Source organism: Rothia sp. BD8 (assembly GCF_044878465.1).
Lineage (GTDB): Bacteria > Actinomycetota > Actinomycetes > Actinomycetales > Micrococcaceae > Rothia > Rothia kristinae.
Window position 1 is genome coordinate 1 of the sequence record NZ_JANJES010000012.1, and the last position, 53,602, is coordinate 53,602.

A 53,602-nucleotide genomic window follows, 5' to 3' on the forward strand; every position below is an offset into this window, starting at 1 on the left:
GCCGGCGGCCCCCCCCCCGGCGCGCAGCCAGCGCCCCCCCGGGACGCCCCCCAGGCACTACCCCAACCCCCGGGCCAGCGCGACCCCCCCGGCCAGGGCCCCGCCGAGCACCCCCGCGCCGACGCCGAACACGCACCGGCGCACGGCCCGGGCGGCGTCGGGGGCCGTGCGGGCGGCCATGAACACCGCGGCGATCAGCAGGGGCCCCGGATCGAAGCCGCCCAGGGCCAGGCCCGCGCAGGCGGCGAGGTACGCCGGGATGCTCATGCCGAGCTGACGGACTCGGCGCCGGCGGTGGGGGCGGGGGGGGGGGGGCCCCGGGGGGGGGGGGCGCCCCGGGGGGGCCGCCCCCCCCCGCCCGGGGGGGGGGGGGGGGGGGAGGGGCGCGGGCGGCGGCCCCCCCCCCCCCCCCCCGCCCCCCCCCCCCCCCCCCGCCCCGCCCCCCCGGGCCGGGCCGCGCCCCCGCGCCCCCCCCCCCCCCCCCCCCCCCCCCCCCACCCCGCCCCGAACCGACGGCGCGAGGAGGAGGGGGTGGGCGCCGGTCAGCGGCCGATCATCAGCGGGCGGGTGGCCTGCTCCTCCTCGTGTCCGGGGCCCAGGGGGATGCCCTGCCGGTCCCGCATCATCAGGGTGGCCAGCGCCCCGATCGCCGTCATCGCCCCGAGGTAGATCACGATCGCCGTCGTCGTGCCGGTGGCCTGCAGGAGGTACTTGGCGATGGTGGGGGCGAAGGCTCCGCCGAGGATCGCGCCGATCGCGTAGGAGATGGACACCCCGGAGAAGCGCACCGAGGCCGGGAACATCTCTGTGTACGCGGCCGGCTGCTGACCGTAGGTGAACCCCAGGCCCACCGTGAGGATCGCCAGGCCGAGGAACAGCTTCACGGGGTCCCCGGTGTTGACCAGGGGGAACAGCGTGAGCACGCCGATCAGCTGCAGCGCCCACCCCAGCAGGTAGGAGCTGCGCCGCCCCATCCGGTCCGCTGCCCATCCGGCCATCAGGGTGAACGTCAGCCACGTCACGGCCGAGCCGGTCACGGCCAGCAGCACGGGTCCGCGGGCCATCCCCAGCGGGCCGTCGGGGTCCGTGGTGTAGTTCTGGATGAAGCCGCCGGTGGTCATGTAGCCGACGGCGTTGTTGCCGGCGAACATGAGTGCTGCGACCACCACCAGCGCCCCGTGGCGGCGGAACAGCACGCCGATCGGCGCGGAGCGCTTCTGGCGGCGGTCCGCGATCTGCTGGAACACCGGGGACTCGGCGACGCCGTGGCGGATCCAGTATCCGACGCCGATCAGCACCACGGACAGCAGGAACGGCACCCGCCAGCCCCACTGCAGGAAGGCCTCGCCCGGGGCGATCGCGTTCATCAGCGCGAGCATCCCGGAGGCCATGAGCAGACCCAGCGGCACCCCGACCTGGGGGCTGGCGCCGTAGAGCCCGCGCCGGTCCACGGGGGCGTGCTCCACGGACATCAGGGCGGCCCCGCCCCACTCGCCGCCCGCGGAGATGCCCTGCAGGATGCGCAGCGCGAACAGCAGGATCGGAGCGGTCACCCCGGCGGTGTGGTAGCTGGGCAGGACGCCGATCAGCGTGGTCGCGGCTCCCATGCCGATCAGGGTGATCATCAGGACCCGCTTGCGCCCGATCCGGTCCCCGAAGTGCCCGGCGAGGAAGGCGCCCAGCGGGCGGAACAGGAAGCTCAGCCCCACGGTGAGGAAGGAGACGAGCACCGCCGCCTGGGGGCCCAGCGGCTGGAAGAACAGCTGCCCGAAGACGAGGCCGGCGGCGGAGGCGTAGAGGAAGAAGTCGTACCACTCGATGCTGGTGCCGATGATGGTCCCGGCGATGACGCGGCGCTGCTCCCGGCGCTGGTCGATGGTGCGCAGGGCGGCGGTCGTGGTGGTGGGGTCGTGGTGGGCAGCCTCGGGTAGGCGGGCCTCGGAGGAGACGTCCTCGGGCACGGGTGGGGTGTCGGGGGTGTGGCGACCATGTCGGTGACTCCTTTGTCAGACGAGCGGCGGAAGCTGCGGATGAGCTGCATCACAGATCGGCAGCTTGCGCCAGATCATATACGGTGTGCGGCTCAAAGGGGACCCTTGTCACACTTCGGCAGGATGATATACGATCCTGACAGATCCATCGGAGCATCCACAGGCAGGACCGCGCATGAGCATCGACCCCCGCAGCGACCGCGACGACGGCGCCCGCGATTCCGCCTCGACCGCCGTCCCCGTCCCCGAAGGCGCCCAGGTCATCGCGGTGCACGTGGCCTACGAGTCCCGGGCCGCCCAGCGCGGACGGCGCCCCGAGGAGCCCTCCTACTTCCTCAAGCCCGCCGGCTCCCTGGCCGGTTCCGGCGGCGTCGTCGAGCGGCCCGAGGGCACCGAGCTGCTGGCCTTCGAGGGCGAGATCGCCCTGATCATCGGCGCCACCGCGCACCGCGTCGGCCTTGCGGAGGCCTGGGCGCACGTGGGGGCGGTGACCGCCGCGAACGACCTCGGCCTGTACGACTACCGCGCCGCGGACAAGGGCTCCAACCTGCGCTCCAAGGGCCGAGCCGGGTACACCCCGCTGGGCCCGGAGCTGATCGACGCCCGCGCCGTGGACCCCGCCGCGCTGCGCGTGCGCACCTGGGTCAACGGCGAGCTGCGCCAGGAGGACACCACCGCCGACGAGCACATGATCTTCCCCCTGGCCCGCTTCGTCGCGGACCTCTCCCAGCACCTCGTCCTGCGCCCCGGGGACGTGATCCTCACCGGCACCCCGGCCGGGTCCTCCGTGATCGCCCCGGGCGACGTCGTGGAGGTGGAGGTGGACGCCCCCGACGCCGCGGGGCACCCCACCAGCGGCCGGCTGAGCACCCGCGTGGTCGCCGGGCCAGGCGGCTTCGACGCCGCCCTCGGCTCCCTGCCGACGACGGATGAGAAGCAGCGCGAGGAAGCCTGGGGCTCCCGGGAAGCCGCGGGGCTGGTCCCCGACGACGCCGTCCCCGCCGAGTCCGCGACAGCCGAGTCAGCTCCGGCCGCGACCGCCCCCGCCGCCCCGGCTTCGGCCCGGCAGCCCGGCACCCCCGCCCCCGTGGACCCCGAGCTGCGCGCCCTGCTGGAGTCCACCCCCACCGCGGGACTCTCCGCCCAGCTGCGCGCCCGCGGCATCCACGGCATCGTCATCGAGGGGGTGCACCCGCTGACCCCGGGCACCCGGATGGTCGGGGTGGCCCGCACCCTGCGCTTCCTGCCCCTGCGGGAGGACCTGTTCGCCGAGCACGGCAGCGGGTACAACGCCCAGAAGCGGGCCTTCGACGCCGTGGGCGAGGGCGAGGTGCTGGTGATCGAGGCCCGCGGGGAGACCGGCTCCGGGACCCTCGGGGACGTGCTGGCCCTGCGCGCCCGCCACCTCGGGGCCGCAGGGGTGGTCACCGACGGCGGCGTCCGGGACTCCGCGGCCGTGGCCGGGATCGGCCTGCCCGTCTTCGCCGGCACCCGCCACCCGGCCGTGCTGGGGGAGCGGCACGTTCCGTGGGAGGCGGACACCGCCGTGGCCTGCGGGAACGCCGCCGTGCTCCCGGGGGACGTGCTCGTGGGGGACGACGACGGCGTCATCGTGATTCCGCGGGCCCTGGCCCGCGAGGTGGCCGAGGCCGCCCGCGAGAAGGAGATCCAGGACGAGTGGGTGGCCGAGCGGGTGGCCCAGGGGCATCCCGTGGACGGGCTGTTCCCGCCCGTCGGGACGTGGAAGGAGGCGTACCGGACATGGCGCAGCGAGCAGGGGTGACCGCCGTCGAGACCCCCGCCCCCACCGAGGCGGAGGCCGGGTTGAGCAAGGCCGAACGGGCCTACCGGTGGATCAAGGACCGCATCCACGGCACCTGCACCGAGCAGGTCTTCCCGCCGGGCCAGCGCCTGGTGCTGAGCACCCTGGCGGATCGGCTGGGCATGTCCGTGGTCCCGGTGCGCGAGGCCATCCGCCAGCTGGAGGCCGAGGGGCTGGTGACCTTCGAGCGCAACGTCGGGGCGCGGGTGGCCATGCGCGACGCCGCCGCGTACAGCGCCTCGATGCAGACCCTGGGCCTGCTGGAGGGCGCGGCCACCGCCGTCGCCGCCGAGCACCTCACGCCCGAGGACCTGGACCGGGCCCGCGGCATCAACGACCGGATGGCCCGGCTGCTGGAGGACTTCGAGCCCGCCGAGTTCACTCGGCTGAACCACGAGTTCCACCGGGTGCTGTTCGACCGCTGCCCCAACCCCCGGCTGATCGAGCTGGTGGAGGCCGAGTGGGAGCGGCTGGGGCACCTGCGCGAATCCACCTTCTCCTTCGTCCCGGAGCGGGCCCGGGACTCCGTGGCCGAGCACGAGCAGCTGCTGGGCCTGCTGGAGTCCGATGCCGCTCCCGAGCGGATCGAGGCCGCGGCCCGGGCCCACCGAGCCGCGACCCTGGGCAGCTACCTGGCCCGCCAGCACCAACCGTCCAGCACCACCACCTGAGAGCAGGAGCCATGACCGAGAGCATCGAGCAGATCCAGCAGCAGGCCCGACCGGCGGACCTGCCGGAGGTCCTGCGCCACTACATCGGCGGGGAGTTCGTCGACTCCCTCGACGGGGAGACCTTCGACGTCCTCGACCCCGTGACCAACCGGCCCTACATCCGCGCGGCCTCCGGGATGAAGGCCGACGTCGACGCCGCCGTCGCCGCCGCGAAGGAGGCCTTCGAGCACGGCCCCTGGCCCGGGATGCTGCCGCGGGAGCGCTCCCGGGTGCTGCACCGGATCGCGGACATCGTGGAGTCCCGCGGGGAGGCGCTGGCCGCGATGGAGTCCTACGACTCCGGCCTGCCGATCACCCAGGCCCTGGGCCAGGCGCGCCGGGCCGCGGAGAACTTCCGGTTCTTCGCGGACCTGATCGTCGCCCAGCACGACGACGCCTTCAAGGTCCCCGGCCGCCAGGTCAACTACGTCAACCGCAAGCCCAAGGGCGTGGCCGGGCTGATCACCCCCTGGAATACCCCGTTCATGCTGGAGTCCTGGAAGCTGGCCCCCGCCATCGCCACCGGCAACACCGTGGTGCTCAAGCCCGCCGAGTTCACCCCGCTGTCCGCGTCCCTGTGGCCGGGGATCTTCGAGGAGGCCGGGCTGCCCGTCGGCGTGTTCAACCTGGTCAACGGGTTCGGTGAGGAGGGCTACGCCGGGGACTCGCTGGTCAGGCACCCGGACGTCCCGCTGATCTCCTTCACCGGGGAGTCCCGGACCGGGCAGATCATCTTCGCCAACGCCGCCCCGCATCTGAAGGGCCTGTCCATGGAGCTGGGCGGGAAGTCCCCCGCCGTCGTGTTCGAGGACGCGGACCTGGACACCGCGATCGACGCGACGATCTTCGGGGTGTTCTCCCTCAACGGCGAGCGCTGCACAGCCGGCTCCCGGATCCTCGTGCAGCGCGGGATCTACGACGAGTTCGTCTCCCGCTACGCCGCCCAGGCCGAGCGGGTGAAGGTGGGCCTGCCCTCGGAGAAGACCACGGAGGTCGGGGCGCTGGTGCATCCGGAGCACTTCGAGAAGGTCATGTCCTACGTTCAGATCGGCAGGACCGAGGCCCGGCTGGTGGCCGGCGGCGGACGCCCGGAGCAGTTCCCGGAGGGCAACTTCATCCGGCCCACGGTCTTCGCCGACGTCGTCCCCGAGGCCCGGATCTTCCAGGAGGAGATCTTCGGGCCGGTCGTGGCCATCACCCCCTTCGACACCGAGGAGGAGGCGCTGGCCCTGGCCAATGACACGAAGTACGGGCTGGCCGCCTACATCTGGACCAACGATCTGAAGCGCGCCCACACCTTCGCCCAGGCCACCCAGGCCGGGATGGTGTGGCTGAACTCCAACAACGTCCGGGACCTGCGCACCCCGTTCGGCGGGGTCAAGGCCTCCGGGCTGGGGCACGAGGGCGGCTACCGCTCCATCGACTTCTACACGGACCAGCAGGCCGTGCACATCAACCTCGGCGAGGTCCACAACCCCGTCTTCGGCAAACAGGCCTGAAGCCGCCCGGCACCCCCGCCGTCCGACGCCGCCCCGCCCGGGCGGCGTCGGGCCCGTACTCCTTCCCGATCCACCGACCATCACGAGCAAAGGCGCCGCAGATGAGCACCCAGGACACCGCACCCATCCCCACTCCCTCCGTGCAGCCGCCGGACATCCTGCGCTGCGCGTACATGGAGCTGATCGTCACCGACCTGGCCAGGTCCCGGGAGTTCTACGTGGACCTGCTCGGCCTGGTGGTCACCGAGGAGGACGACGAGGCGATCTACCTGCGCTCCATGGAGGAGTTCATCCACCACAACCTGGTGCTGCGCCGGGGCCCGGTGGCCGCGGTGCGCGCCTTCTCCTACCGGGTGCGCACCCCGGAGGATGTCGACGCCGCCGAGGCCTACTACCGGGAGCTGGGCTGCCGGGTCGAGCGCCGTCGGGAGGGATTCGTCAAGGGCATCGGGGATTCGGTGCGGGTGGAGGACCCGCTGGGCTTCCCCTACGAGTTCTTCCACGAGGTCGCCCACGTGGAGCGCCTGGCCTGGCGCTACGACCTGTACGGCGCGGGCGCGCTGGTGCGCCTGGACCACTTCAACCAGGTGACCCCGGACGTGCCGCGGGCCTGCCGCTACATGGAGGGACTGGGGTTCCGGATCACCGAGGACATCTCCGATGAGCAGGGCACCGAGTACGCCGCGTGGATGCGCCGCAAGCCCACCGTGCACGACACCGCCATGACCGGCGGCAACGGTCCGCGGATGCACCACGTGGCCTTCGCGACCCACGAGAAGCACAACATCCTCTACATCTGCGACAAGATGGGGGCGCTGCGGATCTCGGACCGGATCGAGCGCGGCCCGGGCCGCCACGGCGTCTCCAACGCGTTCTACCTGTACATCCTGGACCCGGACGGGCACCGCATCGAGATCTACACCCAGGACTACTACACCGGGGACCCGGACAACCCGGTGGTGCACTGGGACGTGCACGACAACCAGCGGCGGGACTGGTGGGGCAACCCCGTGGTCCCCTCCTGGTACACCGAGGCCTCCCCGGTGCTGGACCTGGACGGGAACCCGCAGCCGGTGGTGGACCGTGAGGCCGCCTCGGAGCTGGAGGTGACCATCGGCGCGGACGGGTTCTCCTACACCCGGGCCGATGACGAGGCCGGCACCTACCGGGGCGAGGCCGCCAAGGGCTTCAAGATCGGGAACCAGCTCTAGGGGGGGGCGTCGTGCTGGATGAGAGGACCCGCGAGCAGATCGCGCAGCAGCTGCACCGGGCCGGTGAGGATCGGCGGCCGGTGCCGCTGCTGACCGCCCGCTACCCGGAGATGACCGTCGAGGACTCCTACGCCGTGCAGCGGATCTGGGCCCGGCGGCAGGAGGAGGCCGGGCGGCGCAAAGCCGGGCACAAGATCGGCCTGACCTCCAAGGCCATGCAGGAGGCCACCGGCATCGACGAACCCGACTACGGGGTGATCTTCGATGACCAGGTCCGCGACTCCGGGCACGTGTTCACCTGGGAGCGGTACACGCATCCGCGGATCGAGATGGAGCTGGCCTTCGTCCTGAAGGACGACCTCGTCGGTCCCGGGGTGAGCATCTTCGACGTCCTGTGCGCCACCGAGTACGTCGTCCCCGCCCTCGAGGTCTTGGACTCCCGCATCGCGATGGAAGGCCGCACCATCGTGGACACCATCGCGGACAACGCCGCCCTCGGGGCGATGGTCCTCGGCGGGAGCCCCGTCGCCCCCGACGCCGTCGACCTGCGATGGGTCGCCGGGACCCTCTCCCGCAACCAGGAGATCATCGAGACCGGGGTGGCCGCCGGCGTCCTGAACCACCCCGCCAATGGGGTGCGCTGGCTGGCCGATCGCCTCGCGGGGCACGGGGACCGGCTCGAGGCCGGGCAGATCATCCTCGCCGGCTCCTTCGCCCGACCCCTGTGGGTCCATCAGGGCGACACCGTGTACGCCGACTACCGAGAGCTGGGGACCATCACATGCCGTTTCGAGTAGAGCTCCCGCCGACCCTCGCCGAGCGGCTTGCGGCCCGACCCGGACAGAGTGCGGCGGACGGCGTCGAGCCCGGCCCGGGCGGCGTCGCACCGGAGGCTCCCGCGCCCCTGGCCGGGATGTGGGTGTGCTCCGGGTCCCCGACGGTCGCGGAGATCGCCGGGGCCGCCGGGATGGACTGGGTGCTGATCGACGGCGAGCACTCGCCCATCGGCCTGGAGACCATCACCGGGCTGCTGCGCGCGCTTGCGGCCTATCCCGCGACCCCGGTGGTGCGGGTCCCGGCCCTGGATGCGGTGGTGATCAAGCAGGTGCTGGACGCCGGGGCGCAGAACCTCCTGGTGCCGATGGTGGACACCGCCGAGCAGGCCGCCGACGCCGTGCGGGCGGTGCGCTACCCGCCGGCCGGGGTGCGCGGGGTGGGCTCCGCCCTGGCGCGGGCCTCCCGGTGGAACGCGGTGCCGGAGTACCTGGCCCGCGCCGCGGGGCTGGTGTCCCTGACGGTGCAGATCGAATCCGCCGCGGCGGTGGAGCAGGCGGCGGCGATCGCGGCCGTCGAGGGCGTGGACGCACTGTTCGTGGGTCCGGCGGACCTGGCCGCGTCGATGGGGCTGCTGGGTCAGCAGGGCCACCCGGAGGTGGTGGCCGCGGTGCACCGGGTCTTCGACGCCGCCCATGCCGCGGGCAAGCCCGTGGGGGTGAACTGCTTCGACCCGGAGCGGGCGCGGGAGTACGCGCGGGCCGGAGCGGACTTCCTCTCCGTCACCGCCGACGTCACCCTGATGATGCGCGGCGCCCAGGAGGCCGCGGCCTCTTTGCGCTGATCGCCGGACCCGCTGACCTGCTGACCCGGCGCATCCGTTCCCACTCTTCCCGCGAGAGCTCGGTGACCCGGCGCATTCGTTCCCACCCTCCCGCGACCCGGCGCATTCGTTCCCGAAAATGACGATTTAGGGAACGGATGCGCCGTCTCGCGTGGGCGGAGGGGGTGGGAGGGAACGAGAGCGCCGGGTCGGTGGGCTCAGGGGAGCGGCTGGGAACCGGAGCGCCGGCTCGGGTGCGGGGGAGTGGGCTCCGGCAGCTCCCGCGCGTCCACCAGCTCCGCTCCGGCCAGGGCATAGGAGAGGCCCCGGTGGTTCCGGGTGGGGATGACGGCGATCAGGGCGGCCAGGATCCACAGGCCCAGCGCCAGCGTGAGCACCGCGGTGCCGATGCCTTCCGCGGCCGCCGCTGCCTCGGCGCGCACCGCCACGTACACCCCGGCCACGCTCAGCGCCCGCACCAGGGACCGCCACAGCGGCAGTCGGCGCGACCCCGAACCCTCCACCGCCGCGTGCGGGGTCCGGCGCACCGGGGCCAGCCACACGGCCTTCTGCCCCGCCGAGGCTCGCGTGCCGGTCACGGCGGGGACCAGGACCCACAGCAGACCGGGCAGCAGCACCGTCGTCGTCCCCTGGATCCCGGCGGAGGGTCGCTGCCATCCGGTGACGTGGAAGAGCATCGCCGCGGCCGTGGAGGCGGCCAGCGTCACGACGCCGATGCCCAGCCAGTCCAGCAGCATCGCGAACCACCGGCGCCACACGGTCACCGGGCGGGGCACGCGGCGGGTCGCGGCCAGCTCCGCGGAGGACGGCATCCACGCCAGGAACAGCGGGGCCACCACCGCGCCGATGAGGGCGCCGGTGGTGTTGGCGATGAGGTCATCGACGTCGGCCAGCCGGTAGGCGCACGGGTAGAGGAACCACAGGCCCGTGTACTGCGAGGACTCGATGAGCAGGGAGCCGAGGAACCCGGTGACGGTGGCGGTGAGCCAGCTGCGCTTGAAGAAGCCGCGCACCAGCATCCCCCACGGCAGGAACAGCACCACGTTGAACACCACCTGCAGGGTCACCCGCGAGGTCAGCATCCCGGTCGTGGACAGCCCCGCCGTCTGGGTGCGGATGTCCTGCAGGAAGTGGAAGGGGACCAACTGGATCGCCGAGCCGCCCGAGCAGTCCAGGCTGCCCGGCTCCGGCAGCGGCAGCATGGTGTACGCGAACAGCCCGGCCGCGTAGAGGCTGACCGCGAGGCTGCCGATGATCCGGCGCAGCGGCGGGTGCCCGTAGCGGCGGTACTGCCACACGAGCAGGGGGATGAGGACCGCGAGGAACAGCAGGGTCCCCGCACCCAGGCCGATCCACAGCGGCCAGATCCATTCCTCCACGCGCGCATCTCCTCGGGGTCTCGACGTCGGCCGGTGCGGACCCCCACGCTACACGCGGGTTCGGCCCCTCCCGACGCCGACCTGCCCCCTTCCCAGCACCTGCCGATGCCGAGACGGCGCTGTCGTCCCCGAATCCCGCCGGAAGGGGAACGGAAGCGCCGGCTCGCGGGGAGGGGCCACGGGTGATCGGGTTCACGGATCGACGCCGCCGGGGGTAGGGTGGCACCCAACAAAACGAAAGGCGTTCGTTATCTGGTGGCCGCTGCCGGATTCCGCACCCTGATCGTCCGCGACCCTGACAAGGAGCGCCCGTGAGTTCACGACCCCGTCGCGAGGTCCCCATCCACACCTCCACCTCCCCGGCGGTCTCCCGGCGCCTCCGCTCGAGGAGGGAGGCCCCCGTCAGCATCCCGGGTGAAGGGACGGGCCGCGCCGGCGATGCCGAATCGCAGGTCTCGGGCAAGGGTCTCAGCGTCGGGAAGGTCGGACTGCTCGGGGCCGCCGTCGTCGGCATCTCCGTGATCGCTCCCGCCTACACCCTGGCCGGGGCGCTGGGGCCCACGGTCTCCGTCGTCGGGGTGCACCTTCCGGCGATCTTCCTGCTCGGCTTCGTGCCCATGCTGCTCGTGGCCGCGGGCTACCGGGAGCTGAACAGCGCGATGCCGGACTCCGGAACCACCTTCACCTGGGTGACCAAGACCTTCGGGCCCCGGATCGGATGGATCGGCGGGTGGGGGCTGCTGGCCGCGACCGTGCTGGTGCTGTCCAATCTCGCGGGGATCGCCGTGGACTTCTTCTATCTGCTGCTCGGGCAGATCTTCCGCAGCGACGCCATCACCGGCCTCTCCGGCAACGTGGCCGTCAATGTCCTGACCTGCCTGGTGTTCATGGCCGTCACCTGCGCGATCTCCTACCGCGGCGTGGAGGAGACCCAGCGCTTCCAGTACGTGCTGGTCGGCTTCCAGCTGCTGATCCTCGTCGTCTTCGCCACTGCCGCCCTGGTGCACGTGGCCCACGGCACTGCCTTCGACGGGCACACCCCCTCCATCGAATGGTTCAACCCCTTCGGCGTCGGCTCCTTCTCCGCCTTCTCCGCGGGCATCTCCCTGTCGGTGTTCATCTACTGGGGCTGGGACACCGCGCTGACCCTGAACGAGGAGGCCAAGGATCCGCAGAAGACGCCGGGTCGGGCCGCGCTGCTGGGGATCAGCGTCGTCGTCATCCTCTACCTCCTGGTGGCCTGCGCGACCCTGGCCTACTCCGGCACCGGCGACGGCGCCCTCGGCCTGTCCAACCCGGAGATCCAGGAGAACGTGTTCGCGGCGCTGGCGACGCCGGTGCTCGGGCCGCTGGGGGTGCTGATGTCCCTCGGTGTCCTGATGTCCTCGATCGCCTCGCTGCAGTCCACCATGGTCTCCCCGGCACGCACCATGCTCGCGATGGGCTTCTACGGCGCCCTGCCGCGTCGGTTCTCCCGCATCCACCCCCGCTTCCAGACCCCCAGCTACGCGACCGTCACCTCCACGGCCATCGCCGCCGGGTTCTACACCGTGATGCGCGTGGTCTCCGAGAACGTCCTGTGGGACACCATCTCCGCGCTGAGCCTCATGGTCTGCTTCTACTACGGCCTCACCGCTCTGGCCTGCGTCTGGTACTTCCGCCGCCAGGCCTTCCGCTCCGTCGGGGCGTTCCTGCGGATGCTCCTGGGGCCGCTGCTGGGCGGGGTGCTGCTGCTGATCTTCTTCGTGCGCACCACCGCGGACTCCTTCGACCCGGCCAACGGCTCCGGATCCGAGCTGTTCGGGGTGGGCCTGGTGTTCATCCTCGGCGCGGGGATCCTGCTGATCGGGGTGGTGACCATGCTGGTGCTGTCTCGGACGATGCCGGCCTTCTTTCGCGGGGAGATCGAGGTCGCCCCGGGCGCGGTGGACCGCCCCGAGTGACCCGCGCCGCCTCAGCCGAGGATGCGAGTCAGGCGCCGTTCCAGGCCGGTGAGGATGCCGTCCAACCCGATCTCGAAGGCCTCGGTCGCCGCCGCGGGGCCTCCCGTGGTCTCGTACAGGCCGTGCACCCGCGCCATCACGGGAAAGCGAGAGCTCAGGGCGCCGGGGGCGAAGATGTCCTGCGGTGCGGCGGCATCCAGTGCGCTGCCCAGCAGGAACGCCTCCAGGGTCTCCACCACGCGCAGCACCAGCGGCTCCGGCCACCCGGCGGCGAGGAAGCCGCGGATCACGGTCTCGTACATCTGCAGAGTCTGCGGGGCCTGGGCCACGGGGGTCAGGGCCAGGGCCGCCACCATGGAGGGCTGGGCGGAGAACGCCCGGAAGTAGGAGCGGGCCCAGGCTTCCGCGGCATCGCGCCAGGCTGCGGCCCGCGCGGCGGGATCTGCGAGCGGGGAGGCGGCGGTCTCCACCTCCGGTGCCTCGGGGCCCGCCCCCGCGGCCAGGCCCGCCAGGCCGGAGGCGTCGATGCCGCGCGCGACGTCGTCGGAGATGCGCGCGAGCACCTCGTCCTTGGAGCCCACGTGGTTGTACAGGGAGGAGGGGGCCACCCCGAGCCTGCGCGCCAGCATCGTCATGGTGAAGCCCTCGCCCACGGATTCCAACAGGTCCCGGGCGGCGGCGACGATGCGCTGCGGGTCCAGGACGGTGCGGGTGGGGCGGCCACGGCGGCGCGGGGGCTTCTGGGTCACGGCCTCGACCTTACCGCCGTCACTGTGCTGGGCCGGGGTGACGCGGGGCGCGTCCGCAGGTACACTGCAAAACGAACACCATTCGTTTTTCTGTCTCCCGCGAAAGGCCCCCGCCATGACGTCCAGCACCCCCGCCGCCCACCCGGACTGGCCCAGCCGCGAGGTCGACGTCGTCGTCATCGGCGCCGGCCCCTCCGGGCTGAACGCCGCCCGGGACCTGAAGAACGCCGGGAAGAGCGTGGCTGTGCTCGAAGCGCGGCAGCGCGTGGGCGGTCGCACCTGGTCCAAGGAGGTGGACGGGCACTTCCTGGAGATCGGCGGCCAGTGGATCTCCCCGGATCAGACCGCCCTCCTGGAGCTCGTGCGGGAGCTGGGTCTGCGGACCTACTCCCGCTACCGCGACGGCGAGTCCGTCTACCGAGCCCCGGACGGTACCGTCACCCGCTACACCGGCGAGATGTTCCCCGCGTCGGAGCGCACCCAGGCGGAGATGGCCCGGCTCATCGGGATCCTGGATGACCTCGCCGCGCAGATCGGCCCGCACGAGCCCTGGGCCCATCCCCTGGCCCGCGAGCTGGACACCATCAGCTTCCACCACTGGCTGCGCGAGCAGTCCGCGGATGAGGAGGCCTGCCAGAACATCGGCCTGTTCATCGCCGGGGGGATGCTCACCAAACCCGCGCACGCCTTCTCCGCGCTGCAGGCCGTGCTCATGGCCGCCTCCGCCGGCTCCTTCTCGAACCTCGTGGATGAGGACTTCATCCTCGATGAGCGCGTGCTGGGCGGCATGCAGTCCGTGTCCACCACCATCGCCGAGCAGCTCGGGGAGGATGTGATCCTGGAGCACCCCGTGCGCGTGCTGCGCTGGCAGGAGGAGGGCACCCACCCCGTCCTGGTGGAGGCGGAGCACTTCACCGAGGACGGCGAGGCCGACGGCACCGGGGTGGTGGTGAGGGCTCGGCGCGCCGTCGTCGCCGTGCCGCCGAACCTCTACGAGCGCATCTCCTTCGTCCCGGCGCTGCCGCGGCGCCAGCAGCAGATGCACCAGCACCAGTCCCTCGGCCTGGTGATCAAGGTCCACGCCGTGTACGAGACCCCGTTCTGGCGGGACAAGGGCCTGTCCGGCACCGCCTTCGCCGCGGACCACCTGGTGCAGGAGGTCTACGACAACACCCACTGGGATCCCGCCACCGGGCAGGAGCACGCCCGGGGCACCCTGGTCGGCTTCGTCTCCGACGAGAAGGCGGACGCCATGTTCGAGCTCACCGCGGAGCAGCGCAAGGCCGCGATCCTCGATGCCATCGCCGAGCTGCTCGGCGAGGAGGCCAAGCACCCGGTGGTCTACTACGAGTCCGACTGGGGCGCGGAGGAATGGACCCGCGGGGCCTACGCCGCCAGCTACGACCTCGGCGGACTGCACCGCTACGGGGCGGACCAGAACGCCCCCGTGGGCCCGATCCACTGGTCCTGCTCGGACATCGCCGCGGAGGGCTACCAGCACGTGGACGGCGCGGTGCGCATGGGCCGGAAGACCGCCCGAGAGATCCTCGAGCAGCTGTGAGGTACGTCGTCGGGTACACCCCGAATGCGCGGGGACGCGATGCCCTGAACCTCGCCGTGGCGATGGCCCGCTCCCTGGACGTGGGCCTGGACATCGCCTACGTGGTGAAGGTCGAGGAGACCTTCTCCCGCGCGCTGAAGGGCGGCGGGAACTACACCCAGATGGTCGAGGCGCAGGCCAAGCGCTGGCTGACCGAGGCCGCCCAGCTCATCCCGGACGACGTCGACGCCTCCTTCCACCTGCACCGTGCGGCCAGCTCCGCCACCGGTCTGCTGGAGCTGGCCGAGATCCGCGGCGCCGGGGCCGTCCTGGTCGGCGGAGCCAAGACCAGCACCTGGCGCCGCCACGGCATCGGTTCCGTCTCCAACGCCCTGCTGCACCGGGCCACCCTCCCGGTGATCCTGGCCCCGCGTGAGGCGGATCCGCAGGAGCGCCTGACCCGGATCGACTGCGCGGTCAGCCCGGAGGAGGACGGCATGGGGCTGGTCGCCGAAGCCGTGGCGACCATGAACCGCACGGGTCTGCCGCTGCGGCTGGTCACCCTGGTGGACGAGACCAAGGAGACCAGCCGCGGGGCGCGGGCCACCGTGGAGGACATGCTGCGCCGCAGCCCGGTGCAGCCAGAGGATGCGGATCTGCTGAGCGTGGAGGTGGGGGTGGGCCGGTCCATCCCGGAGGCCGTGGACTCGGTGCACTGGGGGACCGGCTCCCTGCTGCTGGCCGGATCCTCCAAGCTCGCGGAGGCGGGGCGGCTGTTCCTCTCCTCCACCACCTCGAAGATCCTCACGGCCCTGCCCATCCCCCTCGTGGTGGTCCCCCGGGATTATCAGCCCGGCCGCAACGGCTCCACCGCCCTGCCCTGGACGGGCGCCCTGCCCGCCATCCGGCGCGACTAGAATCACACCCGGGGGCGGCGCTGCCGCCACCCGCCCACCGACCCCTCGGACCTCCGAGAGAAAGAAGTGCGTTCCTTGTCTGAGATCACCTACCGCCTGCCGCAGGAGATCCGCCTGACCGGGGAGTTCCCCGGGCCCAAGTCCCGGGAGCTCACCGAGCGCCGCGCCCGGGTGGTGCCCGCCGGTGTGGCCTCCTCCACCCCGGTGTACGCGGCCGACGCCGACGGCGGCGTCGTCGTGGACGTGGACGGCAACTCCCTGGTGGACCTGGGCTCCGGCATCGCCGTGACCTCGGTGGGCGCCTCCGCCCCGGTCGTGGTGGACGGGGTGCGCGAGGCCGCATCGCACTTCACCCACACCTGCTTCATGGTCACCCCCTACGAGGGGTACGTGGCCGTCGCGGAGCAGCTGAACGAGCTGACCCCCGGGGACCACCCCAAGCGCACCGTGCTGTTCAACTCCGGTGCCGAGGCCGTGGAGAACGCGGTGAAGATCGCGCGGGCCGCGACCTCCCGCAACGCCGTCGTCGTCTTCGACCACGCCTACCACGGGCGCACCAACCTGACGATGGCCCTGACCGCGAAGGCCGCCCCGTACAAGGCCGGCTTCGGGCCCTTCGCCCCGGAGATCTACCGGGTGCCGATGAGCTACCCGTACCGGGAGGCCGCCCCGATCGGCGGGAAGGAGGCCGCGGAGCGGGCCATCCAGCAGATCGAGAAGCAGATCGGCGCGGAGAACGTGGCCGCGGTGCTGATCGAGCCGATCCAGGGCGAGGGCGGGTTCATCGTCCCCGCGGATGGCTTCCTGCCGCGCCTGTCCGAGTGGACCCGGGACAACGGCGTCGTGTTCATCGCCGACGAGGTGCAGGCGGGGTTCTGCCGCACGGGGAAGTGGTTCGCCGTGGATCACGAGGGCGTGGTCCCGGACCTGGTGACCACGGCCAAGGGCATCGCCGGCGGGATGCCGCTGTCCGCGGTGACCGGGCGGGCCGAGCTGTTCGACGCCGTGAAGCCCGGCGGGCTCGGCGGCACCTACGGCGGCAACCCCGTCTCCTGCGCCGCGGCCCTGGGCGCGATCCAGACCATGCGGGACTGGGACCTCAGCGCCCGCGCCCAGGCCATCGAGGCGCAGGTGCGCTCCGTCCTTGAGCCGCTGGTGGAGGAGCTGGACATCGTCGGCGAGTTCCGCGGGCGCGGGGCCATGCTCGCGCTGGAGCTGGTCTCCGACTCCGCCTCCAAGACCCCGCACCCCACGGCCGCCAAGGAGATCGCGTCCTACTGCATGGACCGCGGGGTGATCGTGCTGACCGCCGGCACCTACGGCAACGTGATTCGGCTGCTGCCGCCGCTGGTGATCGGGGAGGAGCTGCTGGGCCGGGCCCTGGAGATCCTGGCCGACGCCATCCGCGCGGCGGCCTGATCGGCGTTCCCGTTCCGTAACAGGACAGGAGGAAACTGGGAGGATCACCTCCCGCCGACCTGAGGAGCACCGCTATGGCCGATTCGCCGCGCACCAATCCCTACGACGATCCGGTCTCCCCGCAGACCTCGATGGGCTCCACGGTCCACCGCCCGCGCGGCTCCCGGCGCGCCCCCGGCGGGCAGGCCCCCGGCGACGGCGCCCCCGAGAGCGGCGCGCCTTCGGCCCCGCGCAAGCTGCGCTCGCGCCACGTCACCATGATCACCCTGGGCGGGATCATCGGGGCGAGCCTGTTCGTGGGCTCCGGCAACGTCATCCGCTCCGTGGGTCCCGCCGCCGTGCTGTCCTACCTGCTCGGCGGGCTGCTGGTGTTCCTGGCGATGCGGATGCTGGGGGAGATGGCCGCGGCCCGCCCGGCCATCGGCTCCTTCATGGAGTACGCCCGGGTGGGGCTGGGCGACTGGGCCGCGTACCTGGTGGGCTGGCTGTACTGGTATTTCTGGGTCGGGGTGCTGGCCTACGAGTCCGTGCTCGGCGGGGAGACGCTGCACGGCTGGTTCCCCGTGCTGCCCGCCTGGGCGGGGTCCTTCCTGCTGCTGGCGCTGTTCGTCGGCACCAACATGATCTCGGTGCGCACCTTCGGGGAGGTGGAGTTCTGGCTGGCCAGCATCAAGGTCATCGCGATCGTCGTGTTTCTGGTGGCCGGGCTGCTCTTCGCCCTCGGGCTGTGGCCGGACACCTCGATGAGCGTGTCCAACCTGTGGGCCCACGGCGGCTTCGCCCCGCACGGGTACAGCGTGGCCCTGACCGGGGTGGCGCTGGTGATCTTCTCCTACTTCGGCACGGAGATCGCCGTGATGGCCGCCGCGGAGTCCGAGGACCCGGCCAAGGGGGTCCGGCAGGCCACCTCCACGGTGATCTGGCGGATCCTGCTGTTCTTCGTCGGCGCCGTCCTGGTGATCACCATGGTCATCCCGTGGGACGAGCTGCCCGCGCCCACCGACGTCGCCCACGCGCCGTTCACCCTGGTCTTCGCCCGGCTGGGCCTGCCCGGGGCCGACGTCGTGATGCAGCTGATCATCTTCACCGCGGTGCTCTCGGTGCTCAACTCGGGGCTGTACTCCGCCTCCCGGATGTTCGCGGCCCTGGCCCAGCAGGGCTTCGCCCCGCGGATCGTCGCCCGCCGCTCCCGCACCGGGGTGCCCGTGTTCGCGCTGCTGGCCTCGACCATCGGCGGGGTCATCGCCACGATCGTGAACTTCGCGGCCCCGGACTCCGGTGTCTTCGACTTCATCATGAACTCCGCGGGTCTGGTGGCGCTGTTCGTGTACGTGTTCATCGCGCTGACCCAGATGAACCTGCGCCGCCGGATGACGCCGCAGGAGCGGGACGGGCTTCAGCTGAAGGTGTGGTTCCATCCGTGGCTGAACATCCTGCTGATCGGCGGCGTCGCCTTCGTCCTGATCGTGATGCTGTTCAGTCCGGACGGACGCACCCAGGTGTGGACCAGCCTGATCGCCACGGGTGTGCTGGTGGCCTGCTGGCCGCTGGTGCGCCGTTCGCTCACCCGCCGTCGGGCCTGATGAGGCGGGCGAGGCGGGTGCTCAGGCGGCGATGCCCTCCTCGTCCTCATCCACCGGGATCTCCTCGTCCACCACGCGGGTGCGGTGGATGGAGAACCAGTGGGTCAGGCCCATCAGCCCGCCGACCACCACGAGCCACAGCCCCAGGCGCAGGATGTCCCACCAGAAGGGCTGGCCGGGGAAGTACACGAGGGTCTGCACCGCGCGCAGCCAGGCCGCGCCGTTCCAGAAGGTGCTCAGCCCCTGGAAGAAGGCCGGGGCGGTGTGGGCGCTGAAGATCCCCGTGGAGCTGGTGAAGTTCAGCATCACGAAGCACATCACCAGGAACGGCGTGGTCCAGCGGTGCAGGATCGGGTGCAGGGCCACCCCGAGCAGGGAGATGGTGCTCACGTACAGCCAGGACAGCATCAGCACACCCCAGCGGTGCCCGGGGATGGCCTGCATGATGTCCGCGACGACGATGGTCACCAGCGCCGCGATCACGAAGGACACGGCCACGCTGATCAGCAGGCGCCCGAGGTAGCTGACCTTGGCGGTGGCCGCCGCGATCGCGACGGCGGAGGAGTACCCGCCCACGCTCAGGGCCACGAGCATGAAGAAGATGCTCTGCCCGCTGGTGTCCTGCCCGCTGGTGGGCACCACGTCCACGGTCTGCAGGGGCAGGTGCTGCCGGAAGGCGATCGGCCCGAGGACCTGCTGGGCCACCTCCTTGTCCGAGGCGGAGGCGGCGGTGGCCACGTAGAGGGCGGCCTGGTCCTCCCCGGGGGCGTAGGCGGCGACGACGTCGCGATCCCGGACCAGCTGCTGGGCCTGATCGGCGGTGCCCACGGTGCGTACCTGCAGGTCCCCGTCCGCGGCGTCGTTCAGGGACTGGGCGAAGGCCGCGGTCTGCTCGCCCTGCCCGACCACCGCGACGGGCAGGTGGTGGGGGCTGGGGGCGTGGAAGGCGCCGAGGTAGGCCAGGGCCATGCCGGTGCCCAGGAACAGCGGGGTGATCAGGTGCGTCAGGAGGGTCCTCCAGAACTCCCCGGAGCGGAAGGGCCCGCGGATCCGCCGGCGGGAGCGGCCATGGGCGGCCGCGGAGCCGGTGCGTCGGGCGGAGGCTGGGGAGGAGCCGGGGGTCTGGGGGGAGCGCTCCGGCAGGGGCCGGGGTGCCGGGCTCTGGGGTGCGGCGGGGGCGTGCAGGTCGGTGGCTGCGGACATGCGGGTGCTTTCGACGGTGCGAGCGGGACGAAAATACATCGTGCCACTATATAAATGGTCGAGCAACCCCCTCGCCCCCTCCTCCGCACAACTGGAGATGCCTCTCATCACGGGACGCGTGGCGTCCCGAGATGAGAGGCATCTCCAGTTGTGCGGTGAGGAGGGAGGGTAGGGGGGGGTCAGTGGGACCCGCAGCCGCAGGAGCCGCCGCAGCAGCCTCCGCCCTGCTGGGCGTCCGCCTCCGCATCCGCCTCCGGGAGACCATCCCCGACGTCCCCGCCCATGAGGTTGCGTCGGTTCCCGATGTCGGGTCCGCCCCGCGGGGTCTCCCGCACCCCGGCCAGGGTCGCGGCGAATCCCGCGGGTCCCTGGGTGCCGGCGGCACCCGCACCACCCGCGGCGATCCCGGCGCCGGCGATCCGCGCCCCGGCCGCGGGGCCGCCCGCCCCGGGCATCCCGACGGCGCCCCCGCCGGGTCCGCAGGCGGCGCCCGTGGAGGAGAAGCGGGGGTCCTTGCGCTTCGGGACCCGGGCGCGGGCGAAGCGGCGCATCTGCTCGGCGGTCGGATACGTCCAGGAGGCCACGATCTGCGGGCCCAGCAGCGTGATCGGCAGGACCTGCTCGCCGGAGGCCGCGACCATGTCCGCTACGTGCTCGCATTCCTCGAAGGCCCAGTCGTGCGTGCCGCGGCTGTACACCGTGATCGGCAGCCCCTCCTCCAGCAGCTCCTCCGCGGCGTCCAGGAACGCCTCCCGCTCGGCGTCCTCGGGCCCGCCGTCCGGGATGAACACCTCCACCTCGGTCAGATCCATGCTCGTCTCCACATCTCAGTCCCGCGCGGCGGCCTCGTCGAGGAGCACATCCGCGGCCAGCTTGCCCAGGGCGTGGGAGGCCAGCGGCGAGTCCCCGGTCAGCAGGTTGCGGTCCCGGTGCACGGCGCCGGTCATGTCCTCGTTGAGCACCTTCAGCCCCTGCTTGCCCAGCTCCTCGGCCACCAGCCAGCGCAGGTGTCCCGGCAGGTAGCCGATCTCCACGTTGGGGCCCTCATCCAGGGCATCCGGGAACACGGTGATCTCGTACCCGGCGAAGTGGGACTCCTCCCGCCCCAGCCCCGAGGCCAGCAGCGCGGCGGGCCCGTGGCACAGGGTGATCAGGGTGCGCTGGCGGTCCTGCACGAAGTCCAGGACCTGCTGTACCAGCTCGGACTCGGGCAGGTCGTTGACCGCGCCGTGCCCGCCGGGGATGAACACACCCAGGTAGTCCGAGTCCTCGCCGAGCTCGCTCTCCACGAGGTCGGAGAGCTTGCGCGGGTTCTTCAGCTGCTGCTTGAACCGCTCGAAGGTGTCCTTCACGGCCTCGTCCTCGGCGGGCATGGCCCACAGCTCCAGCTTCACCGGGGCGCCGGTGATGGTCGCGATCTCCACCTCGAAGCCGGCGTCGGCGAGGTGCTTGAGCGGCAGCAGCATCTCCACGGGGTGGTTGCCGGTGGAGAAGAACCTCCCCTCCTCGGTCATCAGGTACCGCTCCTCGGTGCCGATCATCAGCACCTTCCAGCGGCCCCCGGTGTACTCGCCCTCGTGCTCGACGCCGTCGAAGTCGGTCCTCGGCGGGACGTACTGGGACAGGGAGTAGGGGGAGGGGAAGAAGGCGTCGTCCTCGGCCGGGTCGGCCTGCGGGGCGCGATCCTGGTTCTGCTCGCTCATGGGAGCCTCCTGACGCTCGTCGTGTGATTTGCACCCAGGTCAACCCCCGCTCCGTCGCCGGTATTCCCCCAGGAGACGACGCCCGCCCCCGGAGACGACGCCGCCCGGCGCCCCACGAGTCGGGGGGGGGCCGGGCGGCGTCGATGAAGGGGAGAGGGCCTCACCCGCGGCGGGCGCGGGCCCGCTTCGCGGCGTCCTGGTCGATCCAGAACTGGCGGGTGGTCACCTCGTCCTCCCCGTCCCAGACCTCCAGGTTCTTCAGCCACGGCTCATCCGATGCCCGGAAGATCGGCTCCTGGCCGCTGCGCCGCTGCCGCTCGTAGTTGCGCAGCACCCGCGCGGCCACCCCGGACAGCGCGCAGATCGCGATGAGGTTCAGCAGCGCCATGACGGCCATGAACACATCCGCCAGGGACCACACCAGGTCCAGGGCCACCACGGTCCCGGTGAACACGCACACCAGCACCAGGAGGCGGAAGACCTGCAGGACCCACCGCTTCTCGGTGAGGAACTCGATGTTGGACTCGCCGTAGTAGTAGTTGCCGATCACCGAGGAGTACGCGAACAGGAAGATCGCCACGGTCAGGAAGTGCACGGCCCATCCGCCCAGCTGCGCGGCCAGGGCGTTCTGGGTCAGGGAGGCGCCCTCCGCGGAGTCCCCGAAGGCGGGTTCGGACAGCAGAACGATGAACGCGGTGATGGAGCAGACCACCAGGGTGTCGAAGTACACGCCGAGGGACTGCACCAAGCCCTGCTTGGCCGGGTGGGACACGGCCGCCGTCGCCCCGGCGTTCGGCGCCGAGCCCATGCCGGCCTCGTTGGAGAACAGCCCGCGGCGCACCCCCTGCATGATCACGCCGATCACGCCGCCGGTCACGAACTCCCGGATCCCGAAGGCCCCCGCGAAGATCTGCGCGATCACGTGCGGGACCTCCCCGAGGTTCATGACCACCACGATCAGCCCCAGCAGGATGTACAGGATCGCCATGACGGGCACGAGGATCTGGGTGACCGCGGAGATGGAGCGGACCCCGCCGAAGATGATCAGCGCGGTGATCGCGGCCAGGGCCACGCCGAGGATCACCTTCAACTCGGTGGAGGAGGCGAACTCCGGGGCCACCCCGTTCAGGGATTCGGACACGGCGTCGGCGATGGAGTTGGACTGGACCATGTTGAACACGAAGCCGTAGGTCACGCAGATGATCACCGCGAACAGCACGCCCATCCACCGGGCGTTCAGCCCGCGCGTCATGTAGTACGCCGGCCCGCCGATGTAGGAGTCCTTCCCGTGGTGCTTGTACAGCTGCGCGAGCAGCGACTCCACGAAGGCGCTCGCGGCGCCGATCGTGGCGATCAGCCACATCCAGAACACCGCGCCGGGCCCGCCCACGGTGATGGCGATGGCGACGCCGGCGATGTTGGCGGTGCCCACCCGGGAGGCGGCGGAGATGGTGAAGGCGCGGAAGGAGGAGATCTGCTTGCGTCCGTCCGCGCGGGTGCCGCTGGGCTCCCCGATGACGCGGAACATCTCGCCGATGCTGCGCACCTGCACCGCGCGGGTGCGGGCGGTGAGGAACAGTCCGGCGGCGATGAGCACGGCGAACATCACGTACCAGATGTACTCGCCGACGGTCGCGACGACGCTCTGCAGGGAGTCCATGGCGGGCCCCTTTCGAAAGGTGCGGTGGGTGTGCGGCGCCGACCGCGGAGCCGCAGGGGGCTCCACCGGGTGCGATGCCGCGGGGGTGGCCCCGGACCGGCGCGCGCATGAGGTATGGGCAACAGGGTACCGGCTCCCGGTCCGTTGGGTGACCCTCGGGGGTCGGCCTCCGGCGCCTCAGGTCTCCTCGTCGGGAGCCCGACGGGCCGCGGCGATCAGCCGGGTCATGCTGCGGTGCAGCTGCCGGACGTCTGCCAGGGACAGGTCCAGCCGGCGCATCATCCGCTCCGGGATCTCCTCGGCCTGCTCGCGCAGCTTCCGTCCCGCGTCGGTGAGGCCCAGCAGCACGGAGCGCTCGTCCTCCGGGTCCCGCTGCCGGTGCACGTAGCCGATCTGCTCCAGGCGGCGCACCAGCGGGGAGAGGGTGCCCGGATCCATCCCCAGCATCCCCGCCAGCGTCTTCTGGTTCATCCGCTCGTGCTCCCACAGGGCCAGCATCACCAGGTACTGCGGGTGGGTGAGGTTCAGCGGCGCCAGCACGGGGCGGTAGGCGGCGATGACGCTGCGGGAGGCCAGGGCCAGGGCGAAGCAGACCTGGCTCTCCAGGGCGAGCGGATCCCCCGGCGTCATCTCCTGCTCGCTGTCCACGGCGCTCCTCCCGCTCTTCCGGTCGCGGCACCCATGCTAGACCAGCGCACCCCGCACCAATGATTGGGGCGCCAATGATTGGTGTACCCTGAGTGGGAATCGATGCGCGAGGGCATCGAGACGCGAGACGAGGAGGACCTCATGGACAAGCCCACCGGCAACGACTCCTTCGGCTGGGGATTCCGGCTGGGCAACCGCATCCTCTGGCTGCTGCTGCACGTGGTGGGCCCGGCCCAGGGCAGCTCCAGCAGCGACCCCCAGCTGCGCACCCAGCGCGAGTATGAGCGCCGCCGGGAGCTGCACCGGCGGTGGAAGGAGACCCGCGAGGCCGGCGAGAGCTGAAGCGGACCGAGCGAGCCCTGAGGGGAAGGCCGGAGCGGAAGGCCGCGTCCGAGCCCCGAGGCTGCTCCCACCCGCACGGGCGATCCTTCCTCTAGAGTCATAGCGTCCCGCGCGCCAGGCGCGGGCTCGCACACCGATCGTGGGGAGGCCGCCGTGCTGGGAGTGGAGATCGTCATCGCCTTGGGAGTGGCGATCCTGCTGGGGCAGATGACGGCCACGCGCGTGCGCCTGGCCCCACCCATCGTGCTCATGGTGTTCGGGGTGGCCATGAACCTCATCCCATCGCTGCGCCAGGTGGGGCTGCCCGCGGAGATCGTGCTGGTGGTGTTCCTGCCGATCCTGCTGTACTGGGACTCCCTGAACACCTCGGTGCGCGAGATCCGACGGGTCCTGCGGGGGGTGATCCTCAACGGGACCCTGCTCGTGGTGTTCACCGCCGCCGCGGTCGCGCTCGTCGCTCGCGCCTGCGGACTCAGCTGGGGCACCGCCTGGCTGATCGGCGCCGCGGTGGCCCCGACGGACGCCACCGCCGTGTCCGTGCTGGGTCGCGGCCTGTCCCGCCGGGCCACCACCGTGCTCAAGGCCGAATCGCTGATCAACGACGGCACCGCCCTGGTGGTCTTCGCCCTGGCCGTGGAGCTGGCCAGCGGGGAGGGTCACATCACCTGGGGTCACGCCAGTGGGATGTTCGCCGTCTCCTTCCTCGGCGGAACCGCGATCGGACTGGCCGTGGGCTGGCTGATCGGGCAGGTGGCCCGGCGCATGACGGTGCCGGTGTACCTCAACGTGCTCATGTTGCTGACCCCGTTCCTCGCCTACCTCGCGGCCGAAGCCGTGGAGGCCTCCGGGGTGCTCGCCGTCGTGGTGTGCGGGCTCTACTTCTCCCAGATCGCCCCGCGACACTTCTCCGCCCGGTCCCGCCAGATCGCCAATCCGTTCTGGTCGATGATCACCTTCCTCATCAACGGCGCCCTGTTCGTGCTCGTCGGCGCGCAGCTGCCCTCCGCGGTGGGCGGCCTGCGCTCGGATGGGCTGTGGCATGCGCTGGGGGTGATCCTCGCCGTGTACGCGACCACCGTGGCGGCTCGCTTCGTCTTCCTGCACGTGTCCATCGGGCTGATCCGGCTGCTGGACCGCCGCCCCATCCAGCGGACCATGCGCACCACCTTCCCGGAGCGGGTGGTCAACGTGCTGGCGGGGTTCCGCGGGGCCGTGTCTCTGGCGGTGGGTCTGTCCGTGCCCCTGACCCTCGCCGACGGCTCCGCCTTCCCCTCTCGGGATCTGATCGTGCTGGTGGTGGCCGGCGTCGTCGTGCTGTCCCTGGTGGTGCAGGGGGTGGTGTTCCCGGTGGCGGTGCGCTGGGCCGTGCGGGACCAGCCGGAGGACGACGACGCCGGGGGCGCGACCGAGCGGGCCTGGATCCGCACGCACCGGGAGCTGCTCGCGGTGCTGCCGGAGCTGGCCCGTCAGAATGGGATCTCCGATGAGGTGCTCGGGGAGTTCCAGCGTCGTTACGAGCAGATCCGCCGCCCATGGGAGGAATCCGCGGGGGACCCGGAGGCGCGGGAGGTGCTGGAGGAACGGCGCCGGCAGCAGCGGCGCATGCAGCTGGGCGTGCTGCGGCACAAACGGGCCGCGATGGTGCGCCAGCGCGACGAGGGCCTGCTGGATGACGAGGCCCTGTCCGAGATCATGCAGCGCCTGGACATGGAGGAGCTGCGCCTGACCGGCCCCGCCGAGATCGAGTAGGGGCCGACGGGGCCGGCGGGAGCGGCCCGCCCGGACGGGAGTGGGCCGGGCCGGCGTCGTCGGCTACAGCACCCCGCGGGGGTCGATGAGGAAGCGACCCAGGGCGAAGTACTCCGCGGCGTCGGAGATCAGCACCAGACCCAGCAGCCCGACCCCCAGGGGCAGGAGCACGTTGAGCACCGGGCGGAAGCGCTCCCACCAGCCGCCCACCGTGCGGGCGACGGCGCGGTGTCGGTTGGCCAGCACCGCCAGGCACAGCACGAACAGCGGCGCCTGGGAGACCACCGCCCAGATGATCTGCCCCGCGATCACGGCCCACAGCGGCTGATCCCCGGACAGCCCCACGGCCACGATGAACGGGGGGTCCGTGGTCACGATCGCCACGAAGCCCACGGCCACCGCCAGCAGCCCCCAGGAGCTGCGGTTGCGCTCCGGGCGCGGTGGGCGGTTCCGGCGCCGCCACGCCCAGCCAGCCCAGCCCAGGGCCACCAGGCCCAGGAGCAGCTCGACGCCGGCGGCCCCCGCCCCGGCGCGCAGCCAGTGCCCCCACGGGATGTCCGCCAGGGACTTCCCGAACACCAGGGACAGCGCGATCCCCCAGGCGATGGTCCCGCCGATGAGCACCGCGCCGAAGCCGAACACGGACCGGCGCACGGCCCGGGCGGCGTCGGGGGCCGTGCGGGCGGCCATGAACACCGCGGCGATCAGCAGGGGCCCCGGATCGAAGCCGCCCAGGGCCAGGCCCGCGCAGGCGGCGAGGTACGCCGGGATGCTCATGCCGAGCTGACGGACTCGGCGCCGGCGGTGCGCCCGGCGGGGCGGGCCCCGGGGGCCGGGCGCACGAACGGGAAGGCCAGCACCCCGCGGATCGGGGCGTCGGTGAGCATCATGATCAGCCGGTCGATGCCGATGCCCAGCCCGCCCGTGGGCGGCAGGCCCGTCTCCAGGGCGGCCAGGAAGTCCTCGTCGATCTGCATCGCCTCCGGATCCCCGGCGGCGGCCTTCAGGGACTGCTCGGTCAGGCGGCGCCGCTGCTCCAGGGCGTCGGCCATCTCCGAGTAGGCCGTGCCCATCTCGGTGCCGTTGATCACCAGGTCCCACCGCTCGGCCAGCCCGGGGATGCTGCGGTGCGGGCCGGCCAGCGGCGAGGTCTCCACCGGGAAGTCGCGGTAGAAGGTCGGGCGCACCGTCTTGGCCTCCACCAGCTCGCCGTACAGCTCCTCGATCACCGCGCCCGGGCCCATGTCGTCCCGGACGTGGATCTCGTGCTCGGCGGCCAGGCGCATCAGCACCTCGAAGTCCGTGTCCAGGTCGATGCGCCGGCCCACAGCCGCGGAGACCGCATCCAGCACGCTGACCACGGGCCACTCGCCGGAGACGTCGGTGAGCACGGCCGGGGTGCTCGGATCCTTGGGGTGCTCCCCGTGGCGCAGCGGCAGCTGCTCGGCGTCGAACACCGCGCGCGCGGCGCTCTTGATGATCCGCTCGGTCAGCAGGCGCATCGCGTCGTAGTCGGCGTAGGGCTGGTAGGCCTCCAGCACCGTGAACTCGGGGTTGTGGGTGGCATCCGCCCCCTCGTTGCGGAAGTCCCGGCCCAGCTCGTACACCGGGCCCATGTCCCCGACCACCAGGCGCTTCAGGTACAGCTCCGGGGCGATGCGCAGGGTCAGATCCACCCCGTAGGCGTTGATGAAGGTCTTGAAGGGCCGGGCGGAGGCGCCGCCGTGCACGGTGTTGAGCATCGGCGTCTCCACCTCCAGGAAGCCGTCCGCATCCAGGGTGCGTCGGATCGCCCGGATGGTCTGCGCTCGCACGCGCAGGCGCCGGGACTCCTCCGGGTTGACGATCAGGTCCACCGAGCGGCGGCGCAGCCGGGCCTCCGGGTCCGTGAAGGAGCCGAAGGGGATGGGATGCAGGCACTTGGACAGGATCCGCCAGGACTCGGCCAGCAGGGACGGGGTGCCGGTGCGGGAGGCGCCCAGCCTGCCGCGGATCAGCACGTGGTCCCCGGTGTCCGCCCAGCGCACCCGGCGCAGGGACTCGGCGCCGAGCACGTCGCGCTCCAGCACCACCTGCAACGTCGTCCCGTGTTCCACCAGCTCCAGGAAGGCCACCCCGCCGTGGCGCCGGATGGACCGGATCCGCCCGACGACCGCCGCCGGCGTCCCGGCGGGCTCGTGCGCGAGCATCCGGGCCAGCGCGGACACGCTCACGCCCTGACCGTCGCCCTTCGGGTAGGGCTCCAACCCGGCCGCGCGCATCTGCTCCAGGTGCGCGATGCGGTGGCGAGTCTGGTCGCTCCACTCCGGGGTGAGGTCATCGGCGCCCACGCGCTGACGCTCCAGCTCCCGCAGGGCGGCGAGGTTCTCCGGGGACAGCCCGGGGTGCGCGGGGGTCTTGGGCAGCAGCCACTGCGGCAGGAAGCCCTCCGCCAGCCCGGAGGCCAGGGCCACGTTGACGGCGGACAGCTTGGAGTCCAGGCACAGGTAGCGCGGCACCCACTCGGGGTGGAAGCGCTGGTTGAACTGGTACAGCCGCTCCAGCTGCAGGAACCGGTCCAGCACCCCCAGCACGGAGGAGTTGAAGCGGGTCCAGGCGCTGGCGCCGAACTCGTGGGAGCGGGCGAAGGTCTCCCGGAACATCGCGAAGTTCAGGGACACGCGGGTGATGCCCAGCTCAGGGCACTGCCCGAGCAGGGTCGCGATCATGAACTCGGTGGTGCCGTTGGGGGAGTCCGGGGAGCGGCGCATCACGTCCAGGGAGATCCCGGAGGCCCCCCAGGGGACGAAGGAGAGCAGGCCGACGGCGGCGCCGTCGGCGGTGTGCGCGGTGACCAGCAGGCAGCGGGCATCGGCGGGGTCCCCGAGGCGGCTCAGCGCCATGGAGAAGCCCCGCTCGGTGTCCCCGTGGCGCCAGGAGTCCGTGTGCTCGATGACGGCCTGCAGCTCCTCGGGGCTGAGCTCCCCGTGGCGGCGGATGCGCAGGGTCATCCCGGCCTTCTGCAGGCGGGCGACGGTGTGGCGCATCTCCGTCATGGAGGTGTTGTTCAGGGAGAACCGCTCCGGGTGGATGATCGCCTCGTCGCCCAGCGGGATCACGGACATCCCCGTGTGTACGTAGGCCGGGGCGCCGACCTTGGAGGCGCTGATCACGGCGGGGATCCAGCCGTAGGTGCGCGCCTCCTTCTTCCACTCGCGGATCGCCGCGTCCCAGGAGGCCGGATCCCCGATGGGGTCTCCGGCGGCCAGGGACACCGACCGGATCACCCGGTAGGCCACGGCGGCCCGCCCGTCCGGGGAGAAGATCACGGACTTCTCCCGCCGAGTGGCGAAGTAGGACAGGGAGTCCTGCCCGCCGTATTCGTGCAGCAGCCGGCGCAGGTGCATCTCCCGCTCCTCGGTCCAGGAGTGCACGGGCTTGCCGGAGCGCAGGAACACCCAGATCGCCGCGATCGCGACGACGCCGTAGATGGTGGTGATGGTCTGGACCTGCCAGCGCTGCACGTGCGGCAGGCTGTGGATGGCCCACCCGGTGTTCACCCCGAGGGCCCGCAGCATCAGGGTGCCGAAGTGCGTCCAGGAGCTCACCGGCAGCACCAGCCAGGAGGCCACCAGGGCGAGGAGGAAGCCGCCGCCGAGCACGGCCAGGGCCATCCCGTAGGAGGAGCGCAGGGTGCGGGCGGGGAAGGCCCGCCGGGCCCGCACCAGGAGCACGGTGAGCACCACGCCGATGATCACGCTGATCGCGTTCGCCCCGATGGCCACCCACAGCCCGGAGGGCGGCTCCTCCTCGAGGGTCCAGGGCAGGGGCAGGGAGATCGTGGAGACCAGGGCCAGCGCGGAGCCGGCGACCTGGAAGAACAGGGCCGCCCACAGCCCGGCCCGCTTGCGCCGCATCAGCGCCCAGAAGATGACGATCGAGGCGACCGTGGCGATCAGGCTGCGCTCCACGGGCAGGTTCAGCACGTAGGCCGCGAACTCGATGAAGCTGAAGCCGCCGCGCAGCGGGGTGCCGATCAGCAGGGCGATGTTGACGATGACGGCCCCCGCATACATCCACGTCAGGCAGCGGGCCGTGCGCTCCCCGGGTGCTGTCTTCACGGTGCGGGTCTTCATGGCGGTGCGGCTCCTCGGTGGCGGGTGCGGATCGGCCGCGGTGAGCGGTGCGGCGGTGCGGTGGGTGAGCGGGGGCGTTCGGCTCAGGTGGCAGTGGGGGCGAAGTACGGGCTGGTCCGGCCCAGCCACTGCAGCCCCTGCTCCATCCCGGGCAGCCACACATCCAGCCGGTGCCCGCCCACGGGCACGGTGTTCACGGACAGGGAGGTGGGTGCGCGCACGGAGCGGCGGAAGGCCTCGGCGGCCGGCCAGGAGAGGGTGTCGTCGGTGGAGGAGTAGTAGTACAGCGCGACGTCGGGGGCCTCGTCGCGGGCGATGCGGGCCAGGTCGTACTTGGGGTCCCGGGCCTCGGTCCACTGCTGCGCGCCGGTGTAGATGGGGCTGAAGTACCCGGACTGGATCATGGCGGTGCCGAACAGGTCCGGGTGGCGCAGGGTGAGCATGGCCGAGCACCAGCCGCCGGCGCTGTAGCCCTCGGTGGACCAGGCGCGGGGGTCGTCGATGGTGCGCAGGTTCTGGCGCAGCCACGGCACCACGTCCCGGGTCACGTAGCTCTCCGCCTTGGGGGTGCCCATCCCGTGCACGGGGCGGTCCCCGTCCACGCACTCGCTGTCGTAGCTGCCGGGGGAGACGTTGGGCACCACGAAGATCGCCTCGCGCATGCTGCGGTTCTGCGCGGCGTCGGCGATCATCTGCCCGTAGTCCACGGATTTCGAGTAGGTCGCGGGGGAGCCGGGGAAGCCGGTGAAGCCCAGGATCACGGGGTAGAAGCGGTCCGGGTGGCTGAGGTAGGAGGCGGGCAGCCAGATCATGAGGTCGTTGGCCTGCCCGGTGACGGGGCCCTTGAAGTGGAAGGTGAGGTACTGCCCGTCCTCGGCGTCGCGGTCCAGCAGGTGCCCGAACTGCGGGTTGTCCTCCGGGTGGGACTGCAGCTCGGTGGGGGTCTGGCGCACGGTCGCGGGGGTGGTCACGGCCGCAGGTACCGCGCCGTAGTGGGTGGTGGTGGCCGCGGGGGCGGGACCCGCGGTGAGCTCATCCCAGCTGGTGTACCAGTTGTTGTCCCGGTTCAGCAGCGCCGCGACGCTGGCCAGGGCGAGTGCGGCCACCAGCACCAGGCTCACGGCCTGCACGAGGTAGCGCAGCCAGCCGGTCCGGCGCATCCGCGGCGGCAGGAACACGGCGAGGAGGAAGACGACGACGGTCACCGCCAGCAGCGTGCCGATGAAGCCCAACCCGGTGATCTCGAAGGCCTTCACCCGTATCCTCTCCCCGTGGTGCGAGGGCCGGCGGAACGTGCGCGGCCCGAGGGGCAGGATACGAGAGATTCATGGGAATTTCCCGCACGAGGCGCCCCCTCAACCTCTATCTCCGCCCGCCCCTTCCGCGCCGAGTCATCGATTCCGACGGATTTTCGGCCGGATTCTCGTCGGAATCGATGATTCGGCGCGGGGGGGGTCAGGCGAGGAGGGTCAGTCAGGCGCGGGGCGCTCGGGCGCGGGCCCGGCTGCGGGGGCCGAGGACGGCGGCGCCGGCCAGGGCGGCCACCGCGGAGCCGGTGAGGATGCCGATCTTCGCGGCGTCGTTCAGGGCCGAGCCGGGCTCGAAGCCCAGCTCCGCGATCAGCAGGGAGACGGTGAAGCCGATGCCGGCCAGCAGGGACACCCCCACCACGTCCAGCCAGCGCAGGGACGGGTCCAGGCGGGTGCCGGGCAGGCGGGTCACCAGCCAGGTGGCTCCGGTGATGCCCACGGCCTTGCCGAGCACCAGCCCCAGCACCACGCCCAGGCCCGCGGGGGAGGTGGCGGCCTCGGCGAAGCCGGACCATCCGCCCACCGCGACCCCGGCGGACAGGAACGCGAACACGGGCACGCACACCCCGGCGGACAGGGGGCGCAGGTGGTGCTCCATGGCCTCGGCGAGGCTGTGCCCGGCGTCGTCGGGGGTGCGCCGCCCGGGCAGCACCGGCACGCACAGGCCCAGCAGGACCCCGGCGATGGTCGCGTGGATCCCGGAGCCGACGAACAGCGCCCAGACGAGGAAGCCCAGGGGCAGCAGGAGCAGCCAGGTGGCCCCCACGCGGCGCAGGAACACGGCCTGCAACCGCTGGGCGAGCAGGGCGTAGGCCAGCAGCGGCAGCACGGCCAGGCCCAGGTAGAGCAGGTGCACCTGCTCCGTGTAGAACACGGCGATGATGGTGATGGCCAGGAGGTCATCCACCACGGCCAGGGTCAGCAGGAACAGCCGCAGCGCGGAGGGCAGGTTCCGCCCGATGACGGCGAGCACGGCCACCGCGAAGGCGATGTCCGTGGCGGTGGGCACGGCCCAGCCGCGGGCCGCCTCCGCGGGGGAGTCCGGCATCATCGCGGTGACGCCGAGGAAGATCAGGGCGGGTACGATGACCCCGCCGACCGCCGCGGCGACCGGCACGAGGGCCTTGCCCGGATCCCGCAGGTCCCCGTCGAGGATCTCCTTCTTCAGCTCCAGGCCCACGAGGAAGAAGAACACCGCCAGGAGCCCGTCCGAGGCCCAGTGCCCGAGGGACAGGTGCAGGGGCAGAGGCCCGAGGTCGACGTCGAGATGGTGATCCCGGACGCCGAAGTAGGTCGGGGCGAGGCCGGAGTTGGCCAGGATGAGCGCGGCCAGGGTGGCCAGCAGCAGGAGCGCCCCGCCCGCGGCCTCGCTGCGCAGGAGGGAGCCGAGGCGGGAGAGGAGGGCGGGCGGCGTCGGGGAGTCGGCGGTCATGGTGCTCGCTTTCGCGGTCGGCGTCCGCTGGGGACGGGTGAGACGAGGATGCGCGGGGTCGCCCTGCGCCGCAGGAGACGTCCGCGCATGCCGACCAGACTTCCCGGCACACCGACCAGCGAGCTTACCGAATCTCGGGGGCGTGGACCAGGGCCGACGGCGGGAGGGCGGGTCGTGCCCGGGGAGAGGCGTGCGGGACGGGGTCCGGGTGCTGGGGCATAATCGAGGGGCGCGCAGCAGCGGAGGATCACGAGCAGAGGGGAGCGGCGCTATGGCCACCGGCGTGGGTGAGGGCAGCGATCGGGAGCCCCGGTGGCTCAGCCCCGAGGAGCGCGACGCCTGGCTGTGCCTGTCCGCGATCATGTTCCAGCTTCCCGGTCAGCTGGAGAACCAGCTGCAGCGGGACTCCGGCCTGGGCTTCGTGGAGTACATGGTCCTGGCGATGCTCTCCGAGGCTCCGGAGCAGCGGCTGTCCATGTCCGATCTGTCCGCGCAGACCTCCACCCGCCTGGCTCGGCTCTCCCGGGTGGTCAAGCGCCTGGAGGAGCAGGGCTTCGTGCGCCGCTCCACCTCCACCGTGGACCGTCGGGTGACCCTGTGCCACCTGCTGCCGGTCGGGCGCGAGGTCCTGGAGGCCGCGGCCCCCGGCCACGTCGAGCAGGTGCGCCGCTCGGTGTTCAACCACCTGACCCGCCGCCAGGTGACCCAGCTGGCCGGCATCGGCGAGGCACTGCTGGGCGGGAAGCCCTCCGCGGTGATCAACGCGCAGCTGGAGCGCGGGCAGCATCCGCGCCTGGGGCAGGCCTGCCCGGGGGGCGACGCCGAGAGGTGACGCCCCGACGTCGCCTTCTGTGACGAACCCCTAGCGGAAATTTCATTGATCGGTAAAGTAGCCGACTATGAGCTACCGCAACGAGACCTCGACTTTCCGCGCCTCCTTCGGGCTGCTCCTGCTGCGTGTGGTGCTCGGCATCGTCTTCCTGATGCACGGCTGGCAGAAGATCCACACGTGGACGGTGGACGGCACCGCCGCGAACTTCGCGCAGATGGGCGTGCCTGCCGCCGAGCTGTCCGCGGCCTTCGCCGCCTACCTGGAGTTCATCGGCGGCATCGCCCTGATCGTGGGGCTGCTCAGCCGCCTGGCCGGGCTGCTGCTGGGCCTGGAGATGCTCGGCGCGATCTACTTCGCCCACGCCTCCGCCGGGTTCTTCGCCAGCGACGGCGGCTACGAGTTCGTGCTGGTCCTGGCCCTGGGTGCGCTGGCGCTGGCCTTCACCGGGCCGGGCCGCCTGGCGATCTCCGGGGCCTTCGAAGGCCGTCCTGGGGCGAGCCTGCTGGCCTGAGCGGACCCTCCCCGGCGGGGCAGCGAATCCGCCGCATCCGACCGCCGCTTCCGACCGACGCTTCCGTCCGCCGCGCAGGGCGGCACCCTGATCCTCGCATCGGGGTGCCGCCCTGCGGTGCGTCTGGGGTCAGAACGGTCCGCCGTCATCGGCGTCATCGACGCTGCGCTCCCGACATCGGATATCGAGCATCGGGCGGCGGCGCGGTGCACACCGGTGGAGAAGGTTATCCACAGGTGTGTACAACATTGTGAACAACTCGAAGACGTCTGCGAGTGCCGATGCGCGCATGTCTTCCGCGCCCGCCGCGCCCCGCCCGCTGCGGGCCCTCGGCCCCGGCGAGGGTGTTCGAACGGTGACCCACCTCGCACGAAACACACCGCTGTCATTTCACAGCGCCTGTGGATGGGACGGTGGAGAATCGGATACCCGCACCCCCGCGTCCGCGGTGCGCGCCCGGTGCGGGCCCGGTGCTCGGCCGGCGGGGTTCTCCGGATCTCTCTGGGGGATCTCGGTGCTCCGAGGGCGTCTGGCTACCGGGGGCATCCCCCGGAATTCCGCGGAAGATCGGGGATCCGGGGGCACGTCTGGGGGCGAGGAGGGTTCCGTGGCTCGGGGGCCGCGCCCTCGGTGACGCCCCGATCCCCGGCCGCGCGCCTCCCGCTGATCGGATGCCGCGCTGCGTCGCCGTTATCCACAGCCGTCCACACCCCCGACGTCGGAGGCGGCCCGCGGTCGACCCGTTGTGCACGGAGTTTTCCACAGGTGGGGATATGTCGGGGGATGAGGGGACCGGATCGGTGTGGAACGGGCCCGCAGGGGCGCGTCGTCGGGAACCACATCGGTGTGAGTTCTCCACGGGTGTGGACAGCCCCTGTGGACAACCCGGTGGACACCCCATCCCCACCCACCCCACTCATCCCGCCCGCCCCCGCTCACCCCAGCGTTTCGTCCCGGCCGGAGGCGGGCCCATCCCCCTCACCCCCGATGTCGCACGGCGGCGCTTCCGCGGTGATGCGTACTACAGTGAGGCCTGAGTCGGTCGCGAGGATGCGGCCTGACCTCCCCTGCGGCCGTCGCACCGGCGCCGCGCGGGGAGCCCGTGACGAGGGGTGCCGCCCGTGGGCGGCTGAGACAGACCCTTGGAACCTGATCTAGCCAGCACTAGCGGAGGGACGTCACCATGACGCACTTCACCACGTCCGGAGACCCCCGGGAATCCCGGAACCTCCCGAACTCCCAAGCCCCCGACGCCGCATCGCACCGCGGCCCCGATACCCCCGGCTCCGCCCCCGCCGGGGAGGCGTCGGCCTCCGACCTTCCCGCGCGCGTGGCCGCGGCCGTGGATGCCGTGCGCGCTCGCGGCCCCCTGGTCCACGCCATGACCAACTCCGTCGTCCGGGAGATCAGCGCGGACGTGCTCCTGGCCGTCGGCGCGTCCCCGGCGATGGTGGACCACCCGGAGGAGGCCGGCGTCTTCGCGGGCCTGGCCGACGGCGTCCTGGTCAACGTGGGCAACCCCTCCGACGAGAACCTGCTGGCCTACCGCCGCGGCATCGCCGGCGCCCGGGATCACGGGGTGCCGTGGGTGCTGGATCCGGTGGCGGTCGGCGTGCTCGAACCGCGCACCGGCTTCGCCCGGGAGGTCCTCGAGCTGTCTCCGGCGGCGATCCGCGGCAACGCCAGCGAGGTTTCCGCTCTCGCCGGGAGGGGCGCGGGCGGCCGCGGGGTGGACGCCACGGACACCGTGGAGTCCGCCCTGGAGGCGGCCCGCGCCCTGGCCGAGCACACCGGCGCGGTGGTGGCCGTGTCCGGGGAGCGGGACCTGATCGTCTCCGCGCACCGGGTCACCCGCCTGGTCAGCGGGCACCCGCTGATGCCCCTGGTGATCGGCACCGGCTGCGCGCTGGGCGCGGTGGTCGCCGCGTACCTGGGCGCCGTTCGGGAGGTGACCGGCACGGGCGGCGGGCAGGCGAAGTCCGCCTCCGACGGCCAGGACGCCGGATCCTCGCCAGAGGTCGGGCCGGAGATGGGCGCTGGACCTCGGTCGGAGGCAGGATCCTCGGCGGGGACCGGCTCTTCTCAGGGCTCACAGTCCCCGGATGCCGCCGCGCCGGGCCGGGAGACGCCCGTTCGCCTCGATGCCCACGACGCCGTGCTGGCCGCCCATGCCCACCTGGGGGCGGCCGGGATCCTGGCTGGTCGCGAGGCCAGGGGGCCGGGCTCCTTCCGCGTCGCGTGGCTGGACGCGCTGCACGCACTGGACGGCGCCGGCGTCGTCGAGCTGGTGGGGATGGAGGAGCTGGCATGATCCCGGAGGGCGTGGACCCCGCGCTGTACTTCATCACGGACACGGCCCTGTGCGGCGGGCCGGAGCGGGTGCCGCACGTGGTGTACGAGGCCGTGGCCGGGGGTGCGGGGATCGTGCAGGTGCGGGATAAGCACGCCGACGACGCCGCATTCCTCGCCCTGGCCCGCGCCTGCCGGGACGCGGTGCGCCGGGCGGAGGACGCGCTGGGGCGCACCGCCGCGCTGGTGGTCAACGACCGCGTCGGGGTGGCCGAGCGCTTGGGGTTGCACGTGCACGTGGGGCAGTCCGACGCCTCCCTGGCGGTGGCCCGCCGGGCCGTGGGCCCGGAGCGGATGGTGGGCGTGTCCGCCTCCACCGCGGAGGAGGTGCGCGCCGCGGCGGAGTCCGGGGTGGCGGACCTGGTGGGGATCGGCCCCGTGTGGGCGACCCCCACCAAGACAGACGCCGCAGCGCCCCTGGGTCCGGAGGGCCTGGCCGCGCTGGCCGGTCCGGCGCGGGCCGCGGGGCTGGTCGCGGTGGGCATCGGGGGGATCCGGGCGGATCGCCTGCCGTTGCTGCGCGGGGCCGGGGTGGACGGGATCTGCGTGGTCTCGGCGATCGCGGCGTCGGAGAACCCCCGGGCTGCGGCTCGAGAGCTGCGGGCCGCCGTGGTGGACGAGGGCGTGCTGGCCGCGGCGGGCAGCGCCGCCCCGGCCGCGCGGAGCGAGGGGGCGGCGTCGTGAGGCGCCCGGCGGTGGCCCTGAGCGTGGCCGGCTCCGATCCCTCCGGCGGGGCCGGGATCCAGGCGGATCTGAAGACCTTCCACGCGCTCGGGGTGTACGGCACGGCGGCGATGACGGCCCTGACCAGCCAGAACACGACGGGGGTGCGCGGGGTCCACCCGGTGCCGGCGGACTTCGCGGTCAGCCAGGTCGAGGCCGTGCTGGATGACCTCCCGGTGGATGCCGTGAAGACCGGGATGCTGGGGCAGGCCGAGGTGGTGGAGGCGCTGGCGCAGCTGTTCCGGCGGCGTCGGACGCAGCTGGGGACGCTGGTGGTGGATCCGGTGATGGTCGCCACCAGCGGCGATCCCCTGCTGGCCGAGGAGGCCGAGGCGGCGCTGCGGGAGCTGCTGGTGCCGCTGGCGGACGTGATCACCCCCAACCTCCCGGAGGCCGCGCGCCTGCTGGGCGGCGGGGCGGGGGAGGCCCCCGCGGCCGATGATCTCGCGGGGATGCGGGAGCAGGCGCTGGCCCTGCTGGAGCTGGGGCCGCGGATGGCGCTGCTCAAGGGCGGGCACCTGGACGACGACGCGGCGTCGGAGGGTCGGGCCGTGGACGTGCTGGCGGTGCGCGACGAGTCCGGGGCCCCGGCGCGGACCGTGGAGCTGTCGGCCCCGCGGGTGCCGACGCGCAACACCCATGGGACGGGGTGCACGCTGTCCTCCGCGATCGCGGCCCACGCGGCCCGGGCGGCATCGGGCGAGGCGGCAGCGGGTCGGCCGGCCCTGGGGGACGCCCAGCTGGTGGAGGCCGTGCGGGAGGGGAAGCGGTTCCTCTCCCGGGCCCTGCACGACGGCGCCGCCTGGCGGCTCTCCCGCACACCCCAGGCGGGGCACGGGCCGGTGGACCACCTCTCGCAGGTGCTGCGCTGAGCGCGGCGCGGCTCACCGGGGGGCGTCGCTGGTGGACCGCTTCGTGCGTTCGGAGCTGGATCATCCGGTCCCGGATGCACGAAACGGTCCCGGAGCTGGGGTCGGAGGAGCGGAGATGACGAGGAGACGAGGAGAAGATGGGGACGCGATGGAGCTGAGCGTGCTGGACGAAGACCGCTGGGGCGCGGGGGAGCACACCGGGCACTGGTGGGCGCAGGCCCGGACCATCCGGGAGCGGGTGCTGCGCCTGCCGTTCCTGCGGCAGCTGGCCGACGGGAGCCTGGATCCCGGGGCGTTCGCGGAGTACCTGCAGCAGGACGCCTTCTACCTCGCCGAGTACTCCCGGGCCCTGGCCCTGCTGGCCGCGAAGGCGCCGTCGGCCGTGGCGGGAGCGTTCTGGGCGGGCAGCGCGCACACGGCCGTCGAGGCCGAGCAGGCGCTGCACGGGCAGCTGCTGTCCGACCCGCTGCTGGCGGATCTGCCGCGCCCGCAGGCCCCGAGCCCGACGACGCGCGGGTATATGCACTCCCTGGTGGCGGCCTGCGCGGTGCGCCCCTACGCGGTGGGGGCCGCGGCGGTGCTGCCCTGCTTCTGGATCTACGCGGAGGTGGGCCTGGCCTTATCCGGCGGGGCGCAGGAGGTGGCGGAGCATCCGTTCCGCCGGTGGGCGGCCGAGTACGGCGACCCGGAGTTCGCGGCGTCGGCCCGGGGCGCGGTGGCCCTGGTGGAGGAGGCGGCCCGCGAGGCCTCAGCCCCGATGCGCGAGCAGATGCGGGAGGCCTTCCTGGATGCCTGCCGGTGGGAGGAGCTGTTCTGGGACGCCGCCCACCGCCGGGAGGTCTGGACCCGCTGACCGGTCCTGTCGCTCATCCGGTTTCGGGACGGGTTCGTCGTTTCGGGACCGGAATATCCCGTCCCGAAACGACGAACCCGGCCCGAAATCCCAGACGCGGGCGGCGGGCGGGGCGCTCAGGGGTGGGTGAGGGCGGCCCGGATTCGCCGGATGTCCGAAGGGGTGGTCCGGCAGCAGCCGCCGATCAGTCGGGCGCCCGACGCCGCCCACCCGGCCGCGGCATCGGCCGGGGAGGCCGGACCGGGGGCGGGCTCCCAGGATTTGGTGACCGGGTCGTAGCGCTCCCCCGAATTGGGGTAGGCCACCAGGGGCTTGGCCGTGCCCCGACGCAGCGCCCGCAGGGCCGGGGCCACGCGGGGGATCGGCAGGCAGTTGACCCCCACGGCCACCACCTGCGGGGACTCCTCGAGCAGGGCGGCGATCTCCGGCAGGGCGGTGCCGTCGCACAGCACGGGCGCGGCGTCGTCATCAGCCCGGGGCCCGCCGCCGCCCGGCACGGACGCGGTCCCGCCGTCGGAACCGCCCCCGTCGGCCTCAGCCTCGCCGTCGGACGCCTGCCGCACGGACAGGCTCACCCACGCCCGGGCGTCCGGGAACTCCTGCGCCAGCTGCCGCACCAGGGCGCGCACCTCGCCGACGTGCGGCATGGTCTCCAGGGCCAGCGCCTCCGCACCCGCCCCCAGCAGGGCCCGCAGCCGCGGTCGGTGGAAGTCCCGGAACTCCTCCTCGCTCAGCTGGTACCGCCCCGTGTACTCGGAGCCGTCCGCCAGGTACGCCCCGTACGGTCCCACGGACCCGGCCACCCACCCGTCCGACGCCGCCGCATCCCGTGCTTCGCGTGCGAGTGTGACGGCGCGTTGCAGCAGCGCGTCAGCTTCCGACGCAGACCATCCCGCCGCGGTGAAGGCCGGTATGTTCGCCTGGTACGTGTTCGTTGTCGCCACCTGGGCACCGGCCCGGTAGTACGCCTCGTGCACGGCTCGCACCGCTTCCGGATGCTCAGCCAGCGCCGTCGCGGACCACAGGGGCGTGGAGGTGTCCACCCCCAGTCCCTCCAGCTCCGTGGCCATCGCGCCGTCCAGGATCAGGGGCGCGGAGGCCTGGGTCAGGGCGGTGGGGAAGGGCTGGCGGGGCATCGCGGCTTCCTTTCGGGGACGGTGCGCAGGTGCTCCCGACGCGGCGCGGGAGGGTTCTGCACGCACCCTACGCCGATGCCGCCCGGATCGTCCCGCCGCGAGTCCGCGGTGCGTTCGCCGTGAGTCCGCAGCGCGTCGGCGGCAGGCAGCCGAGCCGGAGATCGGCGCGGCGGCGGGACAGGCAGGTTCGGAGAACGGAGAGCAGGATGAGCTCAGAGCGGGCCCCCGAGGGGGCCGGGTCGTCGGGAGTCAGCGCCCCAGAGATCGCCGGCGCGACGCCGATGTCCGATCCGGTCGGGCCGGGGGAGGCGGCCCCTGAGGCGGCGGCCCCGGGGGAGGGGACGGCCCTGCACCGCGGGATGACCCAGCGGCACCTGCTGATGATCTCCCTGGGCGGGGTGGTCGGCACGGGCCTGTTCCTCAGCTCCGGGTACACCATCTCCCAGGCCGGCCCGGCCGGCACCATCCTGGCCTACGGGGTGGGTGCGGTGCTGGTCTACCTCGTGATGATGTGCCTCGGGGAGCTGTCCACCGCGATGCCGTGGACCGGCTCCTTCCACGTCTACGCCACCCGATTCCTCGGCCCGGGCACGGGATTCACCGTCGCCGTGCTGTACTGGCTGACCTGGACGGTGGCCCTGGGCAGCGAGTTCACGGCCTCCGGGCTGATCATGCAGCGGTGGCTGCCGCAGGTTCCGGTGTGGGTGTTCTCCGCGGCGTCGATCCTGCTGATCGCCGGGATCAACCTGTGCTCGGTGCGCATCTTCGGGCGCACGGAATCCTGGCTGGCCGGGGTCAAGGTGGTGGCGATCGTCGCATTCATCCTGCTCGGGGCGGCGGCGATGGTCGGCCTGCTGCCGCTGCACGACGGCTCTGCGGCGCCGTTCTTTTCCGAGCTCACCGCCGACGGCTGGTTCCCCCACGGCCTGCCCATCGTGTTCACGACGATACTCGCCGTGAACTTCGCGTACTCCGGGACCGAGCTGATCGGCGTCACCGCGGGGGAGGCGCAGAATCCACGGCAGGCGGTGCCGCGGGCGATCCGCGCGGCCCTCTGGCGGCTCGTGGTCTTCTTCCTCGGGGCGATCACCGTGATCGCCGCGCTGATCCCGTACCGGGATGCCGGGGTCGTGGAGAGCCCGTTCGTCACCGTGCTGCAGCGGATCGGCGTCCCGTATGCCGCGGACGTCATGAACCTGGTGATCCTCACCGCCATCCTCTCCGCCGCCAACTCCGGGCTGTATGCCTCAACCCGCATGCTCTGGTCGCTGGCCCAGCAGGGCATGGTGCCGCGCTTCCTCGGCGTCACCACCGGCCGCGGGGTGCCGGTGCGGGCGACCCTCGTGAGCCTGGTGGGAGGACTGCTGACCCTGCTCTCCTCGGTGCTCGCTCCCGGCAGCGTGTACCTGGTGCTGGTCTCCATCTCCGGGTTGGCGGTCATGCTGGTGTGGGTGGCGATCTGCGCCTGCCAGCTCGTGTTCCGATGTCGCTACCTCGCCGCGGGCGGGCGCCTGGAGGACCTGCCCTACCGCACCCCGGGCTACCCGGTGGTCCCGGTGCTGGCGCTGGTCCTGACCGCCGCCTCCTGCGTGCTGATCGTGTTGGACCCGGAGCAGCGGCCCGCCCTGTTCTGGACGGTCCCCTTCGTCGCGATCTGCTACCTCACCTGGTTCCTGGTGGGCAGGGCCCGACGCCGCGCGGAGACGGGGAGCGGAGAAGCGGGGGAGGCGGCGGTCGGCTGACCCGCGCCGTCGGCTCCCGGGCTCACGCCACTCCCAGCGCTCGCAGGCCCGCGCAGACGGCCATCGCCAGGACCACGCAGGCCAGCATCGGGGCCTTGAGCAGGGCCGCCAGGATCCCCGTGCCCGCCCCGATGATCCGCGCCGAACCCACGACCTCCTGGCCCTCGAAGAGCATGGTCGTGGCCGCCACCGCCACGATCAGCACCACCGTCGCCCGGTCCATCCACAGCCGCGCCGGTGACTGGCTCAGCTCGTGCGGGGACACCGCGGTCGCGGTCTCCCGGGCGGGTTCGGCCTCGTCCTCCTGCGCCGTCGTGCGGGCGGACAGCGCGCCGATCTTCACCCCCAGGATCCGCATCAGGTAGGTGCCGCCGGCCAGGCCCGCCAGGGCCGCCAGGAACGCCGCCGGGCTCATGCCGCACCTCCCGCCGTCGCGCGGCCGTCCCCGGCGTCGGGCCGCCGACGACGCCGGGCGAGCACCTTCAGGAAGGCGGCCGCCGGGATCAGCGCGAGCAGGGAGGCCACGGCCCCCAGCCCCAGCGGCAGCACGGGGGTGGCCGCGACCGCCAGCAGCGCGCCGCCGGCCGCCGTCACCCCCAGGAAGGGGCTGCGCAGGTCCTGGACCACCAGGCAGAACAGGATCACCGGGAACGCCGCGTCTAGCCCCAGCCGGTCCGCGTCCACCACCGATCCCAGCAGCTGGCCCAGGGCGGCGCCGCCCACCCATGCCGGGAACAGGACCACCGCCATCAGGACGAAGCGCTGCCACCGCTCGGTGCGATCCGCCCCTGGGCGCGCGAAGGCCGCCGTCTCGTCATTGGCCAGGTGCGCCGCCAGGTACTGGCGCACACCCCGCGGAGCGTACTCGCCGATGCTCAGCCCGAAGGCGAAGTTCCGGGAGTTCACCAGCAGGCCGCCCAGCACCGCCAGGATCGGGGCGCCGCCGGCGGCCACCACCCCGACGAAGGTCAGCTCCGCGGCACCGCCGATCGCCAGAGCCGCGAGCATCACCGTCTGCCACAGGGGGAAGCCCGAGGCCTGGGACAGCGCCCCGTAGGACAGGCCCACAGCCACCAGGGTCACCCCGATCACCGCGCACTCCCTGCGCTGGGCAGGAGCGACCGCCGGGAACCACGGTCGGCCGGAGCTGGGCACGGATCTCATATTTCGTATCGTGCTATATCCACTGGCCGCCGTCACATCGGGGCGACGCCGCCCGGCCCCGATCCAGGCCCCGGCCCCGATACCGCGCCGTCACGTGCTCGTGATCCGCAGGCGGTAGGGTCGTGAGCCACATCGCACGCACCCGCCGAGACCCGGAGATCGCCATGGCCGACACCGACACCGACACCGCGCAGACCGCCCCCACCCGCGGGGCCGGAGACCGTCTGCTCACCGCCGTGGAGAAGCTCGGTAACAAGCTGCCCGAGCCCTTCACCCTGTTCATCATCCTGTTCCTGATCACCGGCGCCATCTCCACCGTCATGGCCCTGAGCGGGGCCGAGGTCACCATGCCCGGCTCCGACGAGAAGCTCGCCATCAAGGGCCTGTTCACCGGGGAGGGCATCGCCTGGTTCACCTCCACCATCGGGGACAACTACATCGGATTCCCGCCGCTGGTCACCGTCGCCACGATCCTGCTCGGCATCGGCATCGCGGACAAGACCGGCTTCCTCTCCACCGCCATCCGCCTGGGCATCGGCAACGCCCCGCGCTGGCTGCTGCCCTACGCCGTCGCGTTCGTGGGCGTGTCCGCCTCGATCATGGCGGACTCCTCCTTCCTCGTCGTCCCGCCGCTGGCCGCCCTCGCCTTCAAGGCCGTCGGTCGCCACCCGGTCGCCGGGCTCCTGGGCGGCTTCGCGGCCGTCAACGCCGGGTTCTCGACGGCGGTGCTGCCCACCACCCTGGATGCGCTGTTCGCCGGGATCACCAACGCCGTGATGCCCAACGTCCCCCAGGTCGCCCAGACCGCCACCACCGTCACCCCGCTGTCCAACTACTGGTTCAACATCGCCTCGTCCCTGGTGCTCACCGTCATCTGCGGGTGGCTGATCGACAAGGTGCTCGAGCCGCGCCTGAACCGGCAGCAGGTCCCCCAGGAGGAGAGCGGCGACCCGGTGGATCCCGCCCAGCCCACCACCCGGCAGATGCGCGCCGTCGGCGGGGAGGACGCCTTCGTCCCCGCGGACCAGTTCGACCAGACCGGGCCCGTCACCGCGCAGGAGAAGAAGGGGCTGGTGTGGGGCGCCGTCGCCCTGGCCGTCGTCGGGATCGCGATGATCGTGTTCGCGCTGCTGCCGGCCTCCCCGTGGCGCAACGACGACGGCGGATTCCTCCCCAAGTCACCGCTCATGGACTCGCTGGTGTTCATCATCTTCGCGCTGTTCGCGGTGGGCGGGTACGTCTACGGGCGCGTGGCCGGGGTGGTGCGCGGCATGAAGGACGTGCCGACCATCATGGGCCTGGCGCTGAAGGACCTCATCCCGTTCCTCGTCATCGCCTTCGTCCTCGGGCAGTTCGTGGCCCTGTTCAACTGGTCCGGGATCGGCTCCTGGACCGCCGTCAAGCTCGCCACCGGGCTGCAGGACGCGGGGATCACCGGCTTTCCGATCGTGGTGCTGTTCATCCTGCTGTGCTCGCTGCTGAACCTGTTCATCACCTCCGGCTCCGGGATGTGGACGCTGATGGCGGCGGTGTTCGTGCCGATGTTCGGACTGCTCGGGTACGAACCGGCCTTCGTGCAGGCCGCGTTCCGCATCGGCGACTCCGCGACCCAGGTGGTCACCCCGCTGTCGCCCTACCTGGTGATCATCCTGACCATGCTGCGCAAGTACGAGCCGAAGGCCGGCCTGGGCACCGTGATGGCCCGGCTGGTGCCCTTCGCGATCCTGTTCTGGATCGGGTGGTTCATCGTCCTGTGCGTCTTCTACTTCTTCGACCTGCCCCTGGGCCCGGGCGCCGGCATCATGATCGGCGGGTGAGCCGGGCGTCGGTCCGACTCCGGCGTCCTCGCCGACGCGAGGCGGGGCTTTCGTTCCCACCCGGGCGCCTTCTCCGAGGCGAGGCGGCGCTTTCGTTCCCACCCCTTCCGCGACCCGGCGCATCCGTTCCCACCCCTTCCGCGACCCGGCGCATCCGTTCCCGAAAATCGGTTTTTCGGGAACGGATGCGCCGGGTCGGCGTCGGGAGCGTGGGGTGCGGGAACGGATGCGCCGGGTCGGTGCCGGGTGGGCGAGACCCGGGGCGCCGTCGTCATGGTTAGCCTGGTGCGCATGGGAGCAGAAGCGAGCACTCCGGACGCCGGGCATGACTTCCCCGTGGAGGATCCGTTCCGGTGGTGTGTGCGCTCGCCGATCCTCAAAACGGTGCTGGTGGTGATGGTCGGGGTGCTGGCGGACGCGGCGGCGAGGACGCTCACGGCCTGGACCGGATCGGTCTGGGCGGACCAGATCACGCTGTGGGTCCTGTGGTGCGCGGGTGCCTATCTGCTGACCCGCATCTTCCGCGCGTCGGATGAGTCGAACCTGCCGCGGCCGTGGTGGAAGATGACCGGGCATCCCACGGCGAGCTTCATGATCGGCCTGCTCCTGCTCCTCGGCGTGCTCACCGGGAACGGCTGGTACTTCGCCCGCCCGCTGCCGGAGCAGCTCATCCTGCTGCTGCCCACCGCGCTCGCGGTGCTGTGCCTGCACTCCTCGTATCGGATGGGCGGGTTCCGCATCGGGGCGCCGAGCGGGACGCGCTGAGGGCGCCGTCGTCATCCCGGGACACCTTCCGCTGGTGGCGGAAGCCCCCGGGGGCCCTGGTGGAGCGCGGGCGGCGGCGCTAGCCTGGGAGGCGGTTCTATAAGCTGGATCACCGAAAGGATCGACATGGCTGACCAGTACACGCTTCCCGATCTCCCGTACGACTACGCCGCCCTCGAGCCGCACATCTCCGCGCGGATCATGGAGCTGCACCACGACAAGCACCACGCCACCTACGTCAAGGGCGCCAACGCCGGGCTGCAGAAGCTCGAGGAGGCCCGCGCCAACGGCGACCTCGCGTTCGTGAACCAGCTGGAGAAGGACCTCGCCTTCAACCTCGGCGGCCACGTCAACCACTCCATCTTCTGGAACAACCTCTCCCCGGACGGCGGCGACAAGCCCACCGGTGAGCTCGCCGCGGCGATCGACGACTTCTTCGGCTCCTTCGACGCGTTCAAGAGCCAGTTCACCGCCACCGCCACCGGCATCCAGGGCTCCGGCTGGGCCGTGCTCGCCTGGGACTCCATCGGGCAGCGCCTGAACCTGTTCCAGATGTACGACCAGCAGGCCGGCAACATCCCGCTGGCGCAGACCCCGATCCTGCAGCTGGACATGTGGGAGCACGCCTTCTACCTGGACTACCAGAACGTCAAGCCGGACTACGTCAAGGCCTTCTGGAACATCGTGAACTGGGCCGACGTGCAGCAGCGCTTCGACCGCGCCCGCACCCAGACCCAGGGCCTCATCGTTCCGTAAGGTCCCCGCGTCCGTCTCCGTGACGACGTCGGAGCCCCGTCCCGCCGAGCCGCGCGCTCGGTGGGACGGGGCTCCGGTTCTTTAAGGGGCGACCCGGGGGCGGTGCCGCGGACCGGATCGTGCAGCGCGGGCCGGATGATCCGGCACCGGACGCACGATCCGGTACGGCGGGTGAGCGCCGGGGTCAATGGCGGCTGACGGCAGTGCCCGGTACCCGCGGCGTCGGCCGGGTTACTGCGGGGGCGGGGCGGAGTCGGCGAAGGCCAGGGAGTCGTCGTAGCGGTACAGCCGCGGGGGGCGATGAGGGGTGCCGGTCAGGCGTCGGCCGGTGTCGATGACGGCACGGGAGGCGGCCACCCGGCGTCGGAAGTTCGCCGGGTCCAGGGCCCGTCCCAGGATCGCCTCGTAGACCTCGCGCAGCTGCGCCAGCGTGAACTCCTCGTCGAGGAAGGAGTGCGCGACCCGCGAGTACTCCACCTTGGCGCGCAGCCGCGTGAGCGCGTAGTCCACGATCTCCCGGTGGTCGAAGGCCAGGCGCGGCAGCCGGTCCACCGGGAACCACCGCACGTTCTCCTCCTCGAGCACCTGCGCCGCCTGCGCGGAGGGCACCGACGCCCAGTACACCACCGAGACCACGCGCTCGGCCGCGGCATCCTCCTCCGCTGATGCCCGCGACGCCGTCTCGGAGCCCGACGCCGCTTCGGCATCGTCCGCCGGGGCGGGGGCCTGTCCCCGGTGCACCCGACCGAAGGCGTAGAGCTGCTCCAGGTAGCCGGGAACCAGCCCGGTCGCGTCCCGCAGCATGGAGGCCGCGGCCTCCTCGAGGGACAGCTCCGGGGGCAGGGGGCCGCCGGGCAGGGCGAACAGCCCGCGGTAGGGCGCGCGGATGCGCCGCACCAGCGGCAGCCACAGCCGCAGCCGACCGTCGGCCGCCGCGGACCCAGCCCCGGCCGCGCCGGTATCGGACGCCGACGCCGCGGCATCGGCCGCCTCGCCCCCGGCCTCGGCAGCACCAGCCTCAGCAACCCCGGCCGCAGCCTCGTCGGGCCGCAGAGCCAGGATCACCGTGGAGACGGCCAGCTGCACCGGGGCCGACGCCGCCCCGACCGGCCCACCTGCCCCGGCCAAGCCGGGCGCCGTCCCCGCCTCATCGCTCACAGCTTCGCTACTTCTTCAGCTCGCCCATCTCGTCCCAGCCGTCGCCGTCGACCTGCCGGGAGATGATCTTGGGCGTCTGGGTGATCAGCGGGTACAGGTCCTTCATGGCCTTCTGGAAGTGCTCGGAGTTCACGTGGGCCTCGGCGGCGTCGTCTTCGAAGGCCTCCAGCAGGACGTACTCGTTGGGGTCCTCGACGCTGCGGTTCCACAGGAACCACTTGTTGCCGGGTTCCGCGCGGGTGGCTTCGGTGAACTCCCGGACGTGCTCCATCCAGGTGTCGGCGTGCTCGGGCTTCACGGGGAAGCGGACGACGATCGAGATCATGGGGTCCTCCTCGGGTCGGTGATGGTCTCCTTCCATCGTGGCACGCCCGGCCCGTGGGACAATGGGGCGCATGAGCACCGCCACACCCGCGCCGCTGGTCCGCTTCCTGCCGACCCACCGCGACGTCGTCAGCGCCCAGACCGTGCTGCCGGGGGTGGAGGCTTCGCAGGTCTGGGATCTGGTGTCCCGGCCGCGGCGCCACGCCGAGCTCGACGGCGGCGGGAACGTCCGCGGGCTGATCGACGGCCCGGAGGCTCCGGAGGTCGGGCAGAGCACCGTGCAGCGCATGCGCCTATACGGCATCCCCTACCGGATGCGCGCCACCGTCATCCGCCGGGAGCCCGAGCGGACCTTCGCGTGGGTCATGCCCGGCGGGCACACCTGGGCCTGGGAGATCCTCCCCGCGGGGGACCCGGAGGGGGACAGCGCGGAGGCGATCACCGTGCGCTGCACCTTCGACGCCGCGGCGGCCCGCGTGCTCGGCCTCCCCCTGGCCCCGCTGTATCGACTCGACGGCGGATTCGCCCGCAACCGCCGCTCCATCGCCCTGTCCCTGGCCCGCCTGCACCGGACCTTCCCGCCACGCGGCTGACCTCTCGGCGGCCCACCCGAATCAGAAGGAGCACCCATGAAGATCCTGCTGCCCATGTCCATCGAGCTGGATGCGCAGACGCTGCCCCTGGAGCCGGGCGACGTCGTCGCCGGGTACGACCCCACGCAGCCGGTGCGCGAGGAGGACGCCGACGCCGAGGTCCTGGTGGTCTGGGGCAACACCGACGACCAGCTCGCCGACGCCGCACAGCGCCTGACCGACCTGAAGCTCATCCAGGCGCTGCTGGCCGGGCCGGACCAGATCAAGAAGGCCGGCTTCGGCGAGGATGTGGTGGTCTGCGCCGGCATCGGCCTGCACGACCGGACCGTCTCCGAGCACGCCCTGGCGCTGTCCCTGTCCCTGGTCCGCTTCCTGCCCGAGCTCGCCAGGCGCCAGGAGCGCCGCGAGTGGGCCTCGGAGCTTGGCGGGGCGCAGCCGCTGCACCCGGAGGGCGCGCCGATCACCACCCTGCTCGACGCGCACGTGACCATCTGGGGCTTCGGCTCCATCGGGCAGACCCTCGCACCGCTGTTCACGGCCCTGGGCGCGAAGGTCTCCGGCATCGCCCGCTCCACGGGGGAGCGCGCGGGGTATCCGGTGGTGGCCACCGAGGAGAAGAACGAGCTGCTGGCCCGCACGGACCTGCTGGTCATGATCCTGCCCTCCGGTGAGGCCACCGCGGATTCCCTCGACGCAGCGGTGCTGAAGACCCTCCCGGATACCGCCTACGTGGTCAACGTCGGCCGCGGGTCCACCGTGGACGAGGCCGCGCTGATCGAGGCCCTGGAGGAGGGGCGGATCGCGGGGGCCGCGATCGACGTCGCCAAGACCGAGCCGCTGCCGGCCGAGGACCCCCTGTGGGGCGCCCCGCACCTGATCATCACCCCGCACGCGGCCGGCGGGCGCCCGGTGGGCGCGGAGGAGCTGATCGGGCACAACCTGAAGGCCCTGCGCGGCGACGGCGAGTTCCGCAACCGCATGTAGCCGCCGACGCCGGGTCCCACTTCCGCGAGACGGCGCTCTCGTTCCCGACGCGGGCGCCCCTCTGCAACGACCCGGCGCTCTCGTTCCCTGCACGGGCACCCTTCTCACGCGAGACGGCGCATTCGTTCCCGAAAACGCGATTTCCGGGAACGAATGCGCCGTCTCGCGGAGGGGTGGGTACGGATGCGCCGTCTCGCGGAGGGGTGGGAACGAGAGCGCCGCCTCGCCGACGTCGACGTCAACGGGGACGCCGACGCGACCAGACCCCCCGGCGGCTCAGCGCGCCGTGGCCTCCGGGGCGCCGGCGGCCGGGACCGACATCGTTCGCGGGGCCTGGGCGGCGGGCAGGTGACGGCGGTAGAAGGCCACCGCGATCCCCAGGCACAGCAGCGCCACCACGGACCCGCCGGCGAACATCAGCGGGTAGGTCAGCCACGTGTTGAGCATGGCCAGGGTCGCCGGGATGAAGAAGCCCAGGTAGGTCAGGGAGTAGTACACGGCGGTCAGCCCGGCCAGGTCCTCCGGTCCGGCGATGCGCTGCACCTCCTGCAGCCCGGAGACCAGCAGCATCCCGTAGGCCAGCCCCAGGGCGGCCGCGGCCAGGATGGCGACGGCGGGGTCGTGGGTCGCGGCGGCCCAGGCGGCCAGGCCCATGCTGGGCACGGTCGCGGCCAGGCCCACCACCACGCCGCGGGCGGAGCCCGGGTCATCCAGCTTCTTGCCGACGGACTGGATGCCGATGCCGAATCCCAGGGCGATCAGGCACAGCAGCCCGGAGAAGCCGACGTCGAGCCCGTGGGTGCGCGAGCCCATCAGCCCGGGCAGCACCGCGTAGGCGCAGCCGGCGCAGCCGAAGACCCACGGCGCCATCGGCACCACGACCCACAGGAACCGCCGGTGCGTGGCGGCCGGGATCTTCAGGTCCTCGGCCAGCGGCGCCGGGGTGGCCTGGCGGGCGTGGGTCTCCGGGGCGCGCAGCACCATCAGGAAGCCGATCGCGGTGACGAGCAGGTGCACCAGGTACGGGGTCTGGGCCTGCAGGGGGCCGAACTGCGCCAGTGCCGCGGCCACCGCCGCCCCGAGGCCGAAGCCGGCGGTCAGGGCCATGGAGGAGCGGCGGGCGCCGGCGGACTCGTCGGCCTCGGGGTCGTAGGGTGCGCCGGAGAGCTCCTTGATCCAGGAGCCGCCGACGACCATCACCAGGCCCAGGGCCAGGCCGGAGAAGATGCGGCCGAGGAACAGCACGGCGGGGGAGGAGGTCCCCACTCCCAGCAGGATGGAGGCGATCATCGCCAGCACCGGGGCCGGGACCATCAGGGGGCGCCGACCGTACCTGTCGGACATCGGGCCGCCGATCAGCAGGGCGGGGATGATGCCCAGCACGTAGGCGCCGAGCAGCACGTCCACCGCGCCGGTGGACAGCCCATCCAGGTCCTTGTACATGATCAGCAGCGGGGTGAACTGGTTGCCGCCCCAGGCCACGGCGAACAGCGCGGCGGCGACCTTCAGCCAGTGCGGGATGCGCGGGCGGGCCGCACCCACGGGCACGACGGCGTTGGCCGAGGTGGCGGGGTGGTTCAGCTCGGGGCGGGCGGTGCCGGCGGGGCGGGCGCCGTCGGCCGCGTCGTGGGCGGCGGCACCGGTCTGGGGATCGGCCGGCGGCGTCGCGGCGGCGGTGACGTCGTGGGTGGTGGCGGCGGTCTCGGCGGACACGCGGGTTTCCTTTCGGGGCGGCGGTGCGGTGGGGGATGGCCGACGACGTCGGCGGCCGGGTCCCGCGCGGGCGGCGCGGGAAGTGCGGGGGCGCCGTCCCGGAAGACGGCAGGGCTCGGGGTTCGGGGCGGGGATTACGGGGCGCCAAGCAGGCGCTCGTGCACGGTGGTCAGGTGCTCGGTCAGCGCGGTCTCGAAGGCGCCAGGGTCCCCGGCGCGCACGGCGTCGAGCAGGTTCCGGTGCCCCTCCAGCACGGTGGCGGAGCGGCGGTCGTCGCGCCAGACGGCGCGGGCGGACATGCGCCGCTGCCGGTCCGCGAGGCTGAGGTAGAAGGTGGTGATCAGCTGATTGCCGGCGGAGGCCACCAGGTGCTGGTGGAACTGGGCGTCGGTGGCGACGAAGTCGTCGTGGTCCTCGGCGCGGCGGGCGGCGTCCTGCCGGTCCAGGATCTCGGCGAGTTCTGCGGCGACCTGCTCCTGCTCCCCGGCGGTGACGATCTGGCGCACCGCGTGGGATTCCACCATGATCCGGGCCTGCACGACGTCGCGGATCTCGTGGGGGCCGACCTGCCGGATCAGGGCGCCGCGCTTGGGGTAGAGGGTCATCCACCCTTCGGTCTGCAGGCGGATGAATCCCTCGCGCACCGGGGTGCGGGAAACCTCCAGCGCCGCGGCGATCTCGCCTTCGGAGATCAGCTCCCCGCCCTCGAGGTCGTGCTCGAGGATGCGGGTCTTGACGTGCTGGTACACCAGGTCCGCCGCGGAGGCGCCGGTGGGGCGGGCGGGAGCGGTCTGGGCGGTCATGGGAGCCTTCCGGGGGATCGGCCCGACGAGGTCTGGTGAGCCTCACGAGCACAACTTAGATACAAGTTGCATCATAGTCTCATCGCGCCGCGAAGCAACCCCCGCCTCACCGACGGGATCGCCTCCGCTGTCCGGCCGGTTCCGCGGCCCTGGGTGCGGCCCCTGGGTGCGGGGCCCTGGAGCCGGGACGCTGAGGGGCCCGGCCGCCGGCAGGCGATGCCCCGCGGCATCAGGCCATGAGGGCTGAGATGACCAGCAGGGCGGGGACCGAGGCGAGGGTGGACAGCAGCACGATGTCCCGGGCCAGGGAGACCTGCTGGTCGTACCGGGAGGCGAAGTTGAACAGGTTCTGCGCCGTCGGCAGCCCACCCAGGACGGTCGCGGCGAACAGGTCGTGCGGGGCCAGGTGGAAGGCGAAGCGGCCCAGGAGGTAGGCCGCCACCGGCATCATCGCGACCTTCAGGCCCACGGCCAGCAGGGTCTCCGTCCGCTGGCCCGGCACGGCGAGCGGTCGGCTGCCGCGCAGGGACATGCCGAAGGCCACCAGGATCAGCGGGATGCCGGCCCCGCCGAGCAGGCGCAGCGGCTCGTGCACGACGTCGGGGACCGGAAGCCCCAGCAGGTTCACGATGATCCCGGCCGCCGAGCCGAGGATCAGGGGGTTGCGCAGCGGCTGGGTGGCGATGGTCCTCAGCCTCACCTGCCCGCGGGAGACGACGTCGAGCACGGCCAGGCACAGCGGCGTGGCGAAGATCAGCTGGAACAGCAGGATCGGGGCGACCTGGGCCGGGTCCCCGAAGATGTAGGTGGCCACCGGCAGGCCCATGTTGTTGGCGTTGAGCAGCCCGGCCCCGACGGCGCCGACGGTCACCCGGGCCACCCCGCGGCGCAGGATGAGTCCGGCGACCAGCGCGTAGAGGCCTGCCATCGCGGCGAAGCTGATCGCGGCCACCGGCAGGCGCCCGGAGAAGATGACGTGCAGGTCCGTGCCGGCCAGGGTGGTGAACATCAGGGCGGGCAGGGCCACGAAGAAGGCGAAGCGGTTCAGCTGCCATCCGGCGCCTTTGCCGAGCACCCCGGAGCGCTCCACGGTGTAGCCGATGCCGACGACGACGCCGATGATCGCGAACCCCTCGAGCACCCCGAGCATGGGCGGCCCCTTTCCTCCTGGTGAGCGCGGCGACGTCGGCTCCTCGCCCTCGAGTCTAGGGGCGCGGGGTGTGGGCCTGCTGCCGCGTTGAGAGGGAGGCGCGATGCCGCTTCCCGCGCTGCCCCGTCCTCGGGTCCTGACTGCGCCGGGTCTCAGACGCCGGTGTCGGTTTCCTCCTGGAGAGGACGACCTACCCTGAAGAGTCCCAGACCCGTACCATGTCTCTCAGCACTGATGACCAGGGCCGACATGCCAGTGTCGAAGAGTGACGACGTACGCTGCGTTCGGATGCGCCTTCCAGGGCGACGGAGGATGATCTTGTTGCCGGATCTTCTGCAGAGAACCCCGGGTTCGTTATTCGCTCCTGAGGTCAGGCGCTTTCCTGGCGAGGCCTCGCGGCGCCAAGAGATGGAAGGGGCGTGATGGACCTGGGCTGGTTCGATGCGCTCACCTTCATCTGCGCCGCGGCCATCATCATCAGGAATCGGGTGTGCAAGAAGAAAGGTGTCGAACCGATCGATCATCGACTGTTCAGGAAGGTCGTTCCCTGGGGTGATCCGCGGATTGTCGGCTCTTCACGAATGAGGGTGTAGCGCGGGTCTGAACCCTCCGGCTTCGAGCAGCGACCGAGCGATGTAGTGGGTGAGGTTGCGGAAGCCCAGAGCGGAGCCGCGAAGGTGTTCGAGTCGCCCGTTGACGGCCTCCGTAGGACCGTTGCTGGTGCCAGGTCGGTCGAAGAACGCGAGAATGTCAGCGGCGCGTTGCTTCAGCGTCCGGCCGAGCTTGCGCAGCTCGACGAGCGGGGTCGGGACCC

At 72.3% G+C, this 53,602-nt stretch carries 47 protein-coding genes and 1 riboswitch; of the genes, 25 read left to right on the plus strand and 22 right to left on the minus strand.

The annotated features are described in order from the left end of the window. Nucleotides 1-57 precede the first annotated feature (57 nt). Nucleotides 58-267, minus strand: a complete 210-nt coding sequence (locus NQ707_RS09005; RefSeq protein WP_404435515.1) for a hypothetical protein — start codon at nucleotides 265-267, stop codon at nucleotides 58-60. 275 nt (nucleotides 268-542) lie between these two features. Beyond that, nucleotides 543-1,886, minus strand: coding sequence for an MFS transporter (locus NQ707_RS09010; RefSeq protein ID WP_404435560.1), 1,344 nt, complete (start codon nucleotides 1,884-1,886; stop codon nucleotides 543-545). A gap of 280 nt (nucleotides 1,887-2,166) precedes the next feature. Between NQ707_RS09010 and NQ707_RS09015 the strand changes: the two genes are divergently transcribed. The 6 genes from NQ707_RS09015 (at nucleotide 2,167) to NQ707_RS09040 (ending at nucleotide 8,851) form a co-directional block, all read left to right on the plus strand. Continuing rightward, the gene (locus NQ707_RS09015; RefSeq protein WP_404435517.1) at nucleotides 2,167-3,774 is read left to right on the plus strand and encodes a fumarylacetoacetate hydrolase family protein; all 1,608 of its coding nucleotides are present in this window, start codon (nucleotides 2,167-2,169) and stop codon (nucleotides 3,772-3,774) included. Next, the gene (locus tag NQ707_RS09020; RefSeq protein ID WP_081046228.1) at nucleotides 3,753-4,484 is read left to right on the plus strand and encodes a GntR family transcriptional regulator; all 732 of its coding nucleotides are present in this window, start codon (nucleotides 3,753-3,755) and stop codon (nucleotides 4,482-4,484) included. The genes NQ707_RS09015 and NQ707_RS09020 overlap by 22 nt, the downstream gene beginning before the upstream one ends. An 11-nt stretch (nucleotides 4,485-4,495) precedes the next feature. Continuing rightward, nucleotides 4,496-6,022 carry an aldehyde dehydrogenase gene (locus tag NQ707_RS09025; RefSeq protein WP_404435519.1) on the plus strand — a complete coding sequence of 509 codons (1,527 nt, stop codon included), beginning with the start codon at nucleotides 4,496-4,498 and terminating at the stop codon, nucleotides 6,020-6,022. 101 nt (nucleotides 6,023-6,123) lie between these two features. Next, complete coding sequence (hpaD, locus tag NQ707_RS09030) at nucleotides 6,124-7,233, plus strand: 3,4-dihydroxyphenylacetate 2,3-dioxygenase (RefSeq protein WP_404435521.1); 1,110 nt, start codon at nucleotides 6,124-6,126, stop codon at nucleotides 7,231-7,233. 11 nt (nucleotides 7,234-7,244) lie between these two features. After that, nucleotides 7,245-8,030: a 2-keto-4-pentenoate hydratase gene (locus NQ707_RS09035; protein ID WP_404435523.1), complete on the plus strand. Its 786-nt coding sequence runs from the start codon at nucleotides 7,245-7,247 to the stop codon at nucleotides 8,028-8,030. After that, nucleotides 8,015-8,851 carry an HpcH/HpaI aldolase/citrate lyase family protein gene (locus NQ707_RS09040; protein ID WP_081101678.1) on the plus strand — a complete coding sequence of 279 codons (837 nt, stop codon included), beginning with the start codon at nucleotides 8,015-8,017 and terminating at the stop codon, nucleotides 8,849-8,851. The genes NQ707_RS09035 and NQ707_RS09040 overlap by 16 nt, the downstream gene beginning before the upstream one ends. Nucleotides 8,852-9,048: 197 nt before the next feature. Here NQ707_RS09040 and NQ707_RS09045 read toward each other — a convergent pair whose 3' ends face one another. Further along, on the minus strand, nucleotides 9,049-10,230 hold the full coding sequence (locus tag NQ707_RS09045; protein ID WP_064725541.1) for a VanZ family protein: 1,182 nt from the start codon (nucleotides 10,228-10,230) through the stop codon (nucleotides 9,049-9,051). A 407-nt stretch (nucleotides 10,231-10,637) separates the two neighbouring features. Between NQ707_RS09045 and NQ707_RS09050 the strand changes: the two genes are divergently transcribed. After that, entirely contained in the window at nucleotides 10,638-12,173 is a 1,536-nt protein-coding gene (locus NQ707_RS09050) for an APC family permease (protein ID WP_404435562.1), read from the plus strand. Nucleotides 12,174-12,184: 11 nt separating this feature from the next. Here the strand turns inward: NQ707_RS09050 and NQ707_RS09055 are convergent, their stop codons facing one another. Next, the gene (locus NQ707_RS09055; protein ID WP_404435525.1) at nucleotides 12,185-12,922 is read right to left on the minus strand and encodes a TetR/AcrR family transcriptional regulator; all 738 of its coding nucleotides are present in this window, start codon (nucleotides 12,920-12,922) and stop codon (nucleotides 12,185-12,187) included. A gap of 115 nt (nucleotides 12,923-13,037) precedes the next feature. Here NQ707_RS09055 and NQ707_RS09060 point away from each other — a divergent pair, with 115 nt between their 5' ends. The 4 genes from NQ707_RS09060 to NQ707_RS09075 all read left to right on the plus strand — a co-directional run bounded on the left by NQ707_RS09060 (nucleotide 13,038) and on the right by NQ707_RS09075 (nucleotide 18,381). Continuing rightward, nucleotides 13,038-14,483 carry a flavin monoamine oxidase family protein gene (locus tag NQ707_RS09060; RefSeq protein ID WP_404435527.1) on the plus strand — a complete coding sequence of 482 codons (1,446 nt, stop codon included), beginning with the start codon at nucleotides 13,038-13,040 and terminating at the stop codon, nucleotides 14,481-14,483. Continuing rightward, entirely contained in the window at nucleotides 14,480-15,379 is a 900-nt protein-coding gene (locus NQ707_RS09065; protein ID WP_404435529.1) for a universal stress protein, read from the plus strand. Before NQ707_RS09060 ends, NQ707_RS09065 begins: the two co-directional genes overlap by 4 nt. Before the next feature lie 75 nt (nucleotides 15,380-15,454). After that, complete coding sequence (gabT, locus tag NQ707_RS09070) at nucleotides 15,455-16,798, plus strand: 4-aminobutyrate--2-oxoglutarate transaminase (protein WP_404435531.1); 1,344 nt, start codon at nucleotides 15,455-15,457, stop codon at nucleotides 16,796-16,798. Between the two features lie 74 nt (nucleotides 16,799-16,872). Further along, nucleotides 16,873-18,381: an amino acid permease gene (locus NQ707_RS09075; protein ID WP_232238553.1), complete on the plus strand. Its 1,509-nt coding sequence runs from the start codon at nucleotides 16,873-16,875 to the stop codon at nucleotides 18,379-18,381. 21 nt (nucleotides 18,382-18,402) lie between these two features. Here NQ707_RS09075 and NQ707_RS09080 read toward each other — a convergent pair whose 3' ends face one another. The 5 genes from NQ707_RS09080 to NQ707_RS09100 all read right to left on the minus strand — a co-directional run bounded on the left by NQ707_RS09080 (nucleotide 18,403) and on the right by NQ707_RS09100 (nucleotide 23,595). Next, on the minus strand, nucleotides 18,403-19,584 hold the full coding sequence (locus NQ707_RS09080) for an ABC transporter permease (RefSeq protein ID WP_064725539.1): 1,182 nt from the start codon (nucleotides 19,582-19,584) through the stop codon (nucleotides 18,403-18,405). Nucleotides 19,585-19,763: 179 nt separating this feature from the next. Further along, the gene (locus NQ707_RS09085) at nucleotides 19,764-20,396 is read right to left on the minus strand and encodes an arsenic metallochaperone ArsD family protein (protein ID WP_061225837.1); all 633 of its coding nucleotides are present in this window, start codon (nucleotides 20,394-20,396) and stop codon (nucleotides 19,764-19,766) included. Between the two features lie 15 nt (nucleotides 20,397-20,411). Continuing rightward, nucleotides 20,412-21,287: a glyoxalase III HchA gene (gene hchA / locus NQ707_RS09090; protein ID WP_404435533.1), complete on the minus strand. Its 876-nt coding sequence runs from the start codon at nucleotides 21,285-21,287 to the stop codon at nucleotides 20,412-20,414. A gap of 160 nt (nucleotides 21,288-21,447) precedes the next feature. Continuing rightward, complete coding sequence (locus NQ707_RS09095; protein WP_404435535.1) at nucleotides 21,448-22,947, minus strand: alanine/glycine:cation symporter family protein; 1,500 nt, start codon at nucleotides 22,945-22,947, stop codon at nucleotides 21,448-21,450. A gap of 177 nt (nucleotides 22,948-23,124) precedes the next feature. Beyond that, nucleotides 23,125-23,595: a MarR family winged helix-turn-helix transcriptional regulator gene (locus NQ707_RS09100; RefSeq protein WP_311197652.1), complete on the minus strand. Its 471-nt coding sequence runs from the start codon at nucleotides 23,593-23,595 to the stop codon at nucleotides 23,125-23,127. A 102-nt stretch (nucleotides 23,596-23,697) separates the two neighbouring features. Here NQ707_RS09100 and NQ707_RS09105 point away from each other — a divergent pair, with 102 nt between their 5' ends. Continuing rightward, entirely contained in the window at nucleotides 23,698-23,937 is a 240-nt protein-coding gene (locus NQ707_RS09105; protein WP_207483727.1) for a hypothetical protein, read from the plus strand. Nucleotides 23,938-24,090: 153 nt separating this feature from the next. Then, a complete protein-coding gene (locus tag NQ707_RS09110) occupies nucleotides 24,091-25,686 on the plus strand; it encodes a Na+/H+ antiporter (RefSeq protein ID WP_404435538.1) in 1,596 nt (531 codons plus the stop codon). Between the two features lie 63 nt (nucleotides 25,687-25,749). On the opposite strand, the gene NQ707_RS09115 is transcribed toward NQ707_RS09110, so the two are convergent. The 4 genes from NQ707_RS09115 to nhaA form a co-directional block, all read right to left on the minus strand. Continuing rightward, nucleotides 25,750-26,463 carry a hypothetical protein gene (locus NQ707_RS09115; RefSeq protein ID WP_064725537.1) on the minus strand — a complete coding sequence of 238 codons (714 nt, stop codon included), beginning with the start codon at nucleotides 26,461-26,463 and terminating at the stop codon, nucleotides 25,750-25,752. Then, a complete protein-coding gene (gene lysX / locus NQ707_RS09120; protein WP_404435540.1) occupies nucleotides 26,460-29,801 on the minus strand; it encodes a bifunctional lysylphosphatidylglycerol synthetase/lysine--tRNA ligase LysX in 3,342 nt (1,113 codons plus the stop codon). Before lysX ends, NQ707_RS09115 begins: the two co-directional genes overlap by 4 nt. Nucleotides 29,802-29,884: 83 nt before the next feature. Further along, nucleotides 29,885-31,057 carry an esterase family protein gene (locus NQ707_RS09125; protein ID WP_058730938.1) on the minus strand — a complete coding sequence of 391 codons (1,173 nt, stop codon included), beginning with the start codon at nucleotides 31,055-31,057 and terminating at the stop codon, nucleotides 29,885-29,887. Between the two features lie 217 nt (nucleotides 31,058-31,274). Beyond that, complete coding sequence (gene nhaA, locus NQ707_RS09130; protein WP_404435542.1) at nucleotides 31,275-32,543, minus strand: Na+/H+ antiporter NhaA; 1,269 nt, start codon at nucleotides 32,541-32,543, stop codon at nucleotides 31,275-31,277. Between the two features lie 271 nt (nucleotides 32,544-32,814). Between nhaA and NQ707_RS09135 the strand changes: the two genes are divergently transcribed. The 6 genes from NQ707_RS09135 (at nucleotide 32,815) to NQ707_RS09160 (ending at nucleotide 38,683) form a co-directional block, all read left to right on the plus strand. Next, on the plus strand, nucleotides 32,815-33,375 hold the full coding sequence (locus NQ707_RS09135; protein ID WP_404435544.1) for a MarR family winged helix-turn-helix transcriptional regulator: 561 nt from the start codon (nucleotides 32,815-32,817) through the stop codon (nucleotides 33,373-33,375). A 67-nt stretch (nucleotides 33,376-33,442) separates the two neighbouring features. Continuing rightward, nucleotides 33,443-33,886 carry a DoxX family protein gene (locus NQ707_RS09140; RefSeq protein ID WP_100464980.1) on the plus strand — a complete coding sequence of 148 codons (444 nt, stop codon included), beginning with the start codon at nucleotides 33,443-33,445 and terminating at the stop codon, nucleotides 33,884-33,886. Between the two features lie 1,098 nt (nucleotides 33,887-34,984). Beyond that, a riboswitch (TPP riboswitch) is annotated at nucleotides 34,985-35,079 on the plus strand. Then, nucleotides 35,070-36,197 carry a hydroxyethylthiazole kinase gene (thiM, locus tag NQ707_RS09145; RefSeq protein ID WP_279752141.1) on the plus strand — a complete coding sequence of 376 codons (1,128 nt, stop codon included), beginning with the start codon at nucleotides 35,070-35,072 and terminating at the stop codon, nucleotides 36,195-36,197. Its footprint overlaps the riboswitch before it by 10 nt. After that, nucleotides 36,194-36,919, plus strand: coding sequence for a thiamine phosphate synthase (gene thiE / locus NQ707_RS09150; RefSeq protein ID WP_279752140.1), 726 nt, complete (start codon nucleotides 36,194-36,196; stop codon nucleotides 36,917-36,919). The genes thiM and thiE overlap by 4 nt, the downstream gene beginning before the upstream one ends. Nucleotides 36,920-36,930: 11 nt before the next feature. Continuing rightward, nucleotides 36,931-37,830 carry a bifunctional hydroxymethylpyrimidine kinase/phosphomethylpyrimidine kinase gene (gene thiD / locus NQ707_RS09155; protein ID WP_217995746.1) on the plus strand — a complete coding sequence of 300 codons (900 nt, stop codon included), beginning with the start codon at nucleotides 36,931-36,933 and terminating at the stop codon, nucleotides 37,828-37,830. Nucleotides 37,831-37,978: 148 nt separating this feature from the next. Next, nucleotides 37,979-38,683 (plus strand): TenA family protein, encoded by a 705-nt coding sequence (locus tag NQ707_RS09160; protein WP_404435547.1) that lies wholly within the window; start codon nucleotides 37,979-37,981, stop codon nucleotides 38,681-38,683. Nucleotides 38,684-38,799: 116 nt separating this feature from the next. Here NQ707_RS09160 and mmuM read toward each other — a convergent pair whose 3' ends face one another. Then, a complete protein-coding gene (gene mmuM, locus NQ707_RS09165; protein ID WP_404435549.1) occupies nucleotides 38,800-39,819 on the minus strand; it encodes a homocysteine S-methyltransferase in 1,020 nt (339 codons plus the stop codon). Nucleotides 39,820-40,025: 206 nt separating this feature from the next. On the opposite strand from mmuM, the gene NQ707_RS09170 reads away from it, so the two are divergent. Continuing rightward, nucleotides 40,026-41,561 carry an amino acid permease gene (locus NQ707_RS09170; RefSeq protein ID WP_404435551.1) on the plus strand — a complete coding sequence of 512 codons (1,536 nt, stop codon included), beginning with the start codon at nucleotides 40,026-40,028 and terminating at the stop codon, nucleotides 41,559-41,561. Between the two features lie 22 nt (nucleotides 41,562-41,583). On the opposite strand, the gene NQ707_RS09175 is transcribed toward NQ707_RS09170, so the two are convergent. Further along, the gene (locus tag NQ707_RS09175; RefSeq protein WP_129358075.1) at nucleotides 41,584-41,976 is read right to left on the minus strand and encodes an AzlD domain-containing protein; all 393 of its coding nucleotides are present in this window, start codon (nucleotides 41,974-41,976) and stop codon (nucleotides 41,584-41,586) included. Further along, complete coding sequence (locus NQ707_RS09180; RefSeq protein WP_081101675.1) at nucleotides 41,973-42,725, minus strand: AzlC family ABC transporter permease; 753 nt, start codon at nucleotides 42,723-42,725, stop codon at nucleotides 41,973-41,975. Before NQ707_RS09180 ends, NQ707_RS09175 begins: the two co-directional genes overlap by 4 nt. A 122-nt stretch (nucleotides 42,726-42,847) precedes the next feature. Here NQ707_RS09180 and NQ707_RS09185 point away from each other — a divergent pair, with 122 nt between their 5' ends. The 3 genes from NQ707_RS09185 to NQ707_RS09195 all read left to right on the plus strand — a co-directional run bounded on the left by NQ707_RS09185 (nucleotide 42,848) and on the right by NQ707_RS09195 (nucleotide 46,063). After that, nucleotides 42,848-44,542: an AbgT family transporter gene (locus tag NQ707_RS09185; protein WP_318247408.1), complete on the plus strand. Its 1,695-nt coding sequence runs from the start codon at nucleotides 42,848-42,850 to the stop codon at nucleotides 44,540-44,542. A gap of 291 nt (nucleotides 44,543-44,833) precedes the next feature. After that, complete coding sequence (locus NQ707_RS09190) at nucleotides 44,834-45,307, plus strand: hypothetical protein (RefSeq protein WP_129358073.1); 474 nt, start codon at nucleotides 44,834-44,836, stop codon at nucleotides 45,305-45,307. 126 nt (nucleotides 45,308-45,433) lie between these two features. Then, nucleotides 45,434-46,063 carry a superoxide dismutase gene (locus NQ707_RS09195; RefSeq protein ID WP_058731487.1) on the plus strand — a complete coding sequence of 210 codons (630 nt, stop codon included), beginning with the start codon at nucleotides 45,434-45,436 and terminating at the stop codon, nucleotides 46,061-46,063. Between the two features lie 231 nt (nucleotides 46,064-46,294). Here NQ707_RS09195 and NQ707_RS09200 read toward each other — a convergent pair whose 3' ends face one another. Then, nucleotides 46,295-47,221: an NrtR DNA-binding winged helix domain-containing protein gene (locus tag NQ707_RS09200; protein ID WP_404435555.1), complete on the minus strand. Its 927-nt coding sequence runs from the start codon at nucleotides 47,219-47,221 to the stop codon at nucleotides 46,295-46,297. Between the two features lie 7 nt (nucleotides 47,222-47,228). Further along, on the minus strand, nucleotides 47,229-47,546 hold the full coding sequence (locus tag NQ707_RS09205) for a putative quinol monooxygenase (RefSeq protein WP_058731489.1): 318 nt from the start codon (nucleotides 47,544-47,546) through the stop codon (nucleotides 47,229-47,231). Between the two features lie 70 nt (nucleotides 47,547-47,616). On the opposite strand from NQ707_RS09205, the gene NQ707_RS09210 reads away from it, so the two are divergent. Next, nucleotides 47,617-48,138 carry an SRPBCC family protein gene (locus tag NQ707_RS09210; RefSeq protein ID WP_100464994.1) on the plus strand — a complete coding sequence of 174 codons (522 nt, stop codon included), beginning with the start codon at nucleotides 47,617-47,619 and terminating at the stop codon, nucleotides 48,136-48,138. 36 nt (nucleotides 48,139-48,174) lie between these two features. Continuing rightward, on the plus strand, nucleotides 48,175-49,122 hold the full coding sequence (locus NQ707_RS09215; RefSeq protein WP_058731491.1) for a phosphoglycerate dehydrogenase: 948 nt from the start codon (nucleotides 48,175-48,177) through the stop codon (nucleotides 49,120-49,122). A gap of 276 nt (nucleotides 49,123-49,398) precedes the next feature. On the opposite strand, the gene NQ707_RS09220 is transcribed toward NQ707_RS09215, so the two are convergent. The 4 genes from NQ707_RS09220 to NQ707_RS09235 form a co-directional block, all read right to left on the minus strand. Then, entirely contained in the window at nucleotides 49,399-50,835 is a 1,437-nt protein-coding gene (locus NQ707_RS09220) for an MFS transporter (protein WP_318247409.1), read from the minus strand. Between the two features lie 134 nt (nucleotides 50,836-50,969). Continuing rightward, a complete protein-coding gene (locus NQ707_RS09225) occupies nucleotides 50,970-51,638 on the minus strand; it encodes a GntR family transcriptional regulator (RefSeq protein WP_100464997.1) in 669 nt (222 codons plus the stop codon). Between the two features lie 229 nt (nucleotides 51,639-51,867). Next, nucleotides 51,868-52,788: an AEC family transporter gene (locus NQ707_RS09230; RefSeq protein ID WP_100464998.1), complete on the minus strand. Its 921-nt coding sequence runs from the start codon at nucleotides 52,786-52,788 to the stop codon at nucleotides 51,868-51,870. 575 nt (nucleotides 52,789-53,363) lie between these two features. After that, the coding region (locus tag NQ707_RS09235; protein WP_404435558.1) for a transposase at nucleotides 53,364-53,602 on the minus strand (239 nt) is incomplete at its 5' end.

Excerpts from the sequence above, each read along its gene's own strand:
- NQ707_RS09195 (WP_058731487.1), top strand. The coding sequence starts at position 45,434 with ATGGCTGACCAGTACACGCTTCCCGATCTCCCGTACGACTACGCCGCC.
- mmuM (WP_404435549.1), bottom strand. The coding sequence starts at position 39,819 with ATGCCCCGCCAGCCCTTCCCCACCGCCCTGACCCAGGCCTCCGCGCCC.
- NQ707_RS09105 (WP_207483727.1), top strand. The coding sequence starts at position 23,698 with ATGCGCGAGGGCATCGAGACGCGAGACGAGGAGGACCTCATGGACAAG.
- NQ707_RS09180 (WP_081101675.1), bottom strand. The coding sequence starts at position 42,725 with ATGAGATCCGTGCCCAGCTCCGGCCGACCGTGGTTCCCGGCGGTCGCT.
- NQ707_RS09085 (WP_061225837.1), bottom strand. The coding sequence starts at position 20,396 with ATGGATCTGACCGAGGTGGAGGTGTTCATCCCGGACGGCGGGCCCGAG.
- NQ707_RS09140 (WP_100464980.1), top strand. The coding sequence starts at position 33,443 with ATGAGCTACCGCAACGAGACCTCGACTTTCCGCGCCTCCTTCGGGCTG.
- NQ707_RS09015 (WP_404435517.1), top strand. The coding sequence starts at position 2,167 with ATGAGCATCGACCCCCGCAGCGACCGCGACGACGGCGCCCGCGATTCC.
- hchA (WP_404435533.1), bottom strand. The coding sequence starts at position 21,287 with ATGAGCGAGCAGAACCAGGATCGCGCCCCGCAGGCCGACCCGGCCGAG.
- NQ707_RS09210 (WP_100464994.1), top strand. The coding sequence starts at position 47,617 with ATGAGCACCGCCACACCCGCGCCGCTGGTCCGCTTCCTGCCGACCCAC.
- NQ707_RS09160 (WP_404435547.1), top strand. The coding sequence starts at position 37,979 with ATGGAGCTGAGCGTGCTGGACGAAGACCGCTGGGGCGCGGGGGAGCAC.
- nhaA (WP_404435542.1), bottom strand. The coding sequence starts at position 32,543 with ATGACCGCCGACTCCCCGACGCCGCCCGCCCTCCTCTCCCGCCTCGGC.
- NQ707_RS09225 (WP_100464997.1), bottom strand. The coding sequence starts at position 51,638 with ATGACCGCCCAGACCGCTCCCGCCCGCCCCACCGGCGCCTCCGCGGCG.
- NQ707_RS09020 (WP_081046228.1), top strand. The coding sequence starts at position 3,753 with ATGGCGCAGCGAGCAGGGGTGACCGCCGTCGAGACCCCCGCCCCCACC.
- NQ707_RS09095 (WP_404435535.1), bottom strand. The coding sequence starts at position 22,947 with ATGGACTCCCTGCAGAGCGTCGTCGCGACCGTCGGCGAGTACATCTGG.
- NQ707_RS09075 (WP_232238553.1), top strand. The coding sequence starts at position 16,873 with ATGGCCGATTCGCCGCGCACCAATCCCTACGACGATCCGGTCTCCCCG.
- lysX (WP_404435540.1), bottom strand. The coding sequence starts at position 29,801 with ATGAAGACCCGCACCGTGAAGACAGCACCCGGGGAGCGCACGGCCCGC.
- thiE (WP_279752140.1), top strand. The coding sequence starts at position 36,194 with ATGATCCCGGAGGGCGTGGACCCCGCGCTGTACTTCATCACGGACACG.
- NQ707_RS09230 (WP_100464998.1), bottom strand. The coding sequence starts at position 52,788 with ATGCTCGGGGTGCTCGAGGGGTTCGCGATCATCGGCGTCGTCGTCGGC.
- NQ707_RS09205 (WP_058731489.1), bottom strand. The coding sequence starts at position 47,546 with ATGATCTCGATCGTCGTCCGCTTCCCCGTGAAGCCCGAGCACGCCGAC.
- NQ707_RS09190 (WP_129358073.1), top strand. The coding sequence starts at position 44,834 with ATGGGAGCAGAAGCGAGCACTCCGGACGCCGGGCATGACTTCCCCGTG.
- NQ707_RS09025 (WP_404435519.1), top strand. The coding sequence starts at position 4,496 with ATGACCGAGAGCATCGAGCAGATCCAGCAGCAGGCCCGACCGGCGGAC.
- thiM (WP_279752141.1), top strand. The coding sequence starts at position 35,070 with ATGACGCACTTCACCACGTCCGGAGACCCCCGGGAATCCCGGAACCTC.
- NQ707_RS09135 (WP_404435544.1), top strand. The coding sequence starts at position 32,815 with ATGGCCACCGGCGTGGGTGAGGGCAGCGATCGGGAGCCCCGGTGGCTC.
- NQ707_RS09170 (WP_404435551.1), top strand. The coding sequence starts at position 40,026 with ATGAGCTCAGAGCGGGCCCCCGAGGGGGCCGGGTCGTCGGGAGTCAGC.
- NQ707_RS09115 (WP_064725537.1), bottom strand. The coding sequence starts at position 26,463 with ATGAGCATCCCGGCGTACCTCGCCGCCTGCGCGGGCCTGGCCCTGGGC.
- hpaD (WP_404435521.1), top strand. The coding sequence starts at position 6,124 with ATGAGCACCCAGGACACCGCACCCATCCCCACTCCCTCCGTGCAGCCG.
- NQ707_RS09060 (WP_404435527.1), top strand. The coding sequence starts at position 13,038 with ATGACGTCCAGCACCCCCGCCGCCCACCCGGACTGGCCCAGCCGCGAG.
- NQ707_RS09175 (WP_129358075.1), bottom strand. The coding sequence starts at position 41,976 with ATGAGCCCGGCGGCGTTCCTGGCGGCCCTGGCGGGCCTGGCCGGCGGC.
- NQ707_RS09215 (WP_058731491.1), top strand. The coding sequence starts at position 48,175 with ATGAAGATCCTGCTGCCCATGTCCATCGAGCTGGATGCGCAGACGCTG.
- NQ707_RS09005 (WP_404435515.1), bottom strand. The coding sequence starts at position 267 with ATGAGCATCCCGGCGTACCTCGCCGCCTGCGCGGGCCTGGCCCTGGGC.
- NQ707_RS09080 (WP_064725539.1), bottom strand. The coding sequence starts at position 19,584 with ATGTCCGCAGCCACCGACCTGCACGCCCCCGCCGCACCCCAGAGCCCG.
- NQ707_RS09040 (WP_081101678.1), top strand. The coding sequence starts at position 8,015 with ATGCCGTTTCGAGTAGAGCTCCCGCCGACCCTCGCCGAGCGGCTTGCG.